This window comes from Hyunsoonleella rubra, from assembly GCF_042684665.1.
GTDB classification, from domain to species: Bacteria; Bacteroidota; Bacteroidia; order Flavobacteriales; family Flavobacteriaceae; genus Jejuia; species Jejuia rubra.
Genome location: NZ_JBHULY010000026.1, coordinates 1 through 57671 on the forward strand (window position 1 = coordinate 1; position 57671 = coordinate 57671).

The 57671-nt window shown below is 37.6% G+C and carries 62 protein-coding genes (1 of these 62 running past the window's edge); 8 read left to right on the top strand and 54 right to left on the bottom strand.

Annotated features, from left to right (window positions below; genetic code table 11):
• Positions 1–68: 68 nt before the first annotated feature.
• Positions 69–992, bottom strand: coding sequence for a LysR family transcriptional regulator (locus tag ACFSR8_RS11465; protein ID WP_380292150.1), 924 nt, complete (start codon positions 990–992; stop codon positions 69–71).
• A gap of 83 nt (positions 993–1075) precedes the next feature.
• Between ACFSR8_RS11465 and ACFSR8_RS11470 the strand changes: the two genes are divergently transcribed.
• From ACFSR8_RS11470 to ACFSR8_RS11480, 3 genes are read left to right on the top strand one after another with little or no spacing between them, the layout of a single operon-like run.
• A complete protein-coding gene (locus ACFSR8_RS11470; RefSeq protein ID WP_380292152.1) occupies positions 1076–1288 on the top strand; it encodes a hypothetical protein in 213 nt (70 codons plus the stop codon).
• Between the two features lie 10 nt (positions 1289–1298).
• Positions 1299–2267, top strand: coding sequence for a sodium-dependent bicarbonate transport family permease (locus ACFSR8_RS11475; protein WP_186558238.1), 969 nt, complete (start codon positions 1299–1301; stop codon positions 2265–2267).
• Between the two features lie 30 nt (positions 2268–2297).
• Positions 2298–2612, top strand: a complete 315-nt coding sequence (locus ACFSR8_RS11480; protein ID WP_380292154.1) for a hypothetical protein — start codon at positions 2298–2300, stop codon at positions 2610–2612.
• A gap of 93 nt (positions 2613–2705) precedes the next feature.
• Here ACFSR8_RS11480 and ACFSR8_RS11485 read toward each other — a convergent pair whose 3' ends face one another.
• From ACFSR8_RS11485 to ACFSR8_RS11550, 14 genes are all read right to left on the bottom strand, one after another.
• Entirely contained in the window at positions 2706–3191 is a 486-nt protein-coding gene (locus ACFSR8_RS11485) for a DUF6252 family protein (RefSeq protein ID WP_380292156.1), read from the bottom strand.
• Positions 3192–3212: 21 nt separating this feature from the next.
• A complete protein-coding gene (locus tag ACFSR8_RS11490) occupies positions 3213–4202 on the bottom strand; it encodes an NAD-dependent epimerase/dehydratase family protein (protein WP_380292158.1) in 990 nt (329 codons plus the stop codon).
• Between the two features lie 73 nt (positions 4203–4275).
• Positions 4276–4614 (bottom strand): hypothetical protein, encoded by a 339-nt coding sequence (locus tag ACFSR8_RS11495; RefSeq protein WP_380292160.1) that lies wholly within the window; start codon positions 4612–4614, stop codon positions 4276–4278.
• A gap of 492 nt (positions 4615–5106) precedes the next feature.
• Positions 5107–5364, bottom strand: coding sequence for a hypothetical protein (locus ACFSR8_RS11500; RefSeq protein WP_380292162.1), 258 nt, complete (start codon positions 5362–5364; stop codon positions 5107–5109).
• An 80-nt stretch (positions 5365–5444) separates the two neighbouring features.
• A complete protein-coding gene (locus ACFSR8_RS11505) occupies positions 5445–5957 on the bottom strand; it encodes a hypothetical protein (RefSeq protein ID WP_380292164.1) in 513 nt (170 codons plus the stop codon).
• 10 nt (positions 5958–5967) lie between these two features.
• Positions 5968–6360 carry a hypothetical protein gene (locus ACFSR8_RS11510; RefSeq protein ID WP_380292166.1) on the bottom strand — a complete coding sequence of 131 codons (393 nt, stop codon included), beginning with the start codon at positions 6358–6360 and terminating at the stop codon, positions 5968–5970.
• 114 nt (positions 6361–6474) lie between these two features.
• Entirely contained in the window at positions 6475–7245 is a 771-nt protein-coding gene (locus ACFSR8_RS11515) for an SDR family NAD(P)-dependent oxidoreductase (RefSeq protein ID WP_380292168.1), read from the bottom strand.
• Entirely contained in the window at positions 7242–8228 is a 987-nt protein-coding gene (locus tag ACFSR8_RS11520) for an NAD-dependent epimerase/dehydratase family protein (protein WP_380292170.1), read from the bottom strand. Before ACFSR8_RS11520 ends, ACFSR8_RS11515 begins: the two co-directional genes overlap by 4 nt.
• 2 nt (positions 8229–8230) lie before the next feature.
• The gene (locus ACFSR8_RS11525; RefSeq protein WP_380292173.1) at positions 8231–8893 is read right to left on the bottom strand and encodes a CPBP family intramembrane glutamic endopeptidase; all 663 of its coding nucleotides are present in this window, start codon (positions 8891–8893) and stop codon (positions 8231–8233) included.
• The gene (locus tag ACFSR8_RS11530) at positions 8890–9468 is read right to left on the bottom strand and encodes a DUF6134 family protein (protein WP_380292175.1); all 579 of its coding nucleotides are present in this window, start codon (positions 9466–9468) and stop codon (positions 8890–8892) included. Before ACFSR8_RS11530 ends, ACFSR8_RS11525 begins: the two co-directional genes overlap by 4 nt.
• 235 nt (positions 9469–9703) lie before the next feature.
• Complete coding sequence (locus ACFSR8_RS11535) at positions 9704–10771, bottom strand: helix-turn-helix domain-containing protein (protein ID WP_380292177.1); 1068 nt, start codon at positions 10769–10771, stop codon at positions 9704–9706.
• Positions 10772–11369: 598 nt separating this feature from the next.
• The gene (locus tag ACFSR8_RS11540; RefSeq protein ID WP_380292179.1) at positions 11370–11906 is read right to left on the bottom strand and encodes a hypothetical protein; all 537 of its coding nucleotides are present in this window, start codon (positions 11904–11906) and stop codon (positions 11370–11372) included.
• Between the two features lie 35 nt (positions 11907–11941).
• Positions 11942–12478, bottom strand: coding sequence for a YybH family protein (locus ACFSR8_RS11545; RefSeq protein WP_380292181.1), 537 nt, complete (start codon positions 12476–12478; stop codon positions 11942–11944).
• Between the two features lie 173 nt (positions 12479–12651).
• Entirely contained in the window at positions 12652–16665 is a 4014-nt protein-coding gene (locus ACFSR8_RS11550; RefSeq protein ID WP_380292183.1) for a hybrid sensor histidine kinase/response regulator transcription factor, read from the bottom strand.
• A gap of 174 nt (positions 16666–16839) precedes the next feature.
• Between ACFSR8_RS11550 and ACFSR8_RS11555 the strand changes: the two genes are divergently transcribed.
• The 4 genes from ACFSR8_RS11555 to rpe all read left to right on the top strand — a co-directional run bounded on the left by ACFSR8_RS11555 (position 16840) and on the right by rpe (position 19533).
• Positions 16840–17214: a hypothetical protein gene (locus tag ACFSR8_RS11555; RefSeq protein ID WP_380292185.1), complete on the top strand. Its 375-nt coding sequence runs from the start codon at positions 16840–16842 to the stop codon at positions 17212–17214.
• A 157-nt stretch (positions 17215–17371) separates the two neighbouring features.
• Complete coding sequence (locus tag ACFSR8_RS11560) at positions 17372–18235, top strand: sigma-70 family RNA polymerase sigma factor (protein ID WP_027137161.1); 864 nt, start codon at positions 17372–17374, stop codon at positions 18233–18235.
• A 178-nt stretch (positions 18236–18413) separates the two neighbouring features.
• Entirely contained in the window at positions 18414–18824 is a 411-nt protein-coding gene (locus tag ACFSR8_RS11565; protein WP_380292188.1) for a BLUF domain-containing protein, read from the top strand.
• 46 nt (positions 18825–18870) lie between these two features.
• A complete protein-coding gene (rpe, locus tag ACFSR8_RS11570; protein WP_380292190.1) occupies positions 18871–19533 on the top strand; it encodes a ribulose-phosphate 3-epimerase in 663 nt (220 codons plus the stop codon).
• A 6-nt stretch (positions 19534–19539) separates the two neighbouring features.
• On the opposite strand, the gene ACFSR8_RS11575 is transcribed toward rpe, so the two are convergent.
• Genes ACFSR8_RS11575 through ACFSR8_RS11745 form a run of 35 tightly spaced genes read right to left on the bottom strand, consistent with a single transcriptional unit; the run spans position 19540 to position 52468 of the window.
• The gene (locus ACFSR8_RS11575; protein WP_380292192.1) at positions 19540–20829 is read right to left on the bottom strand and encodes a phenylacetate--CoA ligase family protein; all 1290 of its coding nucleotides are present in this window, start codon (positions 20827–20829) and stop codon (positions 19540–19542) included.
• Entirely contained in the window at positions 20829–22499 is a 1671-nt protein-coding gene (locus ACFSR8_RS11580) for a C45 family autoproteolytic acyltransferase/hydolase (protein ID WP_380292194.1), read from the bottom strand. Before ACFSR8_RS11580 ends, ACFSR8_RS11575 begins: the two co-directional genes overlap by 1 nt.
• Positions 22496–23371: a cupin-like domain-containing protein gene (locus tag ACFSR8_RS11585; RefSeq protein ID WP_380292196.1), complete on the bottom strand. Its 876-nt coding sequence runs from the start codon at positions 23369–23371 to the stop codon at positions 22496–22498. Before ACFSR8_RS11585 ends, ACFSR8_RS11580 begins: the two co-directional genes overlap by 4 nt.
• A gap of 11 nt (positions 23372–23382) precedes the next feature.
• Complete coding sequence (locus tag ACFSR8_RS11590; RefSeq protein ID WP_380292198.1) at positions 23383–24924, bottom strand: phytoene desaturase family protein; 1542 nt, start codon at positions 24922–24924, stop codon at positions 23383–23385.
• A gap of 4 nt (positions 24925–24928) precedes the next feature.
• Complete coding sequence (locus tag ACFSR8_RS11595) at positions 24929–28606, bottom strand: MMPL family transporter (protein WP_380292200.1); 3678 nt, start codon at positions 28604–28606, stop codon at positions 24929–24931.
• Positions 28599–29795, bottom strand: a complete 1197-nt coding sequence (locus tag ACFSR8_RS11600) for a DUF2062 domain-containing protein (protein WP_380292202.1) — start codon at positions 29793–29795, stop codon at positions 28599–28601. The genes ACFSR8_RS11595 and ACFSR8_RS11600 overlap by 8 nt, the downstream gene beginning before the upstream one ends.
• 22 nt (positions 29796–29817) lie before the next feature.
• Positions 29818–30303 (bottom strand): hypothetical protein, encoded by a 486-nt coding sequence (locus tag ACFSR8_RS11605; RefSeq protein ID WP_380292204.1) that lies wholly within the window; start codon positions 30301–30303, stop codon positions 29818–29820.
• A 6-nt stretch (positions 30304–30309) separates the two neighbouring features.
• Positions 30310–30675, bottom strand: coding sequence for a 3-hydroxyacyl-ACP dehydratase (locus tag ACFSR8_RS11610; protein ID WP_380292206.1), 366 nt, complete (start codon positions 30673–30675; stop codon positions 30310–30312).
• A 1-nt stretch (position 30676) separates the two neighbouring features.
• Entirely contained in the window at positions 30677–31270 is a 594-nt protein-coding gene (locus ACFSR8_RS11615) for a porin family protein (protein ID WP_380292208.1), read from the bottom strand.
• 11 nt (positions 31271–31281) lie between these two features.
• Positions 31282–31905: a porin family protein gene (locus ACFSR8_RS11620; protein WP_380292210.1), complete on the bottom strand. Its 624-nt coding sequence runs from the start codon at positions 31903–31905 to the stop codon at positions 31282–31284.
• A gap of 2 nt (positions 31906–31907) precedes the next feature.
• Entirely contained in the window at positions 31908–32480 is a 573-nt protein-coding gene (locus ACFSR8_RS11625; RefSeq protein WP_380292212.1) for a porin family protein, read from the bottom strand.
• A gap of 2 nt (positions 32481–32482) precedes the next feature.
• Positions 32483–33085: a hypothetical protein gene (locus ACFSR8_RS11630; protein WP_380292214.1), complete on the bottom strand. Its 603-nt coding sequence runs from the start codon at positions 33083–33085 to the stop codon at positions 32483–32485.
• Positions 33063–33680 (bottom strand): LolA family protein, encoded by a 618-nt coding sequence (locus ACFSR8_RS11635; protein WP_380292216.1) that lies wholly within the window; start codon positions 33678–33680, stop codon positions 33063–33065. Before ACFSR8_RS11635 ends, ACFSR8_RS11630 begins: the two co-directional genes overlap by 23 nt.
• Positions 33673–34449, bottom strand: a complete 777-nt coding sequence (locus tag ACFSR8_RS11640) for a polysaccharide deacetylase family protein (RefSeq protein WP_380292218.1) — start codon at positions 34447–34449, stop codon at positions 33673–33675. Before ACFSR8_RS11640 ends, ACFSR8_RS11635 begins: the two co-directional genes overlap by 8 nt.
• The gene (locus tag ACFSR8_RS11645; RefSeq protein ID WP_380292220.1) at positions 34443–35507 is read right to left on the bottom strand and encodes a beta-ketoacyl synthase chain length factor; all 1065 of its coding nucleotides are present in this window, start codon (positions 35505–35507) and stop codon (positions 34443–34445) included. The genes ACFSR8_RS11640 and ACFSR8_RS11645 overlap by 7 nt, the downstream gene beginning before the upstream one ends.
• Positions 35508–36710: a beta-ketoacyl-[acyl-carrier-protein] synthase family protein gene (locus tag ACFSR8_RS11650; protein WP_380292222.1), complete on the bottom strand. Its 1203-nt coding sequence runs from the start codon at positions 36708–36710 to the stop codon at positions 35508–35510.
• A gap of 30 nt (positions 36711–36740) precedes the next feature.
• Entirely contained in the window at positions 36741–36998 is a 258-nt protein-coding gene (locus ACFSR8_RS11655) for a phosphopantetheine-binding protein (protein ID WP_186558204.1), read from the bottom strand.
• 2 nt (positions 36999–37000) lie between these two features.
• Positions 37001–37618 (bottom strand): 3-oxoacyl-ACP synthase, encoded by a 618-nt coding sequence (locus ACFSR8_RS11660; RefSeq protein WP_380292224.1) that lies wholly within the window; start codon positions 37616–37618, stop codon positions 37001–37003.
• Positions 37602–38681 carry a methyltransferase gene (locus ACFSR8_RS11665; RefSeq protein ID WP_380292226.1) on the bottom strand — a complete coding sequence of 360 codons (1080 nt, stop codon included), beginning with the start codon at positions 38679–38681 and terminating at the stop codon, positions 37602–37604. The genes ACFSR8_RS11660 and ACFSR8_RS11665 overlap by 17 nt, the downstream gene beginning before the upstream one ends.
• A gap of 2 nt (positions 38682–38683) precedes the next feature.
• Positions 38684–39841 carry a beta-ketoacyl-[acyl-carrier-protein] synthase family protein gene (locus ACFSR8_RS11670; protein WP_380292228.1) on the bottom strand — a complete coding sequence of 386 codons (1158 nt, stop codon included), beginning with the start codon at positions 39839–39841 and terminating at the stop codon, positions 38684–38686.
• A gap of 3 nt (positions 39842–39844) precedes the next feature.
• Positions 39845–40279, bottom strand: a complete 435-nt coding sequence (locus ACFSR8_RS11675; protein WP_380292230.1) for an acyl-CoA thioesterase — start codon at positions 40277–40279, stop codon at positions 39845–39847.
• Positions 40269–41537, bottom strand: a complete 1269-nt coding sequence (locus ACFSR8_RS11680; RefSeq protein WP_380292232.1) for an ABC transporter permease — start codon at positions 41535–41537, stop codon at positions 40269–40271. The genes ACFSR8_RS11675 and ACFSR8_RS11680 overlap by 11 nt, the downstream gene beginning before the upstream one ends.
• The gene (locus tag ACFSR8_RS11685) at positions 41530–42273 is read right to left on the bottom strand and encodes an ABC transporter ATP-binding protein (RefSeq protein ID WP_380292234.1); all 744 of its coding nucleotides are present in this window, start codon (positions 42271–42273) and stop codon (positions 41530–41532) included. The genes ACFSR8_RS11680 and ACFSR8_RS11685 overlap by 8 nt, the downstream gene beginning before the upstream one ends.
• Before the next feature lies 1 nt (position 42274).
• Entirely contained in the window at positions 42275–43270 is a 996-nt protein-coding gene (locus tag ACFSR8_RS11690) for a BtrH N-terminal domain-containing protein (RefSeq protein WP_380292236.1), read from the bottom strand.
• Positions 43260–43667, bottom strand: a complete 408-nt coding sequence (locus ACFSR8_RS11695; RefSeq protein ID WP_380292238.1) for a hypothetical protein — start codon at positions 43665–43667, stop codon at positions 43260–43262. Before ACFSR8_RS11695 ends, ACFSR8_RS11690 begins: the two co-directional genes overlap by 11 nt.
• Before the next feature lie 8 nt (positions 43668–43675).
• Positions 43676–44134, bottom strand: coding sequence for an ABC transporter permease (locus ACFSR8_RS11700; protein ID WP_380292240.1), 459 nt, complete (start codon positions 44132–44134; stop codon positions 43676–43678).
• A complete protein-coding gene (locus ACFSR8_RS11705; protein WP_380292241.1) occupies positions 44127–44552 on the bottom strand; it encodes a hypothetical protein in 426 nt (141 codons plus the stop codon). Before ACFSR8_RS11705 ends, ACFSR8_RS11700 begins: the two co-directional genes overlap by 8 nt.
• An 11-nt stretch (positions 44553–44563) precedes the next feature.
• Positions 44564–45697: a beta-ketoacyl-ACP synthase III gene (locus tag ACFSR8_RS11710; protein WP_380292242.1), complete on the bottom strand. Its 1134-nt coding sequence runs from the start codon at positions 45695–45697 to the stop codon at positions 44564–44566.
• Positions 45698–45706: 9 nt separating this feature from the next.
• Positions 45707–46630: a flavodoxin family protein gene (locus ACFSR8_RS11715; protein WP_380292243.1), complete on the bottom strand. Its 924-nt coding sequence runs from the start codon at positions 46628–46630 to the stop codon at positions 45707–45709.
• A gap of 11 nt (positions 46631–46641) precedes the next feature.
• A complete protein-coding gene (locus ACFSR8_RS11720; RefSeq protein WP_380292244.1) occupies positions 46642–47520 on the bottom strand; it encodes an LpxL/LpxP family acyltransferase in 879 nt (292 codons plus the stop codon).
• 8 nt (positions 47521–47528) lie between these two features.
• Positions 47529–47771, bottom strand: coding sequence for an acyl carrier protein (locus ACFSR8_RS11725; RefSeq protein WP_380292245.1), 243 nt, complete (start codon positions 47769–47771; stop codon positions 47529–47531).
• A gap of 9 nt (positions 47772–47780) precedes the next feature.
• On the bottom strand, positions 47781–48998 hold the full coding sequence (locus ACFSR8_RS11730; protein ID WP_380292246.1) for a beta-ketoacyl-[acyl-carrier-protein] synthase family protein: 1218 nt from the start codon (positions 48996–48998) through the stop codon (positions 47781–47783).
• Between the two features lie 31 nt (positions 48999–49029).
• Positions 49030–49761 (bottom strand): 3-oxoacyl-ACP reductase FabG, encoded by a 732-nt coding sequence (fabG, locus tag ACFSR8_RS11735; protein ID WP_380292248.1) that lies wholly within the window; start codon positions 49759–49761, stop codon positions 49030–49032.
• A 21-nt stretch (positions 49762–49782) separates the two neighbouring features.
• A complete protein-coding gene (locus ACFSR8_RS11740; protein WP_380292250.1) occupies positions 49783–50910 on the bottom strand; it encodes a WG repeat-containing protein in 1128 nt (375 codons plus the stop codon).
• 28 nt (positions 50911–50938) lie between these two features.
• Positions 50939–52468, bottom strand: coding sequence for an HAL/PAL/TAL family ammonia-lyase (locus tag ACFSR8_RS11745; protein ID WP_380292251.1), 1530 nt, complete (start codon positions 52466–52468; stop codon positions 50939–50941).
• 107 nt (positions 52469–52575) lie between these two features.
• Here ACFSR8_RS11745 and ACFSR8_RS11750 point away from each other — a divergent pair, with 107 nt between their 5' ends.
• Positions 52576–53814, top strand: coding sequence for an NAD(P)/FAD-dependent oxidoreductase (locus ACFSR8_RS11750; RefSeq protein ID WP_380292253.1), 1239 nt, complete (start codon positions 52576–52578; stop codon positions 53812–53814).
• A gap of 42 nt (positions 53815–53856) precedes the next feature.
• Here ACFSR8_RS11750 and ACFSR8_RS11755 read toward each other — a convergent pair whose 3' ends face one another.
• From ACFSR8_RS11755 to ACFSR8_RS11770, 4 genes are all read right to left on the bottom strand, one after another.
• Positions 53857–54462, bottom strand: a complete 606-nt coding sequence (locus tag ACFSR8_RS11755) for a hypothetical protein (protein ID WP_380292255.1) — start codon at positions 54460–54462, stop codon at positions 53857–53859.
• Positions 54463–54649: 187 nt separating this feature from the next.
• A complete protein-coding gene (locus ACFSR8_RS11760; RefSeq protein WP_186558183.1) occupies positions 54650–55069 on the bottom strand; it encodes a CBS domain-containing protein in 420 nt (139 codons plus the stop codon).
• A 95-nt stretch (positions 55070–55164) separates the two neighbouring features.
• Positions 55165–56034 (bottom strand): zinc-dependent peptidase, encoded by an 870-nt coding sequence (locus ACFSR8_RS11765; protein WP_380292257.1) that lies wholly within the window; start codon positions 56032–56034, stop codon positions 55165–55167.
• Between the two features lie 402 nt (positions 56035–56436).
• Positions 56437–57671, bottom strand: partial view of an endo-1,4-beta-xylanase gene (locus ACFSR8_RS11770; protein WP_380292259.1) — the 3' portion only. The gene runs 13 nt beyond the window's last position; 1235 of the gene's 1248 nt are visible here — the last part of the coding sequence; the start codon falls outside the window, past its right edge; its stop codon occupies positions 56437–56439.

Genomic DNA, 57671 nt, shown 5'->3' on the forward strand with positions numbered 1-57671 from the left:
GGTTTGTCTTTGATAGAAATATCAACAATATTAAAACTAGCATTATTTAAAATGCACAACGGGTTTATTTAATAATTATCTAGCCAATGGAAGTGTTTTTTGGTGATTGCCTCTTTGTTTTCCTCAATATGTTCTATAAGTGCTTTGGCGATAGTAGACATGTTTTTAGAACTCAACCAAATCAAATTCCAGTTGGTAACAATAGGTAGGCCTTTTACCGGGATAATCTGCAAATCTCCTAGTTTGAGGGCCGTTTTTATACCAATTAATGGCATTATTGAAAAACCAAGTCCAGAAATCACAGCTTGCTTTAAAGCTTCATTAGACGTTAATTCCATTTTCTTATAAGTAGAAATCTTTTTAGAATCAATAAATTTTTCCATGGCCAAACGGGTGGCAGACCCCTGTTCGCGGTAAATCAACGGTAATTTTTGAAACTCGGCCTTGGATAAATGCTTTCCCTTAAGTTTATAGTCCCTCCCTCCTACCATGTACAGCTCATTTCGCATCAGCTCAATGCGATTTATTTTGAGCTTTTTAGGTATGGTAGACACCATAGCAAAATCTACTTCGTTATTTTCCAGTACCCGAATTACGGAGGCTTTGTTGGTTACATCCATAATCAAGTCTACTCCTCTATTTTTATTGATAAAATCAGACAAAAAATAAGGCATTACATACTTTGCTGTGGAAACGATTGCGATCTTCAGCTTGCCTGCCAATTCGCCCTGAAAGGACAATGCCTTGTAGTCGATAGCCCTGACTTCCTCCATAATTTTCTCCGCCGCCTGTGCAATTTCTTCACCAAATTCTGTGATATAAATACGCCGACCCACTACCTCAAACAGGGGAATTTTAAACTGATCTTGGAACTTTTTTAACTGAATGGAAACAGCTGGCTGGGTAAGATACAGGGCTTCTGAAGCCTTTGTAACACTCTGTAATTCAGCTATTTTTAAGAATATTTCCAACTGATGTAAAGTGTAATTCATAATTAACATTTATATATTTCATAATAAATATAAATAAAATTATATGAAATATTTGTATAAACTTTGCACCAAATTTAAAAACGATGAAAGAAAAAATTTTTAACAGCATCAAAAAGATGAAGTCAAATGCCTTAAACAGGAATCAAATTATCCTGACTTTTATGTTTTTAGTTGTCATTCTATTATCCTTACAAAATGATGGCCTATTTATTAAGGAATTGGCACTAATTGGAGCTATAATGTTTCTTGCTACTATTAGTTCAAAGTCAAAAAATCAAGATAACAGCAACTGGTAAAACACACTGAATGGATTTACATTTACTAATTGACAACCTTACAAACCCGGCATTACTATTCTTCTTTTTAGGAGTTATAGCGGTGCAGCTGAAGAGTGACTTAAAAATACCTGAGAACTCTTCAAAATTTATTTCGCTTTATCTATTGCTTGCCATCGGATTTAAAGGTGGACAGGAACTAGCGCACAGCGAATTCGACCTAGAGATATTATGGTCGCTTTTATTCGGGATCTTTCTAGCAGTTGCCGTTCCAATCTATGCTTATTTTATCCTTAGACGGAAATTCAGTATAGAAAATGCGGGAGCCATCGCAGCCTCCTATGGATCCGTAAGTGCAGTAACTTTTGTAACAGCGATTTCATTTTTAGAAATTGAACAAATCCCTTTTAGTGGGCATATGGTAGCAGTTATGGCATTAATGGAAGCACCTTCAATAATGATTGGACTGTTACTCATCATGCTCTTTAAAGGAGGCAAAGGAAAATCTGATATCCCAATGAAAACAGTGTTTCAGCACGCCTTGTTTAACGGCAGTGTGCTGTTAATATTAGGGAGTTTAGTTATTGGTTACTTGGCTAGTGAAGCCCAGGCCCAAGGCATTAAGCCCTTTACAACGGATATATTCAAAGGGTTTTTATCAGTTTTCCTTTTGGACATGGGGATCACCAGCGGTCAAAAGCTAAATGAATTTATAAAGAAAGGGTGGTTTGCCTTAATTTTTGCCATCGTGGTCCCAATCATCAATGGATGCCTGGTGGCTGTAGCAAGTGGGGCCTTTGTAACGGGTACTGGAAACCGATTGCTTTTCGCAATTTTGGCGGCAAGTGCCTCTTATATTGCGGTACCAGCGGCAATGAAAATAGCGGTACCAAAGGCAAGCCCGAGTTTGTACATACCCATGGCGCTAGCCATTACGTTCCCGTTTAACATCACACTCGGCATGCCCCTGTATCTGTGCATCATTCAAAACTGTTATTAATAATAAAGTATAATCTAAAATTAAAATATCATGGAAACCGTAACAAAAAAAATCAACGATATTACAATGGAAAAGCAAAACATTAAATTGATTGACGGATATTTTAACGTATCCGAAGCTAAGGACGTTATTGATGCCGTATTGGACATCAAAATCAACCACCATAAATTAAAAAGACTATCAATTACAGAAGGAAACAGCGAAGATTTATGCGAATACGATAGTGGTAGAATCAACGAACTTATTGATGCAAAATTGGATGCACAGTCATTTTTTAATGATGCTAGATTAGAGGGTAAAAAGCTCAAGATTAGCAGTACTATCACCATTGAGATTGAGGAATAAGTTTAGCACAACAATTTTAATTTGACTATACAAATTCATAGTAATGCCCGTCCATAGGGATGGGCATTTTTTTTGTATTAGAACAACCAAAGACTATTGTCTCAAAATGTTGAATTCGCCTTCTTTAACAATGTGCGTGCCGCCATTCTGCAGCTCGGTGTTAAACTCAAATACCCCAACGACGTTTTCCTCATTAAGTTCAGTGATGGTGACATATCCCGCAACCGCAGGATGGTCGATGGCCGGGCCATCATTATTTTGATCAAAAAAATCAAACGGATCGCCAAATGTTAAGGTAGCATACACATTGCCTTCATCAAAATTATAGGTGCCAATTTCGGGAGGTATTCTAATTGAAATACCTATTTCAAGATCGCCGTTGTATCCATAGATAACGATTAAGTCGTCAAATTCGCTGTAAAAAGCGGCGTAAAACCCAGGCAAAGTCCTCATCGTGCCGTCAATTCGGGCTTGAATACTGCCGTAGTCCATTTGTTCTGCATCTTCAACAGAATCCCCACTACATCCGGTAAGGACTAAAAAGGCTAAAAAGACAATATAAATTGTTGTTTTTTTCATGGTTTTTATTTTAGTATTCGTTTAAAATTTATTTTTTGGTTGCGCATAAAACCATTCACAGGATTCTTTTATGCCTGTATCAATGGGATTATATTTCAGTTTAAGTTCTCTTTTGGATTTTTCATTTGAAAAAAAGTTGTTTGTCAACAACAATTTAATATTGACTGAAGACAGGGGTGTACTAATTCTAAAGTATCTTAAAACATCACCCATCAGGCCAAGCCATCGGAGTAATGCATCAGGCATTGGTACGATAACAAATTTTCGTTTTGTAAAACTCCTAAGCTTTATAAAAAAATCAGAATAACTTAAATTTTCATTTCCAAGAAGATAGCATTCACCACTTTTTCCATACTTCATTGCATTTAAAATACCTTTCGACACGTCGCGCACATTGACAAAATTTTTCCCTCCAGACGGACAGAGCACCACGCGTTTTTTCATGCCCTCTAAAACTATTTTTCCAGAACTTGGTTTCGTACCAAATGCCCCGATCATAAACGTGGGGTTTACAATTACCACATCCATTTCTTCTTTCTGACTAAGCAAGTAATCGGTCGCTTCCGTTTTACTTTGACAATAAAATGAACTCGTAAACGGATATTTCATTTGGGTGTTTTCATTGCCGGGACTTTTTAGATCACCATAACCAAATTGGTTTGCGGTACTAACGTAAATCAGTTTTTTGACTTTGTTCTTTTTACAGGCTTCCAGAACATACTTTACCCCTTCAACATTAATCTTTCGGTAATTTTCATAACTCAACAAATTTTGGTCTGTTAAGGCCGCGGTATGGATAACCACATCAATATTTAAAAAAGCCTTATTTAATGCGTCTATGTTTGTAATATCCCCTTCAAAAAGTTTGAGGTTTTTATGATTTATATCCACAAAACGATCGCTTTTTCTTAAAAAGCCAGTAACATTGTACCCACTTTCCAGAAGCTCAATTACGGTATTTACACCCAATAATCCGTTTGCTCCAGTTACTATCACTTTGTTATATTCCATTTTTAAAACAATAAATTAAAACTATTGTGTATTGATTACATTTTGGGCCATATTCCTACCTCGACACCCTTCGTTATTTAATTTCAAGGGTATATTGCCTTGATGTGCTATCCTTGCAAGCATCTCCCCTTGAGGGGTTTTCCAAATCGTTTACATTACGTGAGTCGAATACACTTAATTGGACCGAAATTGTAAAAGTCCCTTTCTCAATGGGCGTGCCCTCCAATATTAGGGTTGTAGTTGCCGCGTTAACCATAATACCATTGGGCAACCCACTAATATCGTAGTCAAAAACATAATCGTTGTTATTTGAACTTCCTTGTACAGTGGCGGTAATAACATCATAATAGTTTAGGCCCAAATTGCCTGTTTTCAATGTTTTATCCTGCAATTCTGGATTAAGGTTTACCACGCAATCCGCTAGAGTTTCTAGGGCATCCTCGCAAGCTACTCCTGAAATAGAAATAATCCATATGAAAAAAAAATTGTCTTAATGCTTTCATCATAGTTATCATTCTTACTGTTTTTATAAACAATGTCTTTTTAATTTCAATTACTTTCGACTTAAAATTCTAGACTATTTTCTAATCATAACATGTAGCCCTAACCTGTCTTGTGGCCTCAGTACCAATTTCGAACCTTCCATTAGTAACCAGTATTACTTCACTACAATTGCTCTGGTTTATAGCTCTAAAATAAAATGAACCTCTATATCTATCATTTTCTATAGATTCAATTGTAACACTACATTCTTCAACAAGGTATTCTTGCAACTCTGAACAAAATACAGTTGAATGATAACTTATGGTATCATATGGAGCTGGTGGCTTCCAGTCATTGTAAAACAAAAATGAAGCCCAAACACCATCTTCAATACCATAAACACCAACTCCTTTGGATGGTTTTATAATAAGTCTAATATTATATCCATCAGGAGAAGCGTATCATAGCCTTTTACCCCAGTTATTTCATGGAATTTCTCATCGCAACCTCCATTAATATCAAAAAAACCATAGCCATTCGCTCTTTCAAAAACGACGAGCTCCCCATTTATTTCTGCCTGCATGGCTCCAACAAAAATTTCCTCCCTAAGATCTTGTTTACTACAACCAAAACAAAGTGATATAATTACGGCGATTACTAGTCTAATTATCTTATTCATTATAAAATTTTATTAATATTTTACTTTCTAAACTTTATATGCTCATTATTCCATCCCAAATTGCAAAATTCAATCCGAAACTATATTTTTAAGTCAAACCTGCCATCGGTAATTGAAACTGTTCTATGAACATTTTCTAAAGTATAGCCACTAAAACTAAAAGTTCCTTTAACCTTTTCCGAAGTTATTTCTTCTATTTTAATGAATCCACTAGAAGCTATAAATCTATCCTTATAGGTATCAGAGAATAAATCTTTTATGTACTCCTCTGTACATTTCCAATTTTCCCCTATGTAAAAATTACCATATACGGAATCAGGATCAAAAGCGTGTGTTCCAATGGTTAGTGGTACACTAAGCCCTACCTGGATTTTTTCATAGCAGTTTTTTGCATTAAATTGTAGTCTGTTATTAAAAACGAAAATATAAATTGAGTTTTGCAATACTATCTTTTTGTTTTCATAAACGATTTCTACATACCCCATATCACTTATCGGGTATTCTACTACATTATTGTCGGCATCATCTATTTTACTACAACCTAGTGATACCAGAAAAAAACAAACAATAAAAACTTTTATAAAACCTTTCATTTTACAAGTATCAAAAATTAAACCTTATAGAAACTCTAAAATTATATCCCCTAGCCTCACCAAAATTATTGTCGAACTTTAGCATTCCTAAATTATAGGCAGCGTTTAGCTTTATATTCTTTTTCAAATCCAATCCAATATTAGCGACACAACCAAAATCAAAATCATCATAAAAATCCTGCCAGCGTAAATAGTCAGCAACCTCATTAAACGTTTTGGCAAACAAACTGCCCATCTGAGGTTTCAAACCAAAATCCATCCAGTCAATCAGAGTAATACTCTGGCCCGCTTTAACTTTTTCCGTACCAAACTTGATTTTTATTTTGGATACTTGCTCTTGGTTTTGGGCGTACGTCACGTTCAGCATAACAATCATCATTGCTATAAGTATTAGAGTTTTCATGACTTTTTATTTTTTTGGTTGGACCTCTACTTCAAAATTCCCTAATTCTATATATAGTTATATCCGAAATCATGTTCTATGGACAATTCTGGACATATTCGGACGTCGGCAAACTCAAATGGCATTGGCTGTCAGTCTGTTTTTAATAGCCATTGGAATAATACTGTCCAAAAACATAAACACCTTGTTCATAGCCCCAGGAATGATGACTTCTTTCTTTGCGAAAAATTTCTGAAGCGTTTCTTTAGCCGCAACTTCCGGGTCGAGAATGGAAGTTCTCGACAGCCATCCAAGTTTTCTGTTTTGCAAGCATAGGCCGGTTGTTGTATTCATCCCTCCTGGGCACACTATTGAAACCCAAATACCGTATTTACTAATTTCCTTTCTCAAGCTTTTTGAAAAGGATAGCAGGTATGCTTTTGTACCACCGTATACTTGCTTTTTGGGCAAATGGAAAAAGCTGGCCATACTGCTCACATTTAATATTCCAGAGGGCGCATTGGCCTTAAAATCCTCCATAAAGAGTTTTGTCAACAAGGTTGGTGCGGCTACATTTACGTGGATTTGCGTTAAGAAATAATCCTCATGCATATCCTCAAAATAGCCCCTGCTCAACACACCGGCATTGTTAATAAGATATTTTATAGAGGCGGCTTTGGCCTTAACTTTTTCAAATAGCCGATGACAGTTTTCTTTGGACCCTAAATCCATTTCAAAGGTTATGACTTCAATATTAAAGTTCGATTTTAGGAAGCGCCCAAGTTCAAGTAATCCAGAATTTGGTAACGAAACCATAACAAGGTTCATTCCCTGGCTAGCACATTCAATGGCAAGTGATTTTCCAAAACCAGTACTTGCCCCTGTGATTAATGTATAAGTTTTCATGAGTTTAGATTTAAATATTCAACTGTTTTCTTAAGCCCAAAATGCAAGGGCGTAATTTTATAATTCAGTTCCTTTTGTGCTTTTAAAGAAGAAGAAATGCGATTGACAAAAAGAGAATCCAGTACTTTTGGAGTTATTGAGGGAGCTACCCTTAATAGGTTTTGAAATATAGACGCAATAGAAAAAAATGCTTTGACCATGGCATAATTCACCTGTAAAATTTTAATCTTACTCTGTGTTAAGGTTTTAATTAATGAGAAGAGCTGTTTATAGCTGATATTCTCCCCTCCTATAATATACCTTCCGTAGTTGACATCACTTTCCATGGCCAGAAGATGGGCATGTACAACATCATTGATAAAAACGTAATTTGATGTACTTTTTAACCTATTTGGGACTAGTAAAAAGTCCTTTTTGGCAATCATCGATATAAGCCTATTCACTCCATTTGAGTAGGTTCCTAATCCTGGCCCATAAACTTTTGAAACATTCAAAATGACACTAGAAAGTCCTTTTTTTGAATACTGCCTTACGATTTCCTCAGACATGCTTTTGGTCAATTCATAGTCATTAGCATAGGATGTTATTCTGGGTTGTGTCTCCGTAATTGGGATCTGGTTATAAGACGGCCCATATACGGATAGGGTACTGGTATAAACCACCTTTTTAACCTGGTGCTTCCACGCCGCTTTTAATAAGTTTTCGGTCCCAATAACATTCGTGTTATAAAAATTGTCGATGTTTCTGCATTTTAAATTGGTATATGCCGCTGTATGCATTACATAAGAACACTCTTTAATGGCATTTTCAATAGAAGCATAATCACAGATGTCGCCTTTAAAAAGGAAAAAATTTTCATGCTTTGGTACTTTTAAGGAATGTAAATCCCTGACCAGGGCATTGACCTGAATATTTCTTTCAGCTAAAGCCAAAGCTAATTGGCGACCTATATATCCGGTTGCACCGGTAAGTAAAACTTTCATAATCATGTTTTTAAAGTTTGGTGATAAAAGATTGATATTTCGTAAACTGCCGATAGTGTTAAGTGGAGTATAAAAACATACCACACCGTCTGAGTTTCATAAGCAAGTAGACATAACACAATACCAAATGGAATGGTTCCAATTATTTCCTTTTTCGAATCAAATAAGTGGATAATTAAATATGCCAAAGTGCAACAAGCTATGGCAAAGGCCAGATCAAATGTTTCCAATAAAGCAAACAGTAATACGCCCCTAAAGAAAAACTCATAGCAGAACAGAAACGTAAAGCGTATAGAAAAGTAAGCCCATGCCTCAGATTTATTATGATAACTTTCACTTTCGCTAAAATGGTTGGTGCGATTGGCCGAAGTCCACGATATCCACGCACATAAACCTAATACGGCTATAAAAGGCAATAAAATTTGCAATCGGGGAATCTCAATAGTGGTGATTAGATAACGAAGGTCAGGCATCAGCATGTAAAATAGTACTCCGAACAAAACAATGCCAAGGCTGTGCTTTAGGTTTAAGAGCCTGATACCGTTTCTAACCACCAAGGCATTTTCTAGATTAACTATCTCCAGTCTTTTATAAACCCAACTTAACAAAAAGTACGTAAGGAAGGCCACACTTATAAATACCCATATATTTTGTACACTGATCATGATTTCGCAGGAATTAGTGTTACACTAAACATGGAGCTATTTGCCTCAACTTTCACACACTTTCCATTTTCATAATAAAAGATGTTATACTTACCATCCAAAAAATCAACTTTATACACCCCTTCGGCTAGAGCCTCAACCTTTGCCATCCGTTTGATATAATCACAGTAAACCGATTTTATCGTCTTAGGTTCTTTGAAATAAAGCATCACAAGGTTGTCCTGAATGGCTTTAAGGCTTAATTTTTTGGTTGTTTCCGAATTCTCCAGATGGTAATTTTGGTTTTTATATACAACATCATGATCTGCCTTCACCTTGTTGTTTACCTTTCTGAAAACTGAAGAATGGATGAGAATACCGTTTTTATAAATCGAAGTTTCTTCTCCCTTTATACTGAAGTGTAGAATGAATTTAACATTAATGTCACTTTCTAAAGAGTAAATTGTGGAGCCGTTTCCCACATCACAGCTTACATTTATGGTTCCAATAACGGTATGATTTCTAACCACGTTGTAACTAATTTTCTTGATAGGTTTTTTATCATTGGCATGGGACACCGTAACAACGAATAACATAGATAGCATTCCCAGTTTTACAGCAAGCCTTTTTATAAAAGTTAGCTTTTTAGTGAAGCGAGATCCGCTTTTTATTTTCTTTAAGAGGTAAAGGATTAACATCGGTATCATGACTCAAAATTTTTAGGATTAATTTGTTAATCGTAAAAGTATTGGCGTAATGAAAAACCAATGTCCAGTATGGTCTAGGAAGCAATAATTAGGATGTCCAACGATTATTTCGGACTAAAAAAGACTAAAATTTGTCCCTAAATGTAGAAGGCGTTTCTGAAGTAAACTTTTTAAAAGCAGAATAAAAGGTAGATTTTGAGTTAAATCCACATTCCAGGCCGACGGCTACTATGGTATACTCACTAAATTCATCATTTGACAGGAACTGCTTAGCCTGTTCTACTCTCAATGAATTGATAAAATCGGAGAAATTATAGTCGCTATAGGAGTTTACAAGTTTGGAGAAGTAACTTTTGCTCATCCCGAGTTCCGTTGCCAATGTTTCCATACTTAACAAAGGGTCGAGATATAATTTATTCTCAATTATATGATCTCTGACAGTTTCAAAATCGGTTTTGTGCTTTTCATTAAAAAAATCATCGTCGTCTGCATTTTGTTCCGCAACATTTGGCGGTGCCAAAGCAACAGCATTGGCGCCAATAGAACTTCTCAATACAATCCGGTCACGCAATACATTGTACTTGTAAAAACCCTGATACCCCATCCAATACAAAAGTATGGACATGCCCAACCTTAAAAACAAATAGGTATCTTCATTTCCAGTTAAAGTCCTGATGGTTAATGCTACGGCCCAAAAAATAATCATAAATAAGCCTAGGCGGATAAACCACTTTATCCAATTTAAGTCATCATAGGACAATACATAGGAAATCAATTGATTCCTTCTAAAAATCAATAAACATGTATTTACAAATAGGAAAACAGTATAAAAGAGGTTAAAAATATCTTCAATTGTATTGTAATGAAGAATTATGGAGATATCTCTATCCGGAACTTCATAATAGACATATGAAATGACGCAAAGGTGAAGCACTATCTCAACTATAAAGATTGTAATAGAAATTTTCAAATAATCGTTGACCTTGTCCTGTACCTTCAAAAAATGGGTGGTAAAGGCATAAAACATTGGCATTATCAGAAAATACCAAGGCACAAGAAAATTTTTTATCAGAAACAAATCCGATATGAAATCATTATCTATGAGCCAACGTTGAAGGTTATTGAGGGAGATAAAAAGAACGGTTAAGTTAAGAAAAACGATAACCCTATCGCATTTTTTCTTAACAAACATGGTTACAAGGTTGAAAGCGAAACCTTGAACAACACCGGCTATTAGCAAAAAATCAATAATAGAAACCAAGTTCCGTCAGTATAATTTTACTAAAGATACTAATTTCAGCTATTTATATTAATTTCCGATTTGGATTTTTTACGGAGTAAAACATAATATATATAGCTATCTAATAACTGGTTGAGTACCGATAACCATTTTTTCGGTTTTTTATTCTCTTTTTTCATAATAAAGGATTTATAAAAATTGATGCCATTTATTTAATTGTATAAATCAATATTTATTGATGCCCAGTTAAAACTCGCGTTGGTCAAATCCTCTTTTTCAATATACTTGAATAAAATCCAATCCAAATTGGTTCAAAAGAACGACTAAAGATTGCCACACAATGTTCGTCTCAGATTTTGAGATCGCAACTTGCATCATATGAACGCGGCATTACGCACAATTAATTAGTAAAGGGAAGATATGCCTAAATTATAATAGCTATTATTTTTGGCCTTTCACTATTTCGTCAAAACCTAGGATTATCTGTGCATTGACGCCACTCAAGCAACTCTCGTATCGGTTTAAAAACTAGACTAAGTTTTCATTATTTCTAATTGAATTGTAACAAAAGCCCGCCAGAGTATATAGTATTAAATGAACCTAAATTATATTGCATCTTAAGACCTATCGAAAATTTCCTCCCTGTCTGAAATCTTATCTTTGCGACTAAAGGCAATACCAGCTCGTTAAATTTAGAATCATAATTATTTAATTGCTCGTCCACTTTATAGATTAGCAACCCACCACCAGCATGTGTCTCAATAAACAACCACTTTTTTATTTCAAACTCTCTTCCGTACAGTAAATTAATTTGGCTAAAGCTATCTCCCCCATCGCCCCAAATCACAAATTCTTGTCCTAATGAAACCAAAAAACTAAACACATTATTATTGAGGGAAACGCTTAAATCAGCACTTAGGGCAATACCACCGTCATTTTCGAACAAATCTTTACCTTCCTGTATTCCGTAAATTTCTAAGGGAACAATAGACCATGATTTAAATTTGAGTTTGGAACTTTCATCATTCTGGGAAAACAAAAAACCAGATATTAAAAAGAAAATTATTATCAGATATGAACTTTTCATTGAAATATAATTAGGCCTTTTCATAATATGATCTTCTATGCACTCTCCTTTTTTAAAGGCGAATGATGCTCATGTACTATTTTCCATCCCGTATCAGTTTTAAGAAATAGTAATGTGATTTGGTCATTAACAACAACCAGGTCCTTCCCAAACTTTAAATGAAAATCTGAATGAAAAGTAACATTTGCGACCTCTCCATAAACTGCAACCTTTAAATCTTTTGCATCAAACTTTACAACTTCAGTAACGGAGCCAAATACTTCTCTTTCAAATTTTTCATTCTCCATACTGCCCACTCGTGGCTCTCCACCATTAAATTCCGTGAACTTTGGACTATAAGCATGGAAGGCAATCAATTTGTTCATATCGCCATCGAAAACACTTTGAACAATAGCCTCCATAGTTTTTAATACTTCTTCTTTTGCTTCAGGAAATTCATCGTTCAGTAAATCTACTTTTTCTTCTTTTGCTTCCTCTTTAACCACCTCTGCTATTTCCTTTTGCTCTTGTTTACAAGCAAATAAGATTAACATACCAGCAATGGTTACAATCAATAATGTTTTAGTTTTCATAATTATAAATTTTAAGTTTGGATATTGTTTACTTTAACGCATAGGGGAGATTTTCAAATTTATAATCAGGACAGCAAAAGCCCTTTAACTATTTTTTCAAAGCATAGGAGTATTTCTGCAATACTTTAAAAAAACTAGTATTAATGGAGCATACGATTTAGCAATCGCTACTATTAGCTAATATCACTTGGCGATTTACCGAACTCTTTTTTGAAGGCCCTGCTAAACCATGACGGGTCGTTAAACCCAACCTCATAGGCAATTTCAGAGATGGTTTTATCGGAGTTTTGAAGAAGCGCTTTCGCTTTGTTTAATCGAATAGAGCGTATAAAAACTGCTGTGGATCGATTGGTAGTAGCTTTAATCTTTCGGTATAACTGCGATTCGCTCAAATGCATTTTTTCGGCGAGTTTTGCCGAATCAAAATCCGAATCGTCCATATAAGAGTTTACCAATTCTATCACCTGTTTTATGAACACGGTTTGCGGCTCTTTGTCCTTCCGCTCAATAAAGGCTTTAAAATCCTCCTGACTGAATTTTTCAATCATGGTTTTTCTAAGCTGGATCAATTGACCTATTCTTGCAAAGAGCTCTTTTTTATTAAATGGTTTTACCAAATAAGCATCGGCACCGTAGGTTAAGCCTTCTATTCGGTCTTTATCACTGGCTTTCGCGGTTAAAAGTATTATGGGAATATGATTAGTCACCAATTCGGTTTTAAGTGTAGTACAAACCTCAAAACCGTTCTTTTTGGGCATCATCACATCGCTGATAATGATATCCGGTATGTAAGTTTTTGCCATCTCGATGCCTTTTTCACCGTCTTCCGCCAATAGGACTTTATAATCGTTTTCAAGACAGGTTTTTAAATAATAAGCAACATCTTTATTGTCCTCTATAATCAAGGCAATTGCCGATTTTTCATCGATTGGGATGGGTATGTTCTGGTCATCCGTAAAAGTTGCATTTGCTAATCTCGCACCACTTTCAGCATGCACTTCAACTTTTTTAGTTGAAATATGAGCCTGGTTCGTTATGGGCAACGTCACAGTAAACTCGGCTCCTTTTCCTTCTTCACTTTTTACTTTAATTTGCCCATCCATCAATTTTACCAACTCCTTGGTCAACGCCAGTCCAATGCCCGTGCCTTTAAACTGGGGCGAGGCGTAATTTTTAACTTGATAAAACTTCTGGAAAACATTAGGAAGGTCGGCCTTCGGGATTCCTATGCCGTCATCAATAATCTTAATCATTAGGGATTTGACTTCTGTTTTTAAATGACAAATGATTCTTCCATGTTCCTCCGTAAATTTTATGGCATTCACGATTAGGTTTTTGACGATAGTCCCCAGTTTTTCGGCGTCAACATCCATGTACAATTGGCTTATTTCGGAATAAAACACATAATCAATCTGCTTTTCCTTAGCCATGGACTCAAAGCTTTCAAAGATATATTGGATGTAGTTGACCACCTCTATTTGTACCAAATCCACATCTATTTCGGCACTTTCCAATTTGGTAAGATCCAGAATGTCGTTTACCATTTTTAGGAGATTGGAACTGTTTTCCTTAATTAAATGAAGTGATTTTGCCCTGCCCGATGATTTGGATTGGTTCTCTTCCAAAGTTTCTGCCATACCCTGAATAACGGTTATGGGCGTCCTAAATTCATGGGTTATATTGGTGTACAATGAATTTTTGAGTTGGTCTACCTCCTTTAATTTCTTGGATTCGGCCAAAGCTAATTTTCGGGATAACTGAAAATGATAAAACCAATAGGCTAAAGCAATCAACAATCCAATATAGCTAAGAATGGCCAGGTTGCTGGACCACCAAGGCGGATATACTTTTATCTTCATTTTAAGTGGTGGTTGGCCCCAAACATTACCTCTGGAAAATCCGTTGACCTCCAAGTCATACGTTCCTCGTGGCAAATTCAAAAACTGAATGGTATTGTCGTTTATAAAATTCCATTCGTTACCAATAGGAGCTAACCTATAAGCATACTTAATATTTTTATCCAATCGGAAATCCAGAGCCGAAAATTTCAGATAAAATGGGAACTGATCATTTTGAATATTTATTTTTGCTGTGGTTTCAATGGAAGCTTCCAAAGCGCTCTGATGGTGAAACGGCTCAATTACCTCCTCCCTAATGCGCAACTGCGAAAAATAGAGCTGTTGTGGTAAATCCAATGTGCTAATAGCGTTGGGATCAAAATAAGTAAGTCCTTCCACCCCGCCCATATAAATTGTGCCCGCTTCATCACGATATCTGGCATGTGTATCGAATTCCCTACCCTGAATATTGTCGAATGTAGAAAAATGTGCAAACTTCTGGGTAATGGGTTCGAACTTTACCAATCCGTCATTAGTCCCAATCCATAGATTACCCTGCAAATCATTCTGGAGACTATAAATCAGCATATTGGGAAATTGATCTTGTTTTGACCACGAAGTGAAGCCTCCATCTCTATTAAAAAGGCTCAACCCTTTTCTGGTCCCCATCCAAACTTGATTGTTGTCATCCACTAAAATATCATTCACAGCATTATGTGCTATAGTGTTTTCAATGTGATCTTCTTTTTTGAAATTTTTGAATTGAACTGAATCGTAGTTGTTACTCTTAAAAGTAATTCTTGAAACACCATTTTGAGTGCCTACCCAAATATTTCCATTTTTATCCAGTTCCAAGCAATTGGTTTCGTTGCTGGTTAATGTATTGCCATTACCAACATCATGCTTATAACGCGCAATGTTATAGCTACCGTTTGGACGATACTCCATTCGAAAAATACCATGTTCGTGAGTAGCGCCCCATAATACATTGTTGTCATCCAAAACCAAATCTTTTAAAAAGTTGGCATTGATAGAATTGGTATTATTCGGATTATGATAAAAGTTTTTAAACTTAAGATGCTCCGGATCAAAATTATTCATGTCCAGCAAACTAAGTCCCCTGGTCGTGGCAAACCACATACGGTTATTAATATTATCGGAAACAATGGCCCTTACCACCGAGCCCGCAATGGAATTTGATTCGTTCTGATTATCGACATAATAATATACACCATCATTGGTAATGAGATTTAGCCCTCCGTCCGAAGTACCGACCCAAAGTCCATTTTTATCCTTGTAAACCGAAAAAATCACGTTGTCATTGAGCAACCTTTGCCCCTTTTTATTCTTTGAGATATTCTGGAATACGGAAGGTTTAAATTCAATGCAGTTCAATTCGTTGGCCGTGCCCACAAACAATTGAGTTGTGGAAACTCTCAGCAAAGCCTGGACAGTATTATTGCTTAAGCCTAGCCCGGCTTCCTCTTCATATTCTATCTTATCCTTTACTTTTAGATCGATGAAGTCATAAAGATACAGGCCTCTGCCCGTGGCTACCCAAACATGACGGTCGTCTTCTTTAAGAAAATCCAAAACATGCATAGTTTTAAACGCTCCACTGTTTTCAAGTTCTATGGATTTTACATTACCAGTTTCAAATTCATAGGCAAAAAACCCTTCATAACCGCCAACCAGCAAATTATCTTTTGTTCTGAAAAAACTCTGAACATTTCCAGAAATTTTAACTTGTACCATTGGGCGCTCAAAATCTTCATAGAAACCTTGAATAGTCCCGTCTAGTTGGCCAACCCACAACATATTGGCATTATCCTTAAAAATACCTGTAATGGCGGAGCCACTCCTATAGTTTACAGGTGGAGCTTCTAAATCTTCCCAATAGAACAATCCATGATTTAGGGTAGCCACCCAAATGCCATTTTGGTGGCCTTTGGCCAATCCGCTAACGGTAACTTGTTTGTCAGTAATGCCAAATTTGATGCTTCGAAAAGTGTTTTGACGGGGATCGTACAAATTAAGGCCTTTGTCCCTTGTACCTACCAAAAGCTTCCCGTCTCTATAGGTTTCAATTTTAGTAATATAATTTCCCGAAATTGATAGCGAATCATTGGAATCGTGTAGAAATGTTTTAAATATATTCCCATCATATCTATTCAATCCATCTGCTGTGCCAATCCAAACGAACCCCTTATCGTCCATCACCATGTCATTCACTGACACTTGGGACATACCGTCCTCCATGGATAAATATTCAATTCTAGGTACCGCCTTTTGGGCAAGTACGGTGCAAACATTAAAAATGATGCAAATAGAACATAGAAATTTATTCATTTGTACTTTAAATGGTTGGTTTATAACGAAATATTCCTAAATATAGAAATTATATTCTTACAAAATAGCCTCTGACCTGAATTTATGGAAACCAAACTGTTAAACCCTGTTAAAAACTTGACTTTTTCACTTTATAACCTATATTATAAGTTAATCTTTAAATGAAAAGGGCAAATGATTTACACAGAAAAAGACAAGTATTCGGATGTTTTGGAGGAATCCATCACTTATTTGGAAAACCGCGGTTTTGAAAACATTAAGGCCGATATCGAGGGTTACGAAACCCCAAAATCCTATGTAAAAAAAGGAAGCGATATTGCCGTTACCCCTGACATCGTGGCGACAAAAGAGGGACGAAAACATATTTTTGACATAAGTTTAAAATCGGAAAAACCCAAACTCCTCAAATCAAAATGGTTGTTTCTACAAACCCTGAGCAACCTCAAATCCCATAGGTTTAAACTGATTACCAAAAGGGGACACATTCAATTCTCAAAGGATATGTTAGAGGATATCAACCTTACCAATACCAAACTTATCAGAATATAGTCGTATCTTTAAGGTCTTGTGACTTTTTTGCGGGATTTGCGTCCAATAAAAAGACAACATAAAATTAATGTGGAACATTTTGTAACATTTTTTGTTATTTGTACGTATAACTAAAGAGAACCCAAGATTCACAATTAATTTTACAGGAGATTTTTAGATGAGACAACTTAAAATTACGAAGCAGGTTACTAATAGGGAAACCGCTTCGTTAGATAAATATTTGCAGGAAATTGGCAAGGTAGATTTGATTACCGCTGATGAGGAAGTGGAGTTGGCACAACGTATTAAAGCTGGCGATCAAGTGGCTTTAGAGAAGTTGACCAAGGCTAACCTTCGTTTCGTGGTATCCGTAGCAAAACAGTACCAAAACCAAGGATTGACCTTACCTGATTTAATTAATGAAGGTAATTTAGGCTTGATTAAGGCCGCACAGCGTTTTGATGAAACCCGAGGTTTTAAGTTTATTTCCTATGCGGTTTGGTGGATTCGTCAATCTATCCTTCAGGCATTGGCAGAGCAATCTCGTATTGTACGCTTGCCATTGAACAAGATTGGCTCAATCAATAAGATTAACAAGACGTTTGCCTTTTTAGAGCAAAGTCACGAACGTCCTCCATCTGCAGAAGAAATCGCAAAGGAATTGGATATGACCATCAACGATGTGAAGGAGTCCATGAAAAACTCTGGCCGTCACGTAAGTATGGATGCACCATTGGTTGAAGGCGAGGATTCAAATTTATACGATGTTTTAAACTCAGGTGAGTCCCCAAATCCTGATAAGGAATTATTGCACGAATCGTTGCGTACGGAGATTGAGCGTGCCCTAGAAACCTTAACACCTCGCGAAGCGGACGTGATTCGTTTATATTTTGGTTTAGGAAACCAACACCCAATGACCTTGGAAGAAATAGGCGAAACCTTCGACTTAACACGTGAACGTGTAAGACAAATTAAAGAGAAAGCTATTCGTAGATTAAAACATACGTCTAGAAGCAAAATATTGAAAACATATTTAGGATAGCAATATTGCTACGACTAAATAACAGTAACAACAGTTACACATAACTGTTCGTTTTTTGATTGATGAAAGAACCCCCGGCTGATTACCGGGGGTTTATTTTGTTCACAAGTAATCCTACGCCTTTTTTTTCTATTTTTAGCGAAACGAATGTTGTTTAAATATTCTACTAAACTGAGATATGCTAAAAACTATCTGTTACATAAGCGACTCATATGGTTCTCATTCTTATGAAGATTTAAAAATGCTATATGAAAAAGCAAAGAAAAACAATCAGAAGAATGAAATCACTGGTGTTTTGATTTATAATAATGGAAATTTTCTACAGGTTCTGGAGGGCCATCCGGAAAGGGTGGACGCTACATACAGCAGAATCGAACTAGATTATCGACACCAAAATATATTTAAGGTTATCAACATCAATATAGAGCAACGTATTTTTGAAGATTACAACTTTGGGTTTACTATTATAGATGACTTCAAAGAATTTAGCGAACTAAACCAATACCTAGAATGGCTCAAAAATGCAGAAAACAAAGTTGCCAATAAAGTTATTACGGTTGTTGAAAATTTTATTGGTTCTATGCGCTGAGAGATTATAAAACACATATTTTTGTTGTTTCAATTATATCCATCAAATGAAATCTAAATTAATTGCCCCTTCTATTCTTGCAGCCGATTTCGGTAATCTTCAACGTGATGTTGAAATGGTAAACCAAAGCGACGCTGACTGGTTTCATATCGATATCATGGATGGCGTATTTGTTCCAAATATCTCATTTGGGATGCCTGTACTGAAGGCTATTGCCCAACACGCAATGAAGACTATCGATGTCCACCTTATGATTGTTGACCCCGATAGGTATATTAAAACTTTTGCAGAGCTGGGAAGTGATATTTTGACGGTGCATTATGAAGCTTGTATCCACTTGCACCGGACACTTCAAGCTATTAAAGCCGAGGGGATGAAAGCTGGTGTTGCCCTCAATCCACATACCAATGTAAATGTTTTAGAGGATACCATTAATGATATTGATTTGGTTTGCCTAATGAGCGTGAACCCGGGGTTTGGAGGACAGAGTTTTATTGAAAACACTTATAACAAGGTGCATCAATTAAAGGAAATGATTGTTCGTAAAGGGGCTTCCGTACAAATTGAAATAGATGGTGGGGTAACGAGCAAAAATGCCAAACAATTGGCCGATGCCGGAGCAGATGTGCTTGTAGCCGGAAGTTTTGTTTTTAAAAGTTCCGATCAACCTGAGACCATAAAAGAGTTAAAGGCGATTGCAAACTCTTAGCTTAATTTAAGTCCTTTTGTCAATTACATTAATTGGCTTCCTACTCATTTCAGGAAACTGCATGGCAAGGATTTCCTTTTTATTGTGAAATTGAATTTTCGGGGTAACCCTTAGTTTTGCACGAAAATGATCCTTTATATTATGCAACAACTGCTCGGAAATAGTCTTGGCGCTAATCCGCAATGTGATTTCATCCGTACCAATGTCGTTATGCGATATTTCGATAATATAGCAATCTACTTCACTAAAATCGTTCAAAATATTACCCATCGCAGGTGGGTACAGGGTTGTTCCCTTATATTTAATCATTTGCTTTTTTCGTCCTAAAACTGGCCCTAACCGAGGTGTATTTCTTCCGCATTTGCAGGTCTCATGATGCATCCTAAGCATATCTCCAGTTTTAAAACGCAGTAATGGCATCGCTTCTACCCCCAATGTCGTAATAGTTAATTCCCCTATTTCACCTTGCTCTACCGGATTATCATTATCATCCAAAATTTCGGGAATGATTAATTCCGGATGATGATGCCCTCCAATTTGATATTCACACTCCGTGAATGCCGTATTCATTTCTGTTGAAGCATAAGTTGAATATAGTTTTATGTCCCATTTGGACAGAATTTTACTGGATAACGTATTTAATGAAAAATCCTGCTCACGCAACGGTTCCCCAATGCAAATAGCGCCTTTCACTCCCGAATTATTTATGTCGATACCATGTTTTTCGGCATGAGCAATGAGCTTTAAAAGAAACGATGGAACGGTAATTAAATACGTTGGTTTAAACTTTAGAATGGAGTCCCATTGCAGTTCGGGAATACCCGCACCTACTCTAACAATTCCCGCACCCAATTTTCGGACACCCAAAAAGTAAGCCAGTCCAGCCATAAACCGTCTATCCATAGTGGTCATCAACTGTACCACGTCATTTTCTCCAATACCGGCACAAGCAAACGAAATAGCCTCGTTGTATGCAAGCCTATCCAAATCCTTGTCGCTTAATGCGAAAGTAACAGGGTCTCCTAAAGTACCCGATGTGGTTACATAATCGATAATTTTATTGCGTGGCACACATATAAAATCGTCATTATACAACTGAAGATCTTCCTTTGTAGTTGTCGGGATTTTCGATAAGTATTCTAACGATGTTATCTCTGCTATATCCACATTGTGCTTCTCAAAATGTCGCCTATAAAACTTGGATGTTTTGCTCAAATATGCCAAAGTCTCTACAAGTTTTTTTTCTTGGAACGCCCTAATGTCCGCAGTCGAAGATTTTTCTATATCAGGAATCATCAATCTAATTTTCTCTTTATTTTTTTGATATAAATATCTAAAGTTCTCAAATCTGGAACTGTAGTTACTTCTTTGGATTTAGCTTCTTCAAATGCAATTAAAGCCGCTCTAAAATACCCTTTTTCATAATAATATTTTCCTATTTGATAGTGGGTTTCCCAAAAGTCGGGATTGCTTTTTTTAAAAGCCTCAATGGTTTCGGGAAGTACTGTTTTATCTGTTTTAATGGCCTGTTGCATATCACGATTCAATTTTCTGTAGGTTTCGTAATCCTCATAGGCCTGGGAGTATAAAAACTCATCTTCCTTAACAATCAATTTTTGGTTTAAAAAGCCCCATTTCGGCAACTTACCGGCAAACACCTCATCCAAATCATAGGCTACAAAGGCTCCCAACTGATAAGGGTTTGAGGATACCCAAACTTGTCTTTCCTCCGGTTTAAATACAATCCCGTGATGCGCTCTCAACTGATTTAAGGCCTTTTCATTGCCATAGCCCAGAGATTTATCATCAATCCCTTCCCTGTTTCTTAAAACTGCAATAGCTTTTTCAACATTCATCTTTTTTGCATGATCCAATAATTCTTCCATGCGCTGATATCGATAGGCGGAGTGGCTTTCCTTTTTGTGCAAGATATTGTTTTCATCTTCGGCATAAGCTTCACTTTGAAAGTGATTGGAACAAATAAGTTCATTTGAATTCTCCACCTCATAAACCCCAAAGTTTTTAGGCGAAACCTCAATAATAACAGCTCTTTTATCCTTGGCTGAACCTATAAAAATGGATTCGGACACAAACACCTCCCGCTTTTTCGCAATAGCTATAGCTTCTTCAATATTTGACGCATATTGCAAAATTTCCCGGTTAAGGATGGAAATTGGTGTTTTCGCAATCCATGGGATTTTTGATTTTCCTGCATTGATGGTCACCGTAAGCCCATGCTCGTTCATTCCCGAAACCACCCCAATCATTCCTGCCCAAGTGACGGACATAAATTTATGACCCTTTTGGGGATTGACAAATGCAATGATTTTGTTTTTGGCAAAATCGTCACCTGCATAAAAATCAAAATTTCGGCCGATAAGGAGTTGACCATCCTTAGTTTTATCGCCCCAGGCGGCAAAAGAGGAACATCCCACCAAAGCCAAATCCTGAAGCGCATGCCCGATGTCGTGCGCGCCATGGAGGTATAAAACCCTTAAATAGTCATCAGCAATGTGGTCATAGTCATCCCCTGCATATTTTGACAGCCCATAGATTTCTGTTTTATATTCCTCTGGAATGTGGAGGTACATTTTCCGATTATAAAATGCCAAAATTTTTCTGAGCAACCACTGCTTAAACTTTGAGGGCACCAATTCATTCACTTTACTTAAAAAAGCGTTTTCCTGAAATTCAAACAACTCTTTAGTCAAAATCCCTGTATTTAAACCTAATTGATAGGGGTTGCCCTCAACGTAAAGTTCCCATGCGCCATATTTGTTTTTCGCAAAACTATTTTTCCCCGAAGTGAAGGTGGAATCGTTTACGGAAATTCGCTCTGCCGTAGAGGCATCATATTGCGCCACCTCGGGCACATCCTTCAAGGATTTGGAAACGCCACAAGAAAGTACTACAAGGGATATGCCCGTTAAAAAGGCAAAACGTATTTTGCGTAAAACGATTTTCATTCTAAATCCCTGAGTGCTTTATGGGTACGTTTCACGGCTTTCCTATCTTTATAATCAATCCACTTTTGACCTTTCCATTTGCGCATTCTGTTTTCAAAATGACGCATAAAAAAGACATTGTAAAGCATGTTTAGTGCCACCTTTGGCTTTTTAGAAAACGCTCTAAGAGTCATGGAGAAACCAGCATCCAGATACTCGACAAAATGCCAATACCCGCTGGGCATGTATAAAGCTTCCCCATGTTTCATAGTGACTTCAATGCCTTCAACATGTTTTAAAGCTGGATAGGTTTCAAAATCGGGATTGGTCATATCGATGGTTTCCAGATTATGGACTGCGTATGGAATTTTATATAAAAACCTGGTTTGTTCAGGTGGAAATAACAAGACGCGCTTGGTACCATGAAAATGAAAGTGCAACAAATCGGCCAAATCCATATCATAATGGGCCAGTACCTGAGAACCCTTGCTTCCAAAGAATAGCACGGGCAAACGCTTAAAAAACTTCATCCCTATGTTAGGGTAACTAAAATCCTCAAGGAGCTTCGGCATCTTTTTCATAACATCATAGAAAAAAATACGCAGGTCGGTAGGTTTGGTTTTTAAAAGCTCGATATAATCAAATAGCTTCATTTCGGTAACCGGTTCGGCTGACTTTTGCTTTCCTTTAGTCGTTTGGTTATTATACAATGGTACAACCTGATCCCCAGCCATAGATTGGATATAATCCAAACTCCATTTTTCATTAGCACCCCAATCCTTGGTCAAGCCCTCAATTAAAACAGGACGCTGAGGCTTGTAATAGTTTTGAACAAATTCTTCCTTGGTAATATTCTTTACCCTTTCTATGGGCTTCAACTTGAATTTTGCCATAGCTATTCCTTTTAATTCACTTGTTCTTTTTGGTGCATTATTATCTTATCCAGTAAATAGTCTTTACCCAAAATTTCAGCACAGGTTACAACTGCACTAATCGTTACCCCCAAAATGCCATGCATGTTGATGGACTGACCCGTTAAATAAAGGTTTTTAACTCTAGTTTTTGGTGCGAGATAAGAATGCAAAGGTTTGTTTACGTCCTTAACATAGCCATACATGGAACCTCGGTTGCAACCGATATAATCCCTGTAGGACAATGGCGTAGAGGTATAATATGCCTGAATACAATCTCTAATATTAGGAAACTTTTTCTCCAGTTCATCTATCAAAAGCTCAGCTTTTTCCGTCTTGAATTGCTCATAGGTCTGGCCTCTATCATTTTCATTGGCAACGGTATTAAAAGTTTCTTCCCATGGCAAAACCTCATCGTATTTCATGTAGGTCATTACGGCAATACTGTCTCCATAAACACTTTCCTCATTTTTTATACCCATGGACATCATATAGGCTTCCGGCCAGTTTGATTCCTCATAATCCAATGTATCCCATACTCTTTTATGGTCCTTGAAGTGATAAAAATTCCTATTCTGATATTTGAAGGTTTGAGGTTTCAAAACAATATAAAGCGTAAATGGTGCAATTGTGCTTTCGATTTTCCGTATGCGATTAACATAGGATTTCCTGAACTTATCCTCCCCTATTAATTCTAAAGTACGTTTTGGTTCAAAATTGGAAATGAACAAATCCCCACGAATTTCAATGCCTTTCGTTGTAATAGCCGAGGCAATTTTTCCATTTTCAAAATCAAAACGATTAACCTCATGGTGATTGTAGGTATCGCCTCCCAGTTCCTTTAAACGTCGAATCAATACCTTAGTAATTTGACTACCCCCTTTAATGCATCGATACGAACTTTGTATATATGAATTGGTTGACAAGGCGTGCACATAGAAAGGAGTTCTATCGGCTTCCCCAGCATATAAATAATTAGTTCCGGCCAAAATAGCCCTTAATTTTTCGTTTTTGGTAAAAGAATTGATGCAGTCCTTTGCCGAAAGCTTCAAAATATCAGGGTCTGCATAATGAGACGGTCCTTTTTCAAGAACGTAAAGTGGAAACTTATTGCAAGTATCCTGTAACTTTTTGCAATAGGCTCTTATATTTTCTTCTTCACTTGGAAAATCAACTGCCAATTGTTTCACGAAATTCTCATAGCCCTGGGCGTGCCTATATTTTTTTGGGTCGTCATCAAAAGAAATAATGTCAAATCCATCCTCATCCATTCTATGAAAGCACAAATCCTCCATAATTCCAATATATGAAAAGTACCGATGTAAATTCTGCCCCTCGCTTAGGCCACCAATGTAGTGAACCCCCGTATCAAATATAGTCCTATCGCGGACAAAGGTTTGCAAGTTGCCCCCGTACTGGTTGTTTTTTTCAAGAACACAGACAGTTTTTCCTTCCTTCGCCAAAATGATCGCGGAGACGAGACCAGCCAACCCGCTTCCCATAATTACAACATCGTAATGATCCTTGTACTTCAAAATATCATGATTTTAAAACGGCCATATTACTTTTAACCATAACCTGCTCGCATCCCAAAGATGTCATAAACTTAGTATATAATTTCACACTTTCATTTAATAACACGAAAAGTTTTCCACTACCTACCAAATTTTCTAACAAACTCTCCTCTATATGCTTTTTATCAATTACAAAAACATCAGTGTTTTTAATATCTATCCCGTCAAGGCTGTCCTTTATATACACTTTATACGACGTATTGGTAAGAACACAGTTATTCATCAACTCTCGATGCGCCTCATTTTCAATAAAAGAAAATATTTTCCTGTCCGGACTATCCAGGGCCATTAAAAAAAACAATGGACTTATGTCCTTTGAAATAGTAACAAAAATACCCTTTTCAGGCAAATCATCTATAAGGGTTTTATTCACTTTAGTATTTTCAACTAAATCCGTTTTCACACTATCATAAATCGCTTTCCCTCTATATTTAAAGTCTTCCAAAACCAAATTATGGAAATAGGCTTCTCCTTCAATTTCCTCACGTAGCTTAGCATGTTCATTCCTAAAAAATACACTAATGGCTTTAGCTTTCTCCCGGTAAGTTTTGCCAAAAGCTTCATCATTGAAGGGTATTCTCTTCAAAATCTTTAGTGTAATGCTACCATCTTTAATTACAAAAGTGCCTTTGGGCAACACTTCTGAATTACCATGAATCAGTACCGGAAGAATATCCAAATTGAACTGTTCTGCGAGATAAAAAGCCCCCTTATGAAACCGCTTTATTTTGTTGGTTGTTGAACGTGTTCCCTCCGGAAATGCCATCAAGGAATAGCCTTGATTTACCTTTTTCTGTAAATGCTCCACCCCGCTTTCTATGCCGCTGGACACAGGATAAAACCCGGCTAACCTTACGGCCCGTCCAAAAATCGGGGAATTATACACCCAATCGTTCACTAAAAAAATGATTTTAGGATGTAACATCCCCATAGCTAAAATATCAAGAAAAGAGGTGTGGTTAGCAATGATGATGGCCTGTTTTTTAAAATCTTCTTTAAAAGGATTTAAAACCGTTTTGGACACAAAAGGATTGGTGTACAACACGGATTTCATAAACTTTGAAAGCACCCTATGGAACACCTTCATTTTAAGCTTTTTGGATATGGGAATAATAGGTATTAGGCTTACGCTGAGTATCGACAAAATCAAACCTCCAATCCCATAGTATCCAAAGGAAATCAAAGAGTGGACAAACTCTCTTATAGAAATAGGACGTCTCGTTTTGGTACCGATAAATAACTTAAACAACAAAGGCTGCATTGTAAACGCCATGGCTGAAGCCGACAAAATACCTACCACGGACACGGCTGAAATCGTGAAAAGTGCCGGATGTTTTGCTAAAATGAGCACCCCAATCCCCAGCAAAGTGGTAATTACGGAAAGGATGATGGAAATTTTTCTGATTGGCAATTCTCGTTCCCCGGTCCTGTATTCCTGTAACAAGCCGTTGGTAATAAAAATGCAATAATCGATACCGAGCCCAAAAATAAAAGTGCAGATGATGATGTTAAAAATATTGAATTTTAGACCGAAAAGTCCCATGATTCCAACGGTCAGCAACCAGGTAAGTGCAATTGGCAGCGCGGTAACCACCGTCAATGAAAGACTTCTGTAATATAAAAGAAGTAGCACTAGAACGACAACTGAGGAATATAAAATCAACCTGTTGAAATCATTTTTAAGATTGCCCAAAAAAGTTTCGTTCATATTTTTTCTATCAATAACTACAGTGTTATGCCGATTTTCGAAAGAATCCACTAGAAGCTCCAGATTTTTATCTTGCACCTTTACCAAGGTGGTAACCGTAGCAAATTCTTCCGTTCCGGAAATATAATCTCCGGAAGAAATCGTTTTGATGGACTGATAATCTTCAACTTTCAAAGGTTTAAAATCGGCGTTCAAGGTCTGATAAAAGATTGAGAACGCGACAGGCTTAAACCCCAGCGCACTACCACTTTGAATCAAATCGTTTTTAACTTTTTCAATTTTGGCTTCAGACCAAAATGCATTCCAAGTTTTTATCTTTTCATTTTGCAGTCTTGTGGACGCAATCAATGACCCAATGGAACTAAACTGGATGATTTTCCCTTCATTTTGAAGAGATTCGAGCATTTTGAAAATAGTATCGTTTTGTTCGAGAGCCTCTTGTTGGGTATCTGCATACGTTGACAAATACACCGATTTTGAGGACATATTGATGAGTTGGTCCAGCTTATTTTGCGCATTCATCAAATGCTCGGGTTGGTAGTTAAGGGTATTCAAATCGTTATTAAAAACGACTCTATTGTAGGTAAAACAACTGATTACCAAAAGAATGACTATCGAACCAATCAACCATTTTTTCTTATGAAACGGAAAGTTCCCAAGACGATCAATAACAGTAGCCCTTTGTTTCGAAACCACTTTAGATTTATAAAGCTGAGGTATTAGAATTAGGGCTAACACCGATGAAAACAGAACGCTTGTTGCAGCAAAAACCCCCAAATCCTGAAGGGCTTGAGACTTGATAAAAAGCAAGCATAAAAAGGCTAGGGCGGTGGTCAAACTGCTCATCAAAATTGGTTTGGCGATGTCAGCGTACAACTGTTTTATGGTATGCCCAGACCGAATATGGGTCAAAATATGAAGGGCATAATCTAGGGTAACGCCCAATAAAATTGACCCAATACCAAGGGATATGGCGGATATCCGCCCACGTAAAAGATACAGCAAAGCTATAGCCACCAAAGCTCCCAAAACAGTAGGCAAAAACAAAATCAATGGAATAACCAGCTTTTTATAAAAGAGGACAAGGATGAGCAACAAGACCGTAACTGCTATGCCCACAGTTAATTGGATGTCCGTTTTGATTTGATTTGCGTTGGCCACTGCAATCAATGCCCCTCCAAAATATTCACAGGAGGCCTTTGACTCAAATTTGGAATTCAATTGGTCTTGCAGTCGATACAGCGCTGAGGCAAAATCAGCGTTGGCATCCGTTTCACTGGACGGAAAAGTTGGGGTTATAAATAGTAGGATATGATTTTTATCCTTACTTAATAAAAATTGGTTTTCAATGGTGAAATCATCTCCAAAACCTAGACCTTTCAGTTTGTTTAAGGCCATAAAAGTGATACCTAACGGGTCTTTTAATATGGTTTCTTTGGCAATAAAACCAGAGGGCGAAACCAAGGTTTTATAATTGTTTTGTGTGATGTTTTGAATGCTATCCGAATGCAGTTTTTGCTCAATGACATGGTAATCCGCTTCTTCCAGAAAAAGGGGCAAATTATCATAGACAAAATCAATCGTATTGTTAATTTCCTCATCCTGAACATACCCCTGAACCTGCTTGATGTAGGCCTCCGAAGTATCCATAATGCTATCTAAAAAAGTAGAGGCGTAATTGGTTAAGTCCTCGACGCTACCGGTTTCCCCTCGGGAAATATTTACAATTATTTTATCAGCAAAGTTGACCTGTTTTAATACCTTTTGGACTTGCGCGGATTTTTTGGTTTGGGGGATTAGCTTGGTGATGTCTTCCTCAAATTCAATTCGTATGGCCAAAAACGCGACTGCGGTAAATAACAACAGTATTACACCTAAACTTTTTAGTCTGTTTGAAGCAATAAAACTATATATGCCATAAAACCATCTACCCATTGTTAATTGCTACGCGATTTCTATGGAATACGGACAAAATTAAAAAGCCCAGAGTACCGCAAATTAGGGCACTAAAGGACGCCAGGGTAAAACTCCCGACTATATATGTTTTTAAATGCTCGGTAATCTCAAAATTGTTTTGGAACATTTCGAGGGTGTAATTATAATCCACCCCCATAATAAACTGACCCATTTTGGCACTGGCATAAAGTACAAACGGAATAAAAGGAGGCAAACTTACATTGGAAAACGCAAATGCAATTACCTTGTTCAATCTTAAAAAAATAGCCAAAAAAATAACGATTACTGTATGAAATCCCCAAAAGGGAGACAGGCCTATAAATACCCCCAGTGCAATCGACAGTGCCTTTTTTGTTGGAGTATCGTTGCTTCCTAAAAAGTCCTCAACGAAAAACTGCTTAAATCCTTTTTTTTTTAGTTTCCTAAATAGGCTTCGCGGTTTGATATAGACCAATGTCAAAAACACCAAATAGGTATTGAGAATACTGATTCGGGTAAAATCCTTAAAAGGCCTAAAGTGCGATACCCGTTCGTTTTCATCATAAAGCACTTGGATGGGGACGTTCTTTACCTCAATACCCTCCCAAGCCGCCTTTACCATAACTTCAACTTCATATTCGAATTTATTGGTTACTAATCTAAGTTTATCTATAGCTTTTAGGGGGTACAATCTAAAACCAGACTGTGTATCAGTAAGTTTGATTCCAGTTTCAAACCAAAACCAAAAATTGGAAAACTTATTTCCAAAACTGCTTTTACCGGGAACACCTTCTTGGCTCATATTTCGCGCACCAATTAAAAGCATATTTTTATTTTCGGAACGTTCTAGTTCACCCATAAATACCGAAATATCCTCCGGAAAGTGTTGCCCGTCAGAATCAATAGTTATAGCGAAATCGTATCCAAGTTCCACTGCCCTTTTAAAACCCTCACGCAACGCATTGCCCTTCCCTTTGTTCTTTTGGATGTAAACCTTTTCTATCTGGGGATAGCCTTCTAATATATTTTTTGTGTTGTCCGTAGAGCCGTCATTCACTGCGATTACCCTGTCGGTAATTTCTAAAACACCGTCAAGAACGCGTTTTAAAGTGCGTTCATTATTGTATGTTGGAATCAACACACAAACGTTTAAGTGTTTTATGTTTTGGGTTAAGGTTGGGTTGGTCACAAAGCGTAGTTTTCGAATAAAACTAAATTAATGATTTTTCTTCATCCGTAAAGACTTTGGAGTGCAAAATGTAATCCTTTATGTAGTTTTTCAATGAAGTGGAACCAATGTTATTAAACTGTTTTAAAATAAACCCCTTGTCCTCTTCAATATTGGATTTATACTTTAATAATTTTGGTGTGTTTTCTTGTATGCTCAATCTTATAAAGCGGGCTTCCACATTATTTGGGGCTTGTTCAATAGCAAATTCCACCCATTCTACACCTTCAATAAAGCCGTCCTTTTTTGCTTTAAGGGTTTTAGACTTCTTGGCCTTTAAGGCAATGGCGGCACCTTTATAGGCCACTAATTCCGGGCGGTCTTGTTTAGAGACGTTAGCCAAACTTTCATAAAATGCATCAACTTCCTTTGCGTTTTGTGCCGCACCTTTATACGCCTTACGTATCACGCTTAAATCCAAAGAAACCAGCACAATAAAACATAAACAATATGTGACCAAAAACTTCATTCTTTCTTATAATTCCCTAAAATTACTCGTCAATTTTAGTGCCGGAGTCTCCCCAAAAACTACTGTATTCTTCACTTTGTAGCCTTCTTCCGTTTTCGATATATCCAAAGTTAAATCCAAATCAGGTGTTTTTTCAGGGTTTATGATAGCCATAAATTTAACGTTGCTTGAGGATTGCATAAAGAGCTTTGAACCCACAATTTCCTCTGTAAGCTCTTTTACAATCTGCATCATGCAAACTCCCGGCGTAACAGGGTTTCCAGGGAAATGTCCCTTAAAAATACGATGGTCTTTGTTGATGGTAATATTGGCTTTAGCCAAACTCTCCTCAACATTCAATTCATTTACTTTGTAAAAATCCTTTAACTGCATCCTAAAAACTAAATTGATAGATTATTCCTAGTTGAAAAAGCGTATTAAACTGGTTTTCCAGTTCATATTGCTCGGAATTAAAGCTATGAAAAGTATCTGAAAAAACATCAATAAGCCCACGTTTATATCTAAAATCAAGCCCAATACCGTTACTAAATTGATACCCCAGGCCTAGCCCAATAGTCATATCTATAAAAGTAACATCATTACCTTCTACCCTATTGGCTAGACCGATGAACGTATCATCGGTATCAAAATCGAAACTTGGCGCAATGATAAAATTGAAACCGGAGTATTTTACGAAAAACTTATTTGTTATTGTAATCGAAATATAGTGAATATCAACATCTCCTCCGGATGAAATACCCGCATCCCCTCCTTGATTGGAATATCCAACTTCGGGTTGCAACGTATAAATATCCGAAATTCTAATCGGTAAAATCGCTCCGAAATATAGTCCGGTTTTTGTATCCAAATCTGAATTGGAAAGTGTGGCTAAATTAACAGCACCTCTAAACCCAAAAGACACTTTTGACTGGGCAAATGCACCAGAAGCACACACCACTAGTGCAAAAATTAAAACTGCTCGTTTCATTATAATCTTATTTAAAATCCAAATCTATAGGTTGCACTTAATTGCACGACCCCATTTAACACATTATCCCCATCAAAAAAATCATATTCATCATCATCAAAACCCGACCAGTAACTATCACGAACGTCCAAAAAGCCTTGTTTATATCTTAGCTCCAATCCCAATCCAAATGCAAATTCATAGCCTACACCGGCAAACAATCCAAAATCAAAAGGAACATAAAAATCGTTAGGGTTTTCAGAAACCAAAATATCTATTGAAGGCCCTACAATAAGGTTTAAACCGTTATTTTCAATGGGAAAGAATTTATTGGCAATCCCAAAGTAAAGGTATTCCAAGTTTATGTCATCACTGAAATTACCATCTATAATGGGATCAAAACCACCAGAACGACTTGACTTATAACCCGTTCCTTGATTGGAATATCCCGCTTCTACCTGCAATTCATAAAATCTGGTTAAATGAACATTGACAAACAGCCCGCCATTTATCCCAAGTTTTCTTTCGGATTGATATACATTAGTCAATTTGGCTGAATTCAAACCCAGTTTTAAGCCTGGCCTCACTTTAACTTGAGCCACTGCATTGGCCCAAGATATCACCACTATTAAAAGAAGGAATAACTTTTTCATCATTCTTATCTTTTAAAATTGAACTTGTAAGCTACTCCAACTTGAAACACTTTATTAACGTAAAGTTCATCAAAGGCAACGGTATTATTAATATTGGAGCCTAAAATATCCACAAAACCAATAATATATCTAGCTTCAATGGCCAATCCAAAAGGAAGTTCGTAACCCAAGCCCCCCATAAAGCCAATATCAAAGCCTTCATAGGCCTCTGCAACGGCGTTATCAGCAAGCTTAAAATTAAACGTAGGGCCAATAATTGCATGAAGCCCTAAATCCCGAAAAGGAGAAAACTTATTGGCTATGGTAATGGCGAGGTACTGAATTTCGATATCGCTTCCACTGGACAACCTTGATTTTGCCCCTTGTCTGGAATAGGTAACTTCAGGTTGCAGGGCATAAAAATTAGCAAACTTGATTTCTCCGAATGCACCAATATAAAAATCCGTCTTTGCATCGTAAGCGGTATTTGTGATGTTAGCAAAATTTACGCCTCCTCTTATTCCTGGGCTTAGTTCAATCTGTGCAAACGCATTTATAGAGCTTATTAAAAGAATAACAACAATAAGTAGTTTTTTCATGACTAAATAGATTTTAGGGTAATCTTCAGATTAATATTTGAATGAATAATTTCTATTTTATCGGCAAAATTACCACTAATTTGGGTAAACAAAAACCGAACCTTTTCTTTTCTTTTGGAGGTTTTTACAATTTGATAGAGCCCTTCTTTATTGTAATAATATATTGGAGCATCCTCAATTATCGCTTTATGGATAGTGGTCTCGTCCAAAGTAAAGGTTTCGAAAGTTTTTGGATGTTCCTTAATTAAAATTTCAAAATCCCTTTTTAAGGTACGGATGAACATTTTTTTATTGAGGTCGTCCATCACATAGTTCACCTTAAAATCATTGTTTTCAAAAGTGAAATCAAAAAGCTTGTTACCCAATTCTGTAGTGAACACAAGCCTGTGGTTCGATTTACCCAATTTTTTCACAATAAAAATTCCTCCAAATGTCTTGCCATAAACCTCAATGTTGCTTCTGTAAACATAATCTTTTGAGCCATCTGAGAAATAAGGGTTCTGAATCGACTGCTCTAAATCAACCTTTTGGAAATTGTGCTTCACCGGATAGGACTTACATCCCACGGCCAACAACAAAGCACTAAGGAGTAAAAACCGCGTCATTAATAGGCTGATTAAGGATTTTATTTATGAAATCTACCGTGGTGTAATCGCCAGATGGTTCAATCATTTTCACTTGGACCACATCGCCCTTAGCATCAAAAGTCAATATAAACTTTTTAAATAGCTTAGCCATATCGGCATCCTTTGGGGTGAAATGGGCCTGCCTTTTCTTGTTTTCCTTAAAATATGCAATGGTGAATTTTTCATCATCAAACATATCTCCCTTTACACTGCTGATAATCAACTCATTCAACTGTTCAAACACCTTGCTACTTCCTATGGAAACTTTGCTTTTATTACCCTCGTTATCAATAAACAGCTTTTTATCCTTGAACAAAATGGAATACTTAAATGGGTCAACATAAGCCCATTTTACAAGATTAGGTGCTTTAAAGTGAAGTTTTCCAGAGGTTTTGATATCATTATCCAAAAAATCCAAATGTTTATATTGCACAAAATCACTCGAAATACTCTTGACAGAAGCTGATAATGTCGTTGCCTGGTTTTTCAGTTCCATGGCTCCGTTAGCATACATAGGTGCTTGCGCCATCGCAAAAGTCGCAAGGAAAAATAACAGATATATTAGCTTATTCATAGGCCTTAATATTGAAAAGCGTATCCACGGTAACGGACACATAATTGCGTTCCTGCAAAAATAACAATAACCGTTCCAAAACGTTCAACGTTTTTTGGCTCGTGTCGTGTAGCAAAATAACATCCCCTTTTTTCAGGTTTTTAGTGATGCGACTTAAAATTTGATTCTCATTTAAGGCAGTCGTATCGAAAGAACGTTTACTCCAACCGATAGATTGCAGACCCGTTGTTTTTAGTGCCTGTTTGATGTTTGGATTGGTTATGCCGAACGCTGGCCGGTACAATTTAAGGGAATACCCTGTTGCTGTTTTTGTTACCGCATTAGTCTTTTCCAATTCGGCGGTTACTTTTTCTGTTGAAAAAAACCCAAAGCTATTGGAATGGGAATATGTGTGATTACCAATGGTATGTCCTTTGGAAATGGTGTTTTTAACAATTTCGGGGTGTGCTTCGATGTGCTTTCCGATGCAGAAAAATGAGGCTTTTGCGTTAAACGAATCCAATAATTTTAAAACTTTCGGTGTAAATTCGGGATGCGGGCCATCATCAAAGGTAATTGCTACTCGATTTTCAGTAACCTGATAATTCGAATTTTTGGATTCAAAATGATAGTTCCAACCAATTTTGGCAGAGCCCAAAACCGTAATCACCAACCAAACCAATGCTATAAGAAAAATCCACCAAATCGAAAATTTTAAAATTGTAACACCCAGTAAAAAACCAATTATAAGTAACGTGAAAATGGTATTTACCGTTCTAAATTTCAGCATTGCTTTAGAAGTGTAAAACTATGGTTTTCACCACGATATTGATTGTACAACAATACCGTTTTTAAAGAAGAAACCTCAACGTCATTTAATTTGACAACTTGAGGAATCGATTGTGTTTTTAAAATTTTTGAAGCCAGCCAAAATCCAAAGGACGATGCCGTATTGAATTCCCCTGAAAGATGTTTGTAATACATCTGGGGTGTCTCTTTAAACATGTTTTCAGCTAAAACCTCGTAATAGCCATCAAAACCAACGTCCCCATTGTTGCCTAAAACCACAGCATCGATATCAGTGGCGGACAAACCATTTTCCTCCAGAAAGGTCTTTACTTCTTCAGCCACATGCTCCTTTTGCAGGGTATTGTATAGTTTTATCCCGACTAATTCGGCGTAAGCTTCCTCATGTTTTTCATTTGAAACCACAAAAAAATTAGCCCCTTCGCCAAAAACAGCTCCCTTTGTATTAGAATTGAGTAGTCCCGCGAGAGTAACCTTTTCCGATTTAATATGGTCAACAACCCTGTGCACGGCAATCGTATGGTCCGCATTTTCATCAACACCACCCACTAAGATATTGTTTGCTTCCTGATTTTCTAACTGCAATTTGGCATCCAAAAGCGCAGATTCAAAAGAATTGCTGGAATGTACGTAAGTAAAATTATACCCTTTGCATTGCAGTTCCAGCGCAATCTGGCCACCAACTGTATTGTGCGTGGATTGAATGAATGATGTTGGTGTCAAATATTGTTCGTCATTATCAATCAAAGCACTCAAAAACTTCTCAGAATCACGCAAACATCCCATCCCAGTTCCAGAAATGATAGCGTCAACCGTTTCTATACCAGCTTCACTTATCGCAATTTTTGAAGTCACCACTCCCATTTTTATGCCTTTCGCCATGCGACGCGCAGCCGCAGGGGGTATAAATTCCTTATAACTTGGGTTCACCGCTCCAATAACATTGTCTTCGTAATCCACAATTTCATTCAAAAACTCTGAATTATCATAAGTCTTTTGAGCTGAAATGGAAGCCACGCTATTGATATAAACCCTCTTCATTTATTGTTCTTTTGAAAAAATAATGGTGGAACAATTCCCTCCGAAACCGAAAGAATTAGACATTACCGTTTGTAAAGGTTGGTGCTTTAATTCAGTTTGAGGCATAATTTCAAACTCCTTCATTTGCGTCTTAAATCCTAAATTTGGATAAATGACGTTGTTCTGAAGTGCCAAAATAGAGTAAACCGCTTCAATAGCTCCTGCCGCAGCCAAGGTATGCCCAGTGTAGGCTTTTGTCGAACTAAAAACCGGCACCTTATTACCAAAAACCCTGATGAACGCTCGCCCTTCAGACAAATCGTTATTCCCCGTGGCCGTGCCGTGGGCGTTGATATAATCAATATCTTTTGGGCTATATCCTGCTATATCCAATGCCTTTTGCATGGCTAGTGTAGCTCCATCACCATGGTCGGAAGAGGCTGTTTGATGATATGCATCGTTGGCATTTCCGTAACCTTTCACATAGGCCAACACGTTTTTGTTTTCACTGGAAACAATATCATCCGATTCCAAAACCAAATACGCGGCGGCTTCACCTAAATTCAAACCTTTTCTGTTTTCATCAAATGGATTATTGTAGGTATCCGATAGAATCATTAACGTTTTAAACCCATTGATGGTAAATTTCGAAAGACAGTCCGTACCGCCCACAATCACCCTATCCAATTGGCCAGATTTTATCAAACGTGCGCCGAGCATAATGGCATTTGCCGCTGAAGAACACGCCGTACTGATTGTGGTGACCAAACTTTCATCCAGTCCAATCTGATTGGCAATTTTTTGAGTGGAATCCCCGGCATGATGGCTTTCAATATATTTCTTAACTGGGCCACCTTCCAAATATTCGTAGTAATAGCGTTCGGTCATGTCCATCCCACCGACGCTAGTAGCAGACACCAAGCCCGTTTTATAAGTCCCCAAGTTGGTTATGCCGGCATCTTTTAAAGCTTGCTTTGCTGCAATAACACCCAATAGACCGGTACGAGAATAGTTGTTTTCCGGAGACAAACCCAATTGATGTTCCAACTCTTGATTTGTGGCATCAATTTCACCCACCATAATATCGTTTACATGGTTAGTCTGGATTTTAGACACACGAGAAATACCCTTTTTACTGGTAATTAGGGATTGGTAATTTTCTTCTACATTGTTTCCAATTGCAGAAATAATGCCCATACCTGTTATAGCAATCCCTTTACCCATTTGCAATTTTTGCTCCCCAAAAGGTGCGCTTTATTTTGTGCGGTGTTCTGAAATATATGTCGCCATGGTATCTATGGATTCAAAAATAGCACGCCCTTCCTTTGGATCAGTCAATTTTATACCATAGTTTTTGTCCAGCATTACGATAAGCTCCAATGCATCAATAGAATCCAATCCCAAACCATCACCGAATAGGGCATCGTCATTTGCAATATCCTCCACAGCAACATCTTCCAAATTTAATTGCTCAATAATAAATTCCTTCAATTCTTGTTTTAAAGCGTCCATATTTATATTTTGAATAGTTCGTTTATTTCCTGTTTTTTATTTTCCATATTGCCTTCTTTCGACACTAAATAAATAAAGGCGTGGTAATTGTTCTCATTATCAAACTCCACCCATCCGCACAATACCTCATCAGCCTTGTTTTGAGACAATAATGTATTTGAATACACCGATAAATGTTCGGCATTAAACGCGTCAAAGATAAAAAAACTATTTTCAGAATAAAGTTTATGCCTGATACTAATCTCGCCAATACAAATATTGGGGAGCGTATAGACGAAAACCGCCGGGCTGGGAAAATAATTGTCCTTATCCTGAATAGCTTTCTGATGTTTTCTATCGGTATCTAAACTTGAAGCCTTATTTGAAAAAACTATGGCTATATTTTCACCGCGTTCGCGGTCATTTCCATGATTCAAAAGAATATCAGCTGTAAGAAACGCAAGTTTTGATAAATTATCCATTTTAAAAAACTTTGGATATTGCGTTTGCTCGCTTCGGTACACTGTTTTTATAAAATCAGCGAACGAAAGGTCAGCATGCTCGTGCAAAGTCCTTCCGTTCAAAACCACCTGATTATCCTTAATATGGCAATATGATTTGATTTTAAACAACTGCCCCATTCTTGTTTTTGTTGAACGTAAACATAGTGTGGTACTCACCAATTGCTATGTCTTCCTTAAGCTCCAATCCCGCATTTTTCGCAATTTCTTTAAACTCTGTGGCCTTGTACATTTTGGATTTACCGTTGGCTAGGGCAGTAAAATAAAGCGAAGTGGCTTCCAAGATAAATTTGGCGTTTTCGAACTTCTGCCTATCCGTAAAGGTTTCCACAATAATCAATTCCGCGTCTTCATCCATTGCATCAGTGCAGGTTTTGAGTACCTTTAAAATATTGTCTTTTGAAAAGCAATCTAAAAATTGACACATCCAAATCGTATCCGCGCCCTCAGGAATTTTTGGGTTTTCCGAAAGCCAGTCAATTTCATAACTTTTTACGCGATTGTCGAAGCCTTCACTTTTTACATTTTCAACAGCTTTGTTCAATTGACCGGGGAGATCAATCATCGTCAACCCTACATTTTCATTGTGTTTACAACACTTTATGGTGAATTTCCCCGTATTCGCCCCGATGTCAAACATGGATTTTCGCTCTTTTTGGAAGACGATATCTAAAGCTTCAGAAAAAATATCATCCGAATAATGATGGTCAAACTCAAACCATGATTTTTGTTGCAAGGGTGTCATTTGGGATAAGCCGTCGTAAATGGTGCGCCAATTCCCCAGTTCCTTTAGCCCTGATGGCTTCTCCGTCTTTATGGCTTCTTCTAAATGAAATAGTCCTTTATAGCAAACTTCATTGGTAAAATTGAGGTTGACGTTTACCGTTTCGTGATAGGCCAAATAGTAGCCGATCGTCGTCAGTTCATATTTGCCCTCGTCGTTTTTGATGACAATGTCTGAGGTTTCTGAAATTTCCAAAAGCACACCAATACCATATTCGCTAATTTCCAAATCGTTTGCAATTTGCTCAATGGTTACTCCACCTTTTCGTCTTTTTTTAAAGATATAATTCAAAATCCCCAAATTTCGCAATGCTACCACCGCTTGGAATACAAATGGGGCGAAAGCAATTTTTTGAGCTTCCTGAATGGCGTCTATGGCTTTTATAGATTGGTTTGACATGCTTACAGTGCTTTTTTAAATAATATGGCAGAATTACAACCTCCAAAACCAGAGGCCGTTTTTAAAAATAGGTTCAATGGCGTATGTGTTATTTCTTCGATGACATTAATCGGTTGAGAAACACCAAGCGTCTCAAAACCCAAGGAGGGATAAAGCGTATTGTTGGCTAAAGATTGCATACCTACAATGGTTTCAACCAAACCTGACGCTCCCAAGCTGTGACCAAAATAGCTTTTTAGGCTATTCATAGGCACTTTCTGAAGTCCAGCACGATTAAAAGCAATTGCCTCCATTTCATCATTATATGGGGTAGCCGTGCCGTGGGCTGAAATATAATCCACCTCTCCTGAGCTAACTTTAGCTTGTCGCATGGCTGATTGAATGCTTCTGTACAAACCTTCGCCAGTTCGCGACGGGCCCGAAATATGGTTGGCATCGTTACACGAACCTTCACCCAAAACCACCACGGCGTCTTCGGACAGATTAGAATCTTCCTTGGTAACCAAAGCACTAGCCACAACTTCACCAATATTGATACCTGTTCTGTTGGCATCATAGGGCTTGCAAGGCGCATTACTTAAGGCTTGAAAGGAATGGAATCCAGATAAGGTAAACTCGGAAACAATATCCCCACCTGCAATAAATACATGGTCGTAGATTCCGGAGCTAATATACCTTTTTGCAATAGCTACGGCCAACAAGCCAGATATACAGGCGTTTGACACTACTATGGCCTCATTTTGAAATCCAAAAAAGATTTTGATTTGAGCACCGAGTTTCCCTAAATACGCTCTTTCAGCCTCAAATGAATTGTTTTCATCCAAAGCGTCAATATTTCCCTTAGTGGTTGAAACGATTAAGCCAACTCTTTCATTCAATTTGATATTTGAAGCTTTTATCACCTTATCAAGTGAAACAATCATCATTTGCTCCAATCGGGTGAAATTCTCAGGTGATTGTAAATTTGAAAATGCTTTTTGAAGCTTTTCCGTATCAACCAAAGAAGCACAAAACGGTTCTGAAAAAACAGATGAATCGTCAACAAGATTCAACCCAGAAACTCCTTTTTCAATTTTGGAAACCACCTCTTTGGTAGAAAACCCCAGCGAAGAAACGATATTGTTATGTGAAAGGTAGATATTGCCCAATGCTTGCTCCAAACTTTAAATAAGGTTAACCTTCTTTTTCCACTCCATAAAAAACTCGGGGATTGTAAGCGCTAGTTCGCCGTTACCCACATTATCCACAAAAACTTGCACAGTTTCACCTGTACAGACCAATTTGTTATCTTGGTTATAAACTTCATATCTAAATACCATTTTTGCCGCCGGGCTATCCACATAAATAGTTCTTATGGTGGCTATATCCCCGTAACGCAAGGGTAATTTATGGTCAGTGCTGGATTTAACAATCGGTGTAGCGTAACCATGGTCCTTTTGGTCCAAATATGAAATGCCGTGCTTTCTCCCGAAGGATTCCCGCCCGTCCTCAAAATACTGTATGTAGTTACCGTGCCATACTATGCCCAAAGGGTCGGTTTCCACAAACCGCACCCGCACTTGGCTCATGTGCTCTAATTCCTTTTTCTCAGACCGCATTTTTTTTATTATTATAAATGATAGCAACAGCCGTAGTGGCTATAAAAAACAGAAAAAGTAATCCAATTTCTGGAATCACTTCAACTACACCCGCATTTCTCAAAAACACATCATAATAGGCATTTAGCCCCCAATTCATCGGCGAAATATTGGACATGGCCTGCATAAATTTGGGCATTACAAATACCGGTACCCAAACGCCTCCCATTGCCGCCAAAATCACCACCAATGTTGCTCCAAATGGTGCGGATTGTTCCTGTGTTGTGGCCACCGTCCCCAATAGTAAGCCCAAACCTATGGCCGCCAATCCGATAAAAATTGTGACCAAAAACAGTAAAGGCAAACGCCCGGAAACATCCAATGTTGGCAGGCCAATTTCAGGAAAAACAAAAATACCGATTAACAGCATTAAAACAAACTGTATTATACAAACTACAAGATAAATAAGTGTTTTTCCTAATAAAACTGTACTATATGACACTGGATTTGTTCTTAAACGCACGAAAGTGCCTTGGCTTTTCTCCTTAACGATGTTGATGGATAGCGGTACGATTATAAAAAATATAGCAAACAGCGTCCATGCCGGGACATTGTGCTGTACTGAATTGGGCAAAATATCCTCACCTTCATTTTGAGCTACAATTTCCCGATATGAAATAAAATTTTCGGTCTCAAAAATCTGTTCTTCTGGGTCGTCGGTTACCTGTTGCTGAAATGCCTTGTAGATGGATTCGGTTTCAATTTTGGCAATCATACGGTCAATGCCATTTTTCACGGAAGACTTGAAAGATTGCTGTGTAGCCGGATCAAAATAAAGTCGTATTTCTTTGCTCGATATTTGAACTAATTGGGACTCGTCCTGCTCTTCTTCCAATCCAAATTTGGCAATAATGCCTTCAACATTTTGATTGACTTTCAGCTCCAGATCAGCAGACAAATCCTCGGGAACAATTATAGCCAACTGGTATTTTCCCTTATATACCAAGGCCTTAGCCTCTTCCTCGGTATTACAGGGAACAATTTCAAAGGCATTCGAATCTTTCAAACCAATTTCAATGGTTTGCGACACTTTGCCGTTATCGTTATCTACCAATAAAATTGGGATGGTTACGTCAGAAATGGTTCGAAAAGTACTGTCCTGAATGAGGGTAATGGTGATAATCAGCACCAAAGGCATCACAAATAATATTGCTACCCCACCAATATCCCGGGCCAAGAGCAAAAACTCCTTGTATGTAGAAGCCCAGAGTTTATGCACTATCTCTCAAGGCTTTACCCGTTATACTTAAAAAGACATCCTCTAGATTATGCGCACCTTCATATTTTGAGATAAGTTCGTTAGGCTCTCCCTGTATGATAAGTTTACCATGGTCTATGATGGCTACTCTCGTACAAAAAAGCTCTGCTTCGTTCAAGTGATGCGAGGTGTAAATAATGGTGGTGCCTTTTTTGTTCAATTCTTGAAGATATTCGATGATTACATTTTTAGATTGAACATCCACCCCAACAGTAGGTTCGTCTAAAAACAACACCTTGGGATTATGCAAAATACTAGATATCAAATTTATACGCCTTTTCATACCGCCTGAAAACGTACCGATTTTTTTATTTGAGAATGCCAGTAAACCCAATTGCTCCAAAGCATTTTCTATTTTAGTATTCAAGGCCTTTCCTTTCAGCCCATACATGCTTCCAAAATATTTTAGGTTTTCAAAAGCTGTAAGCGTGGGGTAAAGGGCGTACTCCTGAGGTACGATACCAATGAGTTGTTTCAACTGGTTTCCATGCTTTTTATAAGTCAACCCATCAATTGCGAAAGTTCCGGATGTCGGTTTAATAAGGGAGCATAAAATTGAAATTAGCGTAGTCTTCCCTGCACCATTAGGGCCCAAAAGGCCAAAAATTTCATTTTCGGCAATGAACAAATCCAAATCTTTAAGTGAAAACGCGTCAGCAGTTTTATACCTTTTTGAAATCTGTTCAATCTGTATCATATTATATTGCTTTCTTCAACTTTTTAAAGAAAACCTCTTCTTTATCCGCCAAGGCGTCCAATTGTGCGGCAACGTCATTATAGGCATCCAATTTTGGGCCTCTCTGCTTATAAATTCGCGAGGCATCTAGAGCAAAATCGCGCCATAAATCCCCAATTTCGGTCATTTCTTTAGACAGTTCCAATAATTTATCGTTGTTGAGCAACTTGCCCGATTCCTGTAAAAACGCCGCAAAAATATACCTAAAACCGCCACCGCCAGTTCCAATTTCCTCTTGCATCCTCACGATTTGCCCCAAATAATGATTGGCTACTTTTGTTCCCTTCTTTTTCGGCCACTTTCTCACCAATTTAGCCACACGCCTAATCCCTTTTACACCAACAATCGAAACCGGAGCCAACATGTCTCTGCAGGTATGTTTGATGCCTTTTATGATGGCACTCTTTAATTCAATGTTTTCAGGAAAATCAGTGGGGTAATAAATATGCCCTTTTGGTGCAAAGGCGCCTTTGGCAAAACGGACTTTCTCCAATTCCTTTTCGGTTAAAGTCGTCACTGTTTGCATCACCGGGTCACTAATTAAATATATATCATCTTTTTTTCCGTACACAACTAAATTATGGGCATTAAAATGAAAGCGGTATTCATCGGGAAAATAGACCAAATTATACACCCCAACTTGAAGCCCAACGGGATTGTTTTTTCTCAAATTTTCATCCAGTCTCGCTTTGGCCTTTTCAGGATTTTTGAATTTTTCGTGCTTTACTTTTATACCTACACGCTTGGCAAATCGTTTAAAAATCAGCCCTGGCATTACCCGATACGTTATGGCGGGAGCGTGGTTCACCATCAAAAATGGAATATAGCAAAACAACAATCCCGAACCAATGCCAAAAACCATTGGCTCACTAATGTCTATACCGTTGTGCTTCATTAAATTTGAAACCACACCATTTTCGCAGTGCGCAGACTGGTGGTGCTTAAAATCAATCTCCATGTACTATCGTCTTTAATTCTTCCACCGTGATGTCGAACACTTCGGCATATTTATTTAAAATTCTATTGGGTAATTTCTTGAAAACCTTTGGCTTAAAATGACGTTTCACGCGCCACTTCCACAGGCCCACATAGCTTGCTAGAATATTCAAGTCCATTTTATGCAACTCCATGTAATATTCAATTGGGCTTGTTTCATTGTTAAGCACTTTGGCCTTGGCCTTTGCCACACGTTCGTTGATATCAGCTATGGCATTGTCCAGGGCGATGGTTTTGGGATCCCAACCTGTACTTTGAGCCGTTGTGTATTCCCCCTTTTCATCAACGGCATAGTATATCTCTTTAATATCCGCTGATTCTAAGTTGCTCTTATCCTGTGGCACTTCACTCTTTTTCATAACCACGATTATTGTTTGACTTCCTGAATGAATAAATTCAGTTCACAAGATAATAATTCTTGATATGAAGTGGAGATATTACAAGAAAGGGTACAAATGGAATACATATCCGAATCAAAACGGGACACCAATTGCGCCTTGGTAAGAATGGTATCGCCTACATTTGGACATTTATTGATAGTGACCTTTTTAATTGCGCTGATAAAACCAATCAATTTAGTGCCTTCCCCTTCCAAGTCGTCATCTTCAAAATAGCTTTTCCCAACAATGGAAGAGCAGGTTTGGGCAGCATTTTCAACTAGGCCCACCTCATTAAAAACACCATTGTCCACAAAAATACAATCTTGAGTAACCGTAAACGAAGTATCCACATGGGTATCGCTTATGGAAACCACTTGGTCTACCATTAAAAACGGCGCCCTGTGTGGTAAAAACTTCGATATGTCCAGTTGTTTGATGTCAGGCATCAGGAGCAATTACGGTTTTCATTTCGCCAAAGGCTAATATTTCGTTTTCAACGTTAAATACTTCTACTTTCACCATTGTCACACCCATAAACTCATGAAGAACAACTGCTTTGGTGGTGATCACATCACTTAAGCTGGGCAAGGAGATAATCTCTACTTTTTTGATAGAGCCAATATAACCTGTTGGTGCCTTTTCATTTCTTAAAAGATAGTCGTATCCTGTATGGAGGGCAACCGTTTGGGCCATATTTTCGATAATCCCCGGTGCCAAAAGTTCACCATTATTTATAAAAAGATTATCCTCTGGAATGGTATAATTGGAAACCACGTGTTCTTGTGAAAATTCAGCAAGCGTATCCACCATAATGAATGGTACCTTCTGTGGAATCAAATGTTCAATATTTGAAATTGGCAACATAGACACCTGAATTAACAAACCGTTACAAGAGCATACGCATAGGAAAAACGTGCACTTTCAGGAACCGAAAGTAATATCTTGTCATTCTTTTTCAACCTACCGGAACCCACCAATTCTTCCAACATGACGTAAATGGAACCCGCACCAATATTGCCCACCTTTTCTAGGTTGATGAACCAATTTTCCCATGGGATTTCCACGCCTTGGGACACCATTTCTTTGTATAGATTATCCTTGAAATAATACGATGAAATATGTGGAAGGTAATAATCGATATCCGAAGGTTTGAGGTCGTGTTTCTCAAGGGCCTTTTTCATACTGTCCACTCCTTTTTGCAATATATTTTCACCTAAAAGCTTTACATCCTGTTTCATTGCAAACAAAGATTTTCTGCTCCACTCTTCTGATGGGTATTCACTCCAAGGTTTCAAAAACCCATTATTCTGTTTATCCGCCCCAGCGTACATACAGGCTTCCAACTCGTAGGCATAGGAATAACCTTCAATCCATTCGATTTTTAATGGATGATTACCTTTTGGTTCAGGTTCCAAAAGAAAGGCACCAGCACCGTCAGAAAGCATCCATCTTAGAAAATCCTTGTTGAACGCCAAAATTGGATCAGTTTCTAAGGTCTCTAAATGCTTTAATTCCTCTTCGAAAGTATTTGCCATCATCCAAGAAGACGTACGTTCAGAACCCGTACAAACTGCATTTTTTTTCTCGCCGGATTTCACCGCCATGTAGCCATACTTCAGAGCATTCATACCCGAACAGCAGGCACCGGAAGGTGAATTTATCTCTATATTTCCATTTTTTAAAAATCCGTGGACCATGGCTGCGTGAGAGGGTAAAATTTGGTCTGGACTTGACGTACCGCAGGAAAGTAATTCAATATCATTCTTAGTAAAGTCAGTATCGCACAAAGCTTCCACAGCCTCCTTGGTTAACTGTGCGTTATTGTGCGTTATATTCCCTTCGTCGTCAATGGCATAATAACGGGTTTTAATCTGATTGTTACGCAAAACAATCCGTCTCCCCTTAGAAGATTTACCATTAATCACACCCAACTTGGCCTCCATCTCCTCGTTACTTATTGGCTCATTGGGCAAGAATTTGGCTATTCTCGTTATGTACACCTCTTTCATAAATTCCTTCTATTTAATTTCCAACGATTTATAATAAGCCTTTTCTTTCACAATTTTTTTGTAATTCGGCAAATAAGTTAGCAAAAATAAGATAAAAACTATAGGCGCAATGAACCAAATGGCAAATAAGAGATATTTATTAAATACTTTAACCCAAAATTGTCGTTTCGGATTGTTTTTATCCCCTTTAGAAATCAGGAGATTTGCCCATTTTCCAAATATGAGATTTGCCCTTTTATCGGTAGTCACCAAAAATGGTTTTATGACCACAGCTCCATTGCTGACAAGGCTTTGTTGCAATGTATCAAAACTAGAATTTTTAAGATGGCTCAAAATGGTATGCCCAAATTTTGTGGCGCCATCAATATCCTTTTGCGCCACCCCAGGTTTTGGAAAAATTCCCAGAAATCTCTTTTTTTCTCCCGAGAACATCCATTTTGAAATGGTAATAACACTAATATGGTTCAAATGCCTGTCTACCAAGGCAATATTACCCACTAAATTAGCTCCTAAATCCTTCAAAATCCGTTTCATTTTCTCTTGTGCCATCACCCACATGTTTCTGCAACCAATAACTGTAATCACAGGCGTTTTTGAAAGCAATGTTTTTGCTTCGGGTGTTTTCAAAAATGAAACTATTGGCTGAGATGGCGTAAGGTACCATACTTGGTAGCCCAAAATAATCAAATCGTAATTTTTAGATAAAATCTCTTCTGAAACCTTATTGACTTCAGCTGGAATTTGTTTAAAAGTTTCGGGGAAAATGCCAAAAAATTCCTCTTTAGTCCATGGAAAGGGATAGGGATTTACCATTTTTATATTTTGGTAATCCACCTGTACCGCATCATCCTTTTCTAAAGGGGATGCAATATTTTTTACAATTTCCGTTAATTGCCCTGTTTGGGAATAATGTATGACCAGAATACGTTTCAATACGAAAGGATTTATTTAGTTTCCCAAAAATCAAAATAGTTAAACCACTGCAAAGGGTATTTTTTCAGTATCCAATCCAAGCTCCCAGTATATTCCCTTAAAAGGCTTTGGGCATCCCGTTGTTTAAATTCAGCCTTTCTAGTAAATAGATGATAGTGCTCTCTAGTTTCCTTCATCACATAAACGAAAAGTACGGGAACTTTAAGCCTTGATGAAATCAAAAAGGGGCCAGCAGGAAATTTTGCCCATTCGCCCAAAAATTTTTCTTTTAAAAACTTAGCCCCTTTTACATACCTGTCTCCCGTAATGCACACCAATTCGTTCCGTGCCAGCGCCGCATTTATTTCAAAAATATGGGAAAGATCCTCTTTAATAAAAATTAAATTGACATTAGGCTTGTCCACTACAGACTCCAAATACTCCTTTATCGCCGAATGTTCGGAATCCGTAGTCAAAATACTAATGGATGCTTTTTCCTCCAATTCTCCAAAAAAATATTCGGCAATTTCAAAATTACCCACATGAGCACTGATTAAGATGCCCCCTTTTTTATTCCTTAGAGTTTCGTTGATGTATTCTACCCCATCAAAATGATAGGTGAATTTATCCCTCAGTCCTGAAGATATAGCTACTTTGTCAATAATGGTCTGACCAAAAACATAGTAGCTTTTATAAACGTTCAAAACGCTTCGTAATACCGAATTATTCCGTCTTTTCCTGAAGTAATAGTAACTGGATTGAGTGTTGCTCCATGCAAAGAAAACAAAGTAAAGCGCAACAAACAAAAGAATAAAATAGGCCGAACCGATACCTATTTTTTTTATGCAGAAAACAAAAATTTTGTAACCAATTACGGTTCCCCTAGATTTTCCCTGCCACTCAGCCGACATAAGCTAACTTAGCTTAATTTAGTTTCGATCAAATCGTAAAAATCCTGAAGCACTACCATTCCAACGAAATCTTCTCCTACTAACTTCACGCCAAAGTTAGATTCCACAGCAACCACTAAATCCACAAAATCCAGACTATCAAGGTCCAAGGCATCCTTTAAATTTGCATCAGGAGCAATATCATCTTCATCTACCTCAAACTCATCTATTAAAAAGTCGTTTATTTTTTCAACAATAACGTCCTTGTCCATTTCTTCCTCTTATTTTTTTTTAATAATCAACGCTGAGTTGGTTCCACCAAACCCAAAAGAATTGGACAAAAATACATCAATTTTTTTATCTAGCGTTTTTCTTACTAAATTTAATTTAGAAGCCGCCTCATCAGGTTGCTCTAGATTGATGTTAGGCGCAATGAAATCATTCAGCATCATAATCATTGAATAAATCACTTCACTGGCCCCAGCCATCCAGCATTCATGTCCGGTCATAGACTTCGTTGAGCTGACATAGGGACCATTTTCTCCAAACACGTTTACTATAGCTTTAGCCTCATTAGCATCCCCAACTGGAGTGGAAGTAGCATGTGCATTGACGTAATCTATTTCAGAGGGGATAATATCCGCCTGCTTCAAAGCTTTAAACATGGCTGTGGAAGGCCCCTCAACATTTGGAGTTGAAATATGCTCCCCATTGGATGAAAACCCGTAACCCAATATTTCACCTAAAATAGGTGCACCTCGCTTCATTGCAGATTCGTAAGTTTCCACAATCAAGGTAGCGGCGCCTCCGCTTGGCACCAAACCGTCCCTATCTTTATCGAATGGTTTTGACGCCTTTTCCGGATGCTCCTTGTTTATTGCAAAAACACCTAACCCGTCAAAACTGCCCATGGCATATTTATTAATTTCCTGAGCCCCGCCACAAATAACGCAATCCTGCAACCCACTTTTAATCAATTGATAAGCAAGTCCAATAGCATGTGATCCGCTGGCACAGGCCGCGCTGACCGTAAAATTAATTCCAGTAAGTTTGAATAAGGTGGACAAATTCATGGTCACCGTTGAATTCATGCCTTTAAAAATAGCTCCTGAACCTACCAAAGTGGTATCTTTCTTCTCTCTTATTTTATCTAGGGAATCAATGACGGCCTTTGCCGTACTATCGTTACCATAAATAATACCAACTTCATTACTATTCAAGAAGTCTTGATCGATTTTAGCATTTTCTAAGGCTTCAAGTGTGGCAACGTAAGCATAGGCACCTTCATCTCCAAGACTGATACGTTCCCTGCGGGATAGTAGTTTTTTTAAATTCGGGGTTTCTACCATTCCTGTTAAAGGCGAACGGTAACCAAATTCGATTCTTTCGGGATCACAAACAATCCCGGATTTACCTTGATATAAAGATGCTTTCACCTCATCAAGGTTCTTTCCCAAACATGAGTAAATCCCCATTCCTGAAATAACAACTCGCCTCATACGTCCACCAAAATTTTAGAATTGTAATTAACTACGAATATATTCCGCCGTTGATATTCACTACTTCGCCCGTAATATAGGATGCTTTTTTGGACACCAAAAAAGACACCAAATGCGCCACCTCGTCAGCCTCCCCAAATCTATTGATGGGAATCATCTTTTTTAATTCTTTTTCGTCCAGTTCGGCCGTCATATCCGATTTTATAAAGCCAGGTGCAACAGCGTTTACAGTAATGTTTCGCTTGGCCACTTCCTGTGCCAGTGCTTTTGTGGCTCCTACGATTGCTCCTTTGGCGGCCGAATAATTGACTTGCCCAGCGGTACCTTTTACGCCCGAAACTGAAGCCATATTTATTATCCTTCCAAACCTATTTCGAAGCATTTTTTGAAGCAAAGCGGTGGTAACGTTATAAAAACCATTCAGTGAAGTATCCAAAACGCCTTTCCAGTCTTCCTCAGGCATCCACATAAACATCCCGTCCTTTGTAATTCCCGCATTATTAACAATGACCTCGATAATAGCATCGGGGTTATTTTCCTGCCAAGTTTCCAGTTGTGCTTTTACCTCGGATGCATCTCCCACGTTAAATCGCATTAATTCACCCGTGTTTCCTTCGGCCTCAACAGACTTTAAAGTGTCCGTTGCCGCATCCTTATTAGAATTATAATTGATTAAAATATGATAATCAGTATCCTTTGCCAATTGCACACATATGGCTTTTCCTAAACCCCGAGAACCTCCTGTAATTAAGGCACATTTCATTTAATAGCAATTTTCAGCGAACTAATTGAATAGCTCCAAATTTTTAAACCATTTATTGTTTAGCACTTCTCCTTTGGTATTTAGATATGCCCACACCTTTTTTTCCTTAACTCTCGCCAAACCATCAACAAAACCTTTTTCAGCATTTTTCTTGAAAGCTCCGAAGCCGAACACTGTTACTGCATATTTATCAGGGATAACCAAATCGCCTGAGGTATTAATAAAACCCCATAATTTATTCACCTTTACAGGTGCAAGACCATCCTTACTAAATATTTCGGCATCCTTATACTGCAATGGAATTACTATTTTTCCTGAGGTATCGATATAACCCCAAAGTTTATTTTTTACTACGGGCGCCAATCCATTAGCAAAGCCTCTTGCCTTATCGTATTCAGGTTCAATTACCCATTCACCTTTATTATTAATGAACCCCAGTTTTTCATTCTTTTTAGCATAGGTTAAATTCCCATTGACTGAGAAGTCCCATATTTTCTGGGCATCTGAAACAATTTTAAATTCACCATTAATGATCAAACCATAGGATTCTCCCTTGTAGGCAACAATATTTCCATTGTAGACATTACTTACACCATCATACACCGCCTTTACAAAGTAATTTCCTTTAGTGTCGATTAATCCCCATTTTTCACCTTCTTTTACTTTGGCGTAACCGTTTACAAAATCAAACGCTTTTTCAAACTTTGGCTCTATAACCAAGTCTCCTTTAGTATTAATAAAACCTACTCTGTCGCGACTTCGAACTTGGGCAAAACCGTCTTTAAAATCGTAAACCTTGTCCGTTAACACTTTAGCCAATGCTTCCTCTCCTTTTTCATTAATGTAGAACCATCGCTTATCTTTTAAAACTACGGCATAACCAGAATTGAAGGCTTTGGTCTTATCAAATTGTGGCTCGATAACCCACTCACCTTTTCTGTTAATATAGCCCCATTTTTTCTGGTCGGTCATTGCTTCGGCCAAATCCCCTGAGAAATTCTTTGCAAGTTTAAACTCTGGCTGAATACTCCATTCACCAGTTTTGTCAATATAGCCAAACCTGTCATCAGTATTTGCCAACGCGAGTTTTTGCGCGGTAATTGTCAACGTAAAAAAAAGAAATACCAGTAAAAGTACTTTTGTTTTCATCTTTAAGAATTTTTTTTAATTGTTATAGCTAAGCCTTATGGTTAATAATATAATCCTTTACACCATTCACATAGGGATACATGATGACATCATCAGTAAATATAGGGACTAATTCCCTTATTTCATCATAAAGTTTCTTTGTTTTCGAAGATACTTTATCCTTTACCTTTAAATACTCTATGGCTTGGGTTACCGTAATAAGTTCAATGGCCATAACTTCAAAGCCATTTTCAATAACCTTTTTAGTGATCAATGAAGCATTTGTACCCATACTTACGATATCCTGATTATCGTTATTGTTAGGAATACTGTGCACATACATGGGATTAGACATCATTTGATTTTCTGCTGTTGTAGATGTTGCCGTAAATTGGACGCCCTGCATGCCAAAATTTAACCCTAGAGTACCCAGGTTAACAAAAGCCGGCAAAATATTATTAAGATTTGGGTTCAATAGGTAGTTAAGTTGTCGTTCGGCCAACATACTCATTTTGGTAACTACGGTTTTCAACTTGTCCATTTCTAACGACACGTAATCCCCATGGAAGTTGCCCCCGTGATAAACGTGTCTTTTTTCCACATCAACTATTGGATTATCATTGGCAGAGTTGACCTCCTCTATCATGATTTTTTCGGTATGGTTAAGCGTATCCAAAACAGGTCCTAAAATTTGAGGCACGCAACGCAAGGAGTAGTATTCTTGGACTTTATCCTCAAAAACGGCAACATTGTCATTGTTATTCTCATAAAGGTGATGTTCCCTTTTTCGCGTAAGCTTACTATCGGCTAAGTGTTCCCTCATTTGTTTCGCTACAGCTCGTTGCCCTAAATGTTTTTTGGACTGGTTCAATTCAAAGGACAAATGGTCATCATAGGCCTCAACAATTTCATTAATGGCCGCAGAACATGCAATCATCCAATTCAGTAATCTGCGCGCATAAATTGTATTTACGATTCCAATACCCGTCATAACCGACGTACCGTTCATCAGAGCAAGCCCCTCACGAATGTGGATGGATATGGGTTGTAACCCTTCTTTTTGAAACACATCCTTGGTAGCGCATCGTTCTCCTTTATAAAACACTTCTCCCTCGCCAATTAAAACAACTGCCAAATGCGCCAATTGTACCAAATCACCACTGGCTCCAACACCGCCGTGCTCATAAATTAGAGGTGTGATGTCCCGATTGATCAATTCGGCCATAAGATTAATAGCTGAAACATGAATACCCGACCTACCTAATGAGAGGGTATTCAATCTGGCCAACATTGCAGCTTTTACGTATATCGGGGGGATAACCCCTCCCGTTCCGGAGGCGTGGCTTCTAATTAAATTATACTGAAGATCAATACGTTGCGCATCCTTAATCTTGTATTGCGCCATTGGACCAAAGCCTGTATTTACACCATAAATGACCTTGTTTTCAGAAAAATCCTTTAAAAAGTTAAAACTATTTTCAACCAATTGAATTAGGGAATCATCTATTTCTAAAGATTTGTTATTAATAATAACGTCATAAAATTCCTCAATTCCTAAATTACCATTAACTTTGAGCATATATTAGATTCTGAATAATTCTCGTTTTAATTATTTTTCTTTAAAGCTAAAGTATTTATTTTTATTTGCAAATCTAAGATAATAATTCATTAATAATAAGCATTTGTATGTCGGAAATTGAAGTTGACGTTTTAGTAATTGGTGCTGGCCCCTCGGGATGTGTGGCAGCAGGATATTTGGAGCAACAGGGTATTTCGGTTAAAGTGGTTGAAAAGAGTAAGTTCCCAAGGTTTGTAATTGGCGAGAGCTTATTACCACGCTGTATGGAACATTTTGAAGAAGCTGGCCTTTTGGGGGCTTTGGATGATTTTGGTTTTGAAATAAAACGGGGCGCTCGATTTATGAAGCATGGCGTAGTCAGTAATTTTGATTTCAGCAAAAAACATACGCCAGGATGGGATTGGACATGGCAGGTGCCTCGAGCCGATTTTGACCATGTTTTAACCAAAGAACTTCAAAATAAGGGTGTTGATATTGCTTTTGAAAATGAGGTGCTCAATGTTTCCTTTGATGAAGAGGGGATATCGGCTACGGAAATCAAGGACAAGAATAGAAACCACTATACGGTAAAGGCCAATTATATTGTGGATTCCAGTGGCTACGGTCGCGTATTGCCGAGATTGCTTGGTTTGGACAAGCCGTCTTCTATTCCTGAGCATTCATCAATTTTTACTCATGTGAAGGACGTAAAACGTCCTGACGGCAGGGAAGGCACCTTGATAACGTTTGATATTTTAGATACGGACACCTGGTTTTGGGTGATTCCTTTTTCAGATGGAAATACGAGTATCGGTTTTGTTGGAAAAACTGATTTTATAGAATCTTATAATGGCGATTTGGGTGCTATGTTAAGACTATCGGAGTATTACCGGGATCGGTTTGAAGGGGTAGATTTCTCATTTCCTCCTGTTTGTATAAAGAATTTTTCGAAATCAGTTACCCAGTTATACGGTAAAGGTTATGTACTCACCGGTAACAGTGCTGAGTTTTTAGACCCTGTTTTTTCATCTGGGGTAACATTTGCGACCGAATCGGCACTCAAAGCGGCTAAACTCATCGCCAAAGCCCACAAAGGCGAAAACGTAGATTGGCAGAAAGAGTACTCCGACTATATCATGAAAGGTGTAAATGTATTCTCTACATATGTAAAGGAATGGTACACCGGAAATTTGCAAACCCTATTTTTCCACAGGCCAGAAAATCAGGATGTCAAAAGGCAAATCTGTGCAGTGCTTGCAGGGTATGTTTGGGATGACAGCAATCCTTTTGTTGCTAGGCACGATAGTATTGTTAAAAACTTGGCTCACCTCATTAGAATGAACGAAAACGAAAAAGCGAATCCCTAAAGATTCGCTTTTTATTTAACATTAAAGCTAGCTGCTTCCTTTTTATTTAGCCTTTTTCTTCAAATGGGCCGCTAAAGTTTTGGCCAGCTTGGCATAGGCCTCAGAGATTCGATATCCTGAATCGTAGTCGTTTCCAAACGCACCGTTACCTTCAGCTTTGATATATTTTACTTGAAATAATATCTTTTCTGGATTGTCATTCTTATAAAATGTCAAAACCGCATCAATTTTAGAATTTTGTCTCACCACACCAACGTTGTAGCCTGCATACATAAAGGTAGTGTGAACATGCATTGTGTACTCAGCGTCGCTCAATTCTCTATCAACCATAACTTCGCCATTCTTCCATCTTTTGTTGAAAGATTCAATAAACTTGGGCTCATAACGGTCAGCCCTGTCGGCAAACCAATCTTTTTTAAACCTTTCACCATCGCCTTTCTTTTTTTCCTCCCTTTTTTGCATTTTATCCTTCAGAAATTCGTCCTCATTCTTGTACTTAGGAATTTCCAAATCAGAATAATCAAAAACAAGATTGAATTTTGAAATCCCTTTAAGGTTTTTCCAGTCTCCTTCCTGAATTTTCGCCTTTTGCGCGAAACCAGCCGTAGTAAATGCCATTACTAGCACAATTAATAGATGCTTTTTCATAAAAAAATGTTGTTGAATTTGTTGGGTATAAACATACCTTTTTTTTGGCAAACTGTATGTATTTTTTGATAGAAATTAAAATCGAGACAATCGAGACAGAAGAAGCACCAGCGCACTACATTTTATATCTGTAAAATATAACAGGAGAATTACAAGAATCCTCCCTTATACGTTGTGATTTATTTTCCTAAAACTGCTTCAACAAATACTTAATCAAATCAGTAGTAGTTACAATACCCACCAATTTATTGTTGTCCACAACCGGAAGAGCGTGGAACTCGCGATTTGCCAAAATTTCGGCAACTTCTTTAATGGAGTTGGAAGATGAAACTGAAACAATCTTTCTGTTCATCACTTGGTTTATAGTTAGTACGTTGTAAATCATGACGTCCGTATCGTCCATTGAGTTGTCGGTCATATCCCCAAAACTCAATCGCATCAAATCGGTGTAGCTCAACATCCCCATCACGACACCTTCATCAACTACGGGAATATGTCTAATGTTATGTCTTTTAAAAAGAGCCTCTGCTTTTTCCAAATGGTCATTTTTCTTCAATGTGATGACATTCTCTGTCATAATCATCGAAACCGGTGCTTTTCGTATCATCGTTTTGAATTTTTAGTTTAGTTCTTCTAAAAGTACCTATTAGCTAAAGATTAAAGCATGATAAAAGTCATAGCAAATCATAAAGTTTCAGAAAATCAATAGTTTGCAAAGTTAAAATTTAGCATTTGTTTTACTTTTCCATAAATTTCGGGAAAAGAACTTTTAAATTCGTCTGGAGCCTCAATGAACGTTTCGATGATAACGGCCAGAAGTTCTGAATCATTTGTAAAGGCATAACTTCTGATAAGTTTTGATGCCATCAATCTTTCTTTCAAGCGTGAATCGTCGGATAGCAAATTTCGCAGTTCTGAAAATGTATCTACGAATAAAACAGAATTGATATCATCATTTTTTATGCTATTAAAGTGAATGGCATGTGCTAATTCATGAATGCCTAGGTTTAATTTGTCATCCTCAATCCTGTGTCCATCCAAAAAGTTATCCCAGGAAAGCACTAAGGTTTTTAAGCGTGGATTAAATTCACCTTTGTTCTCAGTTTTGCTAAATCTGGAATAGTACATTGAGGGATAAATTATTATATTCTTGATGTAGGAAACAAGATAATTTCTAAAACCGAACGTGAGCATTACCCCAGTGGCAGCAACTAAAACCTTTACTTCTTCGGTAACAACAAAACCCTTTTTGCCCTCAAATTTTTTCCGCCTAAGAAATGTAGCGACGCGGTGCCTAAAATAGCGTTTGTACCTTTTGCTCAGCCTGTTGTAAAAGGTGAATTCACTTTTCAAGATGAAGGTTTGTTCCGCCGTAAGTTCACTCTTAAAAAGGTAGAAGTGTATAAAAATTGGCCGCTTCTGAAATAAGGCATAAACCATTTCAATTCCGTCCAAAACCGTTATTACAATTTTTCTAATTAAAAGAAGCAAAAGGAAAGCAACACCGCATAAAAGTAGGGCCAGGATAATATTTCCGATAATAGAGTAATCGCGATCTTGAACGAATAGCATAGACTTTCTTGAACAGCCAAGATAGCACATCGCTATTGAACACGTATATTTTCCTTTTGAAAATTAATGTTTCCGAAGCGCTCTCGATAAGGGCATAGTAAATATCGAAATGGTAAATGCCACCAATACAGAGAAGTGATCAGATGGATATATTAAATCGATGAGATTTGAAAATATGGTGTATTTTGACAACCACACATAAAGACAAAGACATCAAATACCATGAATATTACGTTTTCCATTGTACCGCCTCTTGTACCGAATAAAAGACAAGTTAATAGTTTACTGATAATATCACAATACCCTATTGGATTCTGCGTACGGCTAAAGCATGACTCCAAATAACTAATATGCACTCACAAAGTATTCTGGAAACATATCACCTGCACCGTAACTCTGATATTATTGATTACTTAATCCATCTAAAAAACCTGTATAGGCTTTTTTAGGGTTGAAATTGGAATCATATAACAATGGCCAATCTGGTTGTCCCCAAAAATCAATCAGCCAAGTTTCGTTGTCTCGCATACCCCAAATGGTTAATGCAAATTTATTGGCATCAGGCATAGCATCATAAATTTCAACAACCTCTCTATACTTGTTTTGTTGTGCTGTCGCTCTTGCATCAGTTAAGGAGGTAATATCATTATTTGGATTTGCCCTGATATCAAGCTCAGAGAAATGCATTTTTAGCCCTCTTGATACAGTCCCATTAACTACACTCTGTATCTGGGTAGCAGATGGAAAATTATAAGATATGTGCATTTGGGCACCAACCCCGTCTATTAGATTTTTTGAGGACAGATCATCTACAATAGCAAACATTGCAGCTTGCTTACCTGTATCAAAGGTTATGTTATAGTCATTATAGAAGAGGAGTACGTTCGGATCTGCATCCCTCGCAAACTGGTAACATTTTTCAATATAGTTATCCCCCATACGTCTTCTAAAGACAGAATTTCTTAATTGATTAGTGCCATCCTCTACTGCTTCGTTTACAACATCCCAAGACCTTACTTTACCAGCATAACGGGTTAATACTGTTGTAATATAATCTTTAATCATAGTTTCAAACTCCTCATCCGTACCAGCAAAATTTTCTACCCATTCTGGTGTTGCAGTATGCCAAATTAACGTATGTCCATGAATATCCATGTTGTTGGCAATTCCATAGTCCACAATGGCATCAGCTGCTGTGAAGTCATAATTACCCTGAGAAGGATACATGATATTCATTTTCATTTCATATTCTGCAGTAAGGTTGTTGAATTCGCGAACTAAAATCTCACCATGGCTTCCATCTAATAGATTTGATTTAACCGCCATCCCTACTGAAAACTTATCAGTAGCGTCTTTAAGTACAGGATCCGTAGGAGCCACTCCAGTAATAGATACTACTTGACTAGTGCTAACATCACCGTTTGGTGCTTCTGCAGTAAGCGTTATTGTATAATCGCCTGATGCATCGTAAACATAAGTCTCAGGACCTGCTTGGTCTTCAGCTATTGGACCGTTTGTAAAAAACTGCCAGTAAGTCCTTAATCCGCTTATTCCTGTGGAGGTATTATTTACTGCGACTCTAAAAGGATTTTGCTCTGATATCAATACATCAAAAGACAAAACAATAGGTGTTGGTG

What these genes read in the sequence shown, in the direction of transcription:
- ACFSR8_RS11760 (WP_186558183.1), bottom strand. Translation starts at nt 55,069, where the DNA reads ATGATACGAAAAGCACCGGTTTCGATGATTATGACAGAGAATGTCATC.
- ACFSR8_RS11640 (WP_380292218.1), bottom strand. Translation starts at nt 34,449, where the DNA reads ATGCTGAAATTTAGAACGGTAAATACCATTTTCACGTTACTTATAATT.
- ACFSR8_RS11530 (WP_380292175.1), bottom strand. Translation starts at nt 9,468, where the DNA reads ATGTTATTCGTTGTTACGGTGTCCCATGCCAATGATAAAAAACCTATC.
- ACFSR8_RS11620 (WP_380292210.1), bottom strand. Translation starts at nt 31,905, where the DNA reads ATGATGAAAAAGTTATTCCTTCTTTTAATAGTGGTGATATCTTGGGCC.
- ACFSR8_RS11695 (WP_380292238.1), bottom strand. Translation starts at nt 43,667, where the DNA reads ATGAAAAAGAGTGAAGTGCCACAGGATAAGAGCAACTTAGAATCAGCG.
- ACFSR8_RS11740 (WP_380292250.1), bottom strand. Translation starts at nt 50,910, where the DNA reads ATGAAAACAAAAGTACTTTTACTGGTATTTCTTTTTTTTACGTTGACA.
- ACFSR8_RS11765 (WP_380292257.1), bottom strand. Translation starts at nt 56,034, where the DNA reads ATGCTATTCGTTCAAGATCGCGATTACTCTATTATCGGAAATATTATC.
- ACFSR8_RS11490 (WP_380292158.1), bottom strand. Translation starts at nt 4,202, where the DNA reads ATGGAATATAACAAAGTGATAGTAACTGGAGCAAACGGATTATTGGGT.
- ACFSR8_RS11610 (WP_380292206.1), bottom strand. Translation starts at nt 30,675, where the DNA reads ATGCAGTTAAAGGATTTTTACAAAGTAAATGAATTGAATGTTGAGGAG.
- ACFSR8_RS11710 (WP_380292242.1), bottom strand. Translation starts at nt 45,697, where the DNA reads ATGAAAGAGGTGTACATAACGAGAATAGCCAAATTCTTGCCCAATGAG.
- ACFSR8_RS11625 (WP_380292212.1), bottom strand. Translation starts at nt 32,480, where the DNA reads ATGAAAAAACTACTTATTGTTGTTATTCTTTTAATAAGCTCTATAAAT.
- ACFSR8_RS11750 (WP_380292253.1), top strand. Translation starts at nt 52,576, where the DNA reads ATGTCGGAAATTGAAGTTGACGTTTTAGTAATTGGTGCTGGCCCCTCG.
- ACFSR8_RS11650 (WP_380292222.1), bottom strand. Translation starts at nt 36,710, where the DNA reads ATGGGTAAAGGGATTGCTATAACAGGTATGGGCATTATTTCTGCAATT.
- ACFSR8_RS11485 (WP_380292156.1), bottom strand. Translation starts at nt 3,191, where the DNA reads ATGAAAAAAACAACAATTTATATTGTCTTTTTAGCCTTTTTAGTCCTT.
- ACFSR8_RS11525 (WP_380292173.1), bottom strand. Translation starts at nt 8,893, where the DNA reads ATGATCAGTGTACAAAATATATGGGTATTTATAAGTGTGGCCTTCCTT.
- ACFSR8_RS11665 (WP_380292226.1), bottom strand. Translation starts at nt 38,681, where the DNA reads ATGTCAAACCAATCTATAAAAGCCATAGACGCCATTCAGGAAGCTCAA.
- ACFSR8_RS11555 (WP_380292185.1), top strand. Translation starts at nt 16,840, where the DNA reads ATGATTTACACAGAAAAAGACAAGTATTCGGATGTTTTGGAGGAATCC.
- ACFSR8_RS11685 (WP_380292234.1), bottom strand. Translation starts at nt 42,273, where the DNA reads ATGATACAGATTGAACAGATTTCAAAAAGGTATAAAACTGCTGACGCG.
- ACFSR8_RS11585 (WP_380292196.1), bottom strand. Translation starts at nt 23,371, where the DNA reads ATGGCAAAATTCAAGTTGAAGCCCATAGAAAGGGTAAAGAATATTACC.
- ACFSR8_RS11500 (WP_380292162.1), bottom strand. Translation starts at nt 5,364, where the DNA reads ATGAATAAGATAATTAGACTAGTAATCGCCGTAATTATATCACTTTGT.
- ACFSR8_RS11615 (WP_380292208.1), bottom strand. Translation starts at nt 31,270, where the DNA reads ATGAAACGAGCAGTTTTAATTTTTGCACTAGTGGTGTGTGCTTCTGGT.
- ACFSR8_RS11480 (WP_380292154.1), top strand. Translation starts at nt 2,298, where the DNA reads ATGGAAACCGTAACAAAAAAAATCAACGATATTACAATGGAAAAGCAA.
- ACFSR8_RS11510 (WP_380292166.1), bottom strand. Translation starts at nt 6,360, where the DNA reads ATGAAAACTCTAATACTTATAGCAATGATGATTGTTATGCTGAACGTG.
- ACFSR8_RS11520 (WP_380292170.1), bottom strand. Translation starts at nt 8,228, where the DNA reads ATGAAAGTTTTACTTACCGGTGCAACCGGATATATAGGTCGCCAATTA.
- fabG (WP_380292248.1), bottom strand. Translation starts at nt 49,761, where the DNA reads ATGAAATGTGCCTTAATTACAGGAGGTTCTCGGGGTTTAGGAAAAGCC.
- ACFSR8_RS11475 (WP_186558238.1), top strand. Translation starts at nt 1,299, where the DNA reads ATGGATTTACATTTACTAATTGACAACCTTACAAACCCGGCATTACTA.
- ACFSR8_RS11605 (WP_380292204.1), bottom strand. Translation starts at nt 30,303, where the DNA reads ATGAAGTTTTTGGTCACATATTGTTTATGTTTTATTGTGCTGGTTTCT.
- ACFSR8_RS11575 (WP_380292192.1), bottom strand. Translation starts at nt 20,829, where the DNA reads ATGATTCCTGATATAGAAAAATCTTCGACTGCGGACATTAGGGCGTTC.
- ACFSR8_RS11720 (WP_380292244.1), bottom strand. Translation starts at nt 47,520, where the DNA reads ATGTCGGCTGAGTGGCAGGGAAAATCTAGGGGAACCGTAATTGGTTAC.
- ACFSR8_RS11505 (WP_380292164.1), bottom strand. Translation starts at nt 5,957, where the DNA reads ATGAAAGGTTTTATAAAAGTTTTTATTGTTTGTTTTTTTCTGGTATCA.
- ACFSR8_RS11630 (WP_380292214.1), bottom strand. Translation starts at nt 33,085, where the DNA reads ATGACGCGGTTTTTACTCCTTAGTGCTTTGTTGTTGGCCGTGGGATGT.
- ACFSR8_RS11730 (WP_380292246.1), bottom strand. Translation starts at nt 48,998, where the DNA reads ATGAGGCGAGTTGTTATTTCAGGAATGGGGATTTACTCATGTTTGGGA.
- ACFSR8_RS11465 (WP_380292150.1), bottom strand. Translation starts at nt 992, where the DNA reads ATGAATTACACTTTACATCAGTTGGAAATATTCTTAAAAATAGCTGAA.
- ACFSR8_RS11580 (WP_380292194.1), bottom strand. Translation starts at nt 22,499, where the DNA reads ATGAAAATCGTTTTACGCAAAATACGTTTTGCCTTTTTAACGGGCATA.
- ACFSR8_RS11545 (WP_380292181.1), bottom strand. Translation starts at nt 12,478, where the DNA reads ATGAAAACTAAAACATTATTGATTGTAACCATTGCTGGTATGTTAATC.
- ACFSR8_RS11550 (WP_380292183.1), bottom strand. Translation starts at nt 16,665, where the DNA reads ATGAATAAATTTCTATGTTCTATTTGCATCATTTTTAATGTTTGCACC.
- ACFSR8_RS11535 (WP_380292177.1), bottom strand. Translation starts at nt 10,771, where the DNA reads ATGTTTGTTAAGAAAAAATGCGATAGGGTTATCGTTTTTCTTAACTTA.
- ACFSR8_RS11745 (WP_380292251.1), bottom strand. Translation starts at nt 52,468, where the DNA reads ATGCTCAAAGTTAATGGTAATTTAGGAATTGAGGAATTTTATGACGTT.
- ACFSR8_RS11725 (WP_380292245.1), bottom strand. Translation starts at nt 47,771, where the DNA reads ATGGACAAGGACGTTATTGTTGAAAAAATAAACGACTTTTTAATAGAT.
- ACFSR8_RS11660 (WP_380292224.1), bottom strand. Translation starts at nt 37,618, where the DNA reads ATGGGGCAGTTGTTTAAAATCAAATCATATTGCCATATTAAGGATAAT.
- ACFSR8_RS11540 (WP_380292179.1), bottom strand. Translation starts at nt 11,906, where the DNA reads ATGAAAAGTTCATATCTGATAATAATTTTCTTTTTAATATCTGGTTTT.
- ACFSR8_RS11470 (WP_380292152.1), top strand. Translation starts at nt 1,076, where the DNA reads ATGAAAGAAAAAATTTTTAACAGCATCAAAAAGATGAAGTCAAATGCC.
- rpe (WP_380292190.1), top strand. Translation starts at nt 18,871, where the DNA reads ATGAAATCTAAATTAATTGCCCCTTCTATTCTTGCAGCCGATTTCGGT.
- ACFSR8_RS11645 (WP_380292220.1), bottom strand. Translation starts at nt 35,507, where the DNA reads ATGAAGAGGGTTTATATCAATAGCGTGGCTTCCATTTCAGCTCAAAAG.
- ACFSR8_RS11565 (WP_380292188.1), top strand. Translation starts at nt 18,414, where the DNA reads ATGCTAAAAACTATCTGTTACATAAGCGACTCATATGGTTCTCATTCT.
- ACFSR8_RS11515 (WP_380292168.1), bottom strand. Translation starts at nt 7,245, where the DNA reads ATGAAAACTTATACATTAATCACAGGGGCAAGTACTGGTTTTGGAAAA.
- ACFSR8_RS11595 (WP_380292200.1), bottom strand. Translation starts at nt 28,606, where the DNA reads ATGGGTAGATGGTTTTATGGCATATATAGTTTTATTGCTTCAAACAGA.
- ACFSR8_RS11690 (WP_380292236.1), bottom strand. Translation starts at nt 43,270, where the DNA reads ATGGAGATTGATTTTAAGCACCACCAGTCTGCGCACTGCGAAAATGGT.
- ACFSR8_RS11655 (WP_186558204.1), bottom strand. Translation starts at nt 36,998, where the DNA reads ATGGACGCTTTAAAACAAGAATTGAAGGAATTTATTATTGAGCAATTA.
- ACFSR8_RS11675 (WP_380292230.1), bottom strand. Translation starts at nt 40,279, where the DNA reads ATGCGGTCTGAGAAAAAGGAATTAGAGCACATGAGCCAAGTGCGGGTG.
- ACFSR8_RS11635 (WP_380292216.1), bottom strand. Translation starts at nt 33,680, where the DNA reads ATGAATAAGCTAATATATCTGTTATTTTTCCTTGCGACTTTTGCGATG.
- ACFSR8_RS11705 (WP_380292241.1), bottom strand. Translation starts at nt 44,552, where the DNA reads ATGTTGCCAATTTCAAATATTGAACATTTGATTCCACAGAAGGTACCA.
- ACFSR8_RS11755 (WP_380292255.1), bottom strand. Translation starts at nt 54,462, where the DNA reads ATGAAAAAGCATCTATTAATTGTGCTAGTAATGGCATTTACTACGGCT.
- ACFSR8_RS11560 (WP_027137161.1), top strand. Translation starts at nt 17,372, where the DNA reads ATGAGACAACTTAAAATTACGAAGCAGGTTACTAATAGGGAAACCGCT.
- ACFSR8_RS11700 (WP_380292240.1), bottom strand. Translation starts at nt 44,134, where the DNA reads ATGCCTGACATCAAACAACTGGACATATCGAAGTTTTTACCACACAGG.